This window comes from Bogoriella caseilytica, assembly GCF_003752405.1.
Classification (GTDB): Bacteria; Actinomycetota; Actinomycetes; order Actinomycetales; family Actinomycetaceae; genus Allobogoriella; species Allobogoriella caseilytica.
Genome location: NZ_RKHK01000001.1, coordinates 3082884 through 3138307, shown reverse-complemented (window position 1 = coordinate 3138307; position 55424 = coordinate 3082884). Strand labels below are relative to the sequence as shown.

The window sequence follows — 55424 nt, the reverse complement described above, 5'->3', positions numbered from 1 at the left end:
CGAAGAACCCGGGTGAGTAGACCGCCACGTAGAGGTCGGCCTCGCGGAGCCGGGTCTTGATCTCGTCGTCCCAGCGCTCGCCCACGGCGAGCTGCCGGTCGTACCAGAGTTCGACGGGTACTCCGGTGTCGGTGGCGCGCTGTTCGATCTCGTGGGCGAGGTCGTCCAGGAAGGCACGTCCGGCCCCGTCCTTGCGTTCGGGGTCGTCGTGCTTCTTGTAGGACACGAAGACCTTGATCGGGTCTAGTTCCCCTCGTCCCTGAGCCATGGTGTTGGGCCCTTCCTCACCCGGTGTGGGTGCCGTAGTGCTTGTCGAATAGTTCGAAGTCGTTCAGCGCGAGCCACCGGGTGGTCTCGTCAGCCAGGATGTTCTCGGTGCGTGCCACTATGCCGCGCAGCTCTGACACGGCGTTGTCGCCCAGTTGGCGGGCTTCGGTGGCGAGGTCTTCGAGCTGACGCGCGTATCCCGAGTAGACCCGGGCGGTGCGGCCCCATTCCCGTGCCCCAGCCCACACCTGCAACGAGGTCACCACGGCGACCGTCGGCCCGAGCGCATGCTGATCGAACACACCAGCCACCTCGGCTACAGCGACGCCACCGACGACGACATAGAGGAGGCTGACGAGTCTCCGGAGCCAGCGTGCGCGGCGGAAGTACAAGCGGGACCGGTTGGTGAAGTAGTCCTTCTGGTCCTCGATCCGCTCCCGCAGGTAGGTCTTCAGCAGAGTGTTCGGTTCTTGCTGCCGCAGGGCGCGGGTCTCCTCGTCAATGCGAGCAGTGTGGCCGGTCTCTGCGGTGAGGGTGTCGAGCCTGTCCTGGAACCCTGCGGGGGCGTCGTCGTCCTCGTAGGGGGTGACGCGGGCGGCGAAGCGCCACCGTTCTGAGAGCAGCAGTTCGTGGAGGGTGCGGGTGGAGTGCCACCGTCTGCGCCACTTCTTCCGCGTGGCGATCAGATTCCCGGCCATCGCTCCGAGCGCCAGGAGGCAGGCGAGGATGAGCCACGGCTGACCAGCCAGAGCAACGAACCCGGCCAGGGCCCCGCACACGAGTGATGCTGTCAGGAATCGCAGGGCGAGCTTCTGGTGCCGCAGCGCTTCCTTGTCCAACCGCTCCAGGGCGGCCGCCAGTGACAGGGCATGGCTCATCTCGGCAACGTCCTCCCATGCCGTCTCGGCCACGCCCCCAGGTGGCGCCCTTGCGTTGGTCGATCACAAGGAGGCTATACGTGATCCGGGCCACGATCTTCCAGGGCACGCCGTCCCGAACGGGACAGCACCGGGGCGCGTGTAGACACCCCGGATGTTGGTGGCCGCCTCTACCGTCCTCTGTACAGGCAGGGAACGAGCAGGAGAGAGGGGTAGGGGGTTCGGATGATCTATGTGCAGTACGCGACTGACGAGAAGCTCGTGATGGACCGTGCAGTGGCGGGAGCCGGTATGCAGGGCGTCGAGGCGCGCCCAGAAGGCGCGGGGAGGATGCGGTTGGCGTCCTGGACGAACCTGGACTCGCGCAAGGAGCACAGGAGCCAACGCGGGGTCGTCTATGACCTTGAACTGGAGGCGCACGAGGCGCTGTTGTTGCGGGACTGGCTCACCCGGTGGCTCGACGGCCTCACCCCCGGGCAGCGCCGGGAGGCTGAGGCTCGGGTCTAGGCGGCGTGGGCGGATGGTCAGCGGCGCGCACGCGAAAATGCTGAACACGAGCGGCGGCGAGGGAACTTCACGTCGGAGGTCGGGGATTTCATCGTCACGAAGGTCGAAGATCAGTACGGCTACCCCGACCATCGCTTACCCCCCACACGGGCGTGTAGACGATCACGGCGCGCCCACGGGCCGAGGTGCGGCTGGGTTCGTAGGTTGGGCGGGTGGCGGCGTCTAGACATGGTGGGGGAGTGGCCCAGGGGCGTCCGGTGTGGCGGCTGTACCTGTTGATCGATCCGACGACGGGGCCGACGAATCATGCTCGGGGGACGGTGTTCTACGTCGGGTATCGGGCGCGGCCCAACCACGGGGACTTGGATCATTTGGCGCGTCCGGAGTCGCTGCCCAGGGTTGATCGGGAGGCCCGCGACAAGCTCGTGGAGCTGCGGGCGGCGGGGGTGGCGCCGGTGGTCGAGGTGCTGGTCGAGAACGACGAGGCCGTCCGGGGCGCGGAGGTTTCGGTCGAGACGTTGAAGTAGGCCGCTGGCGCCTTGGCGGCGTCGATGCGCCCGGAGCCGTTGAACTTCAAGAACCGGTTCGCCCCAATGGACGCGCACGCTGCTGCTGAGGTGGCGCGCGGCTGGTGGAGGTGTCGCGAGCCGGGGTGCTGGTGCGGGTCGATCCGCGTCGGGCGTACCCGGCCTGGGGGCCAGAGGGGGAGATGGAGCCGTGGACGTTGCGGGCGCAGCGACAGCATCTTCCGAAGGAGGCAGCGCGGGCGGTCGAGGACGGGCCGATCCCGTTGTTATTGGTGGCGAAGAAGACGACCGACACGCATATGTTCCCGCCAGGGACCATCGTGGACGCCCACCTATTGCCGGGCTTCCGCAAGGACGGGCCCTGGCAGGTGATCCCAGAGGTCGCAGACCCCGAAAGCAGCGAGGTCCAGGCGGTGCGGCACCGGTTCCTCTACCAGCGCATCGATGTGACTGATCCGGGTGTGTTCATGCTCCGAGGATGACCGGCAGGAGGTTGCAGCGCCCATCGACCGGCGCCTTTCCGGAGATTGCGGCGTTGCGGCGGACGGTGGCGAGGTAGGTCAGGACGTCCCACAGCAGGCCCGCCGGCACGCCTCACGATGAGACAGGTGGGGATGAGCGTGGTCAGGGCGTGCTCGACTCTCTGGTAGCGGCCCTCTGTCGGCGCGTTCGGGTCGGTCAGAGGTCCGGTGAAGGAGGGGCGGGTCAGGAGGCGGGCGATACGGACCTGCTCCGGTTACACCGTTCGAACCGGTGTAACCGTCGAGGTACTGGGTGAAGCCGGTGTCGACCAAGTGGAAGAACCGTTCGATGTGCGGCTTGTCGGTCGGGGTCCTGTAGGCGGCTTTGATCACTGAGGTCCCAAGGCGTTCGGCGGCGTGCATGAACGCCTGACCGACGAACACCTTGCCCCTGTCCACCGTCACCGTCTCGGGGACGATCACAGGTTTCGCCGCCGCCTGCGCGTACGCGTCGTGGGGTAGTGCGCCTGGGGGTAGGTGGGAGGCGGCGTAGGACAGTTCGGCATCCCAGCCTGGCTGCATCGCCAGCGGCGTCATCGCCCGAGCCAGGAGCATCGCTGCGTCCACTCCCTTGGCGGCTTTCGGGCGCAGGATCGCCGCGAGTGGGACGCGGGTGGCGATATCAAGGGCGACGGTCAACTCGGGACGCCCGGTGGACCCGTCCTGGTAGAGGGCCAGGACGTCGAGCGGGGTGGAGTCGATCTCCACCAACTCCCCAGGACGCGCCGGGCTCTGGCGCCCGTAGGTGCGATCCGGCCTGTTTGCCTGGGTGCGGCGGGTGGTGGCCTTCCCGAACGGGCGCCGGTCGCGTTCAATCACCGCGAGGATCCGGTACAGGGTCGCCCGCGAGGGCACCGGTACACCCTGCTTCCGGGCAGCGATGATCACGCGAGTGATCGCCCGGTGCCGGGTACCGGTGGAGAGGTTCGTCTGACCCGCGACCTCTTCTTCGAGGAGCTGAACAACCAGGGGATCAGCCCGCCTCCCAGGAATAGAGGTACGTAGGCGCCGCTTGTCCACCAGCCCGGCGACACCTTCCGCGCGGTAGGCAGCGATATGACGATAAAGCTGACGGTTGGTCATGCCTTTGCCAGTGGCGTCGAGTTACGCGAGCTTGGCGGCCATTCGGTCCTGAAGACGCAACCCGGGCCCGTACTCGGGGCGGATCACGACATCCCCATCGGCGGCGGATGGCGGGCTGCCGGTCAGCACCTCGTGGACGTGCTGGTGGAGCCACTCCACCCGGGCGCGCTCGTCCTGCGGGAGGGTGTCGAGCACGCGCGCGTCTGTGAGGTTGGGGAGGCGGTCGGGGGAGTCCGGGACGAAGGAGCCGTCCCCGAGCAGCGTCGCGAGCGGCACCTCACGTACGCCCGCGGTGGTCAACGATTTCAGGGTGGTTGTGGCACCGTCCTGGCCGGTGACCTGCCAGGAGTCTCCGTCGAACTCGATGAAGTCGAGCAACCGGACACTCTTCACAGCGCCACCGCCATCGCGGGCTCTGCTTCCACATGGGTGCTCATGGTCAACGGGACGTTGAGGTCGGTACGCAGCCGGTGGCGGTAGAGCATGTGGAGGAGGTTCCCGCTGACCGCCGACATCCCGTCCCCACCAGCACGCGAGCCGAAGAGCCGTGCGGCACGGCGCAGACCAGCAGCCATCGACGTCCCCGGCGTGAACGCCTCCACCAGTGCGGCCGCGACCCCTGGGGAAGGGGAGTGGCGCGGATGACGGAAACCGGAGACCCACCGCAGGTTTGCCCGGAAAGGCTCGGGGATGCCGGTGAAGACCTCATACGCCCACTGGCACGCCTGGCGGGTGAACGCGAACTGCACCTCGCCACCAGCAACACGTGCAGGGGTACGGACGTCGATGAGGCGCCCGGAGCCGTCCGCGAGACGGACGAAGAAGTCCGGCACATGCCACCGGCCACCCGTCGTGGTGCGGCGAGGCCACAGGAAGATCAACGGCTGGGAGGAGACCGCCACGACAGCCGGGCCATGGTCGGCTGCCATGAGGTAGTCGGCCTCTAACAGCGACTCGTGCGCCACATGACGACCGGTGGTCGCGAACCAGTAGGAGCCCTCGTAGTTCCGCTTACCCGGCCACGCATAGAACCGCCGCGCAGGCGCAGCCTCCTCGACGGGGAGCGCGGCCAGCGCCCCGTCCACGGGCACGTTGCGTGGCGCGCCGTCGCCGGGAAGTCGGAGTAGGACGCGGGGGGTGGTCGGTCAGGTTCGTTGGAACCGTGGTCGTCTCGCGAGCAGGTGGCATCGAGTCTCCTGGCTACCGGGTGTGGGTGGGCCAGGAACTCTCTCAGCTACCACTGACATCAACAGGACACGATCGATGAGACAGGGAGGCTGATTCCAGAAGAGGACACGATGGATGAGACCGCACATTGTCGGTTACGGGAGGGCAGGGGCCTCCGTTCGCAGAATGACATAATGTCACTTATCGGATCGCGCTTCGGGTCCAGTCGGGCGCGGCCCCGCTTGATTCGGCTTCGCGCCGGCCATCGTTGGGCCACGCGAGCCGAGTCGAGTCATCGCCGCGGCGGCAGCCGGTGCAGCTCGACGTCTCGGAACTGGCCGGCCTCGGCAACGGCCGTCATGTAGGTGCAGTGCGGCTGCCGACGGCGGTCGGTCGGCGAGCCGGGGTTGAGCAGCCGCAGTCCGTTCGGCGTCGTGGTGTCCCACGGGATGTGGCTGTGCCCGAAGATCAGCACGTCGAGGTCTGGGTATCGCTCGTCGCAGCGCATCTCCCGCCGTTTCGCGTCGCCCGTCTCGTGCACCACACCGATGCGGACCCCGTCGATCTCCTCGCGGGCAACCTCGGGCAGGCGCTCGCGCAGCTCGCCATGGTCGTTGTTGCCGTAGACGGCAAGCAAGCGCTGCGAGCGTTCCTCCAGCTCATCGAGCGTGGCGAGGTCCACCCAGTCGCCGGCGTGCACCACCAGATCAACGTCCTCGACCGCTGACCACACCGCCTCGGGCAGTGCCTTGGCTCGCTGAGGAAGGTGGGTGTCGGCAAGAAGCACCAGGCGCGTCGTCATCCGTCCAGTCAACGGCACTGGTCTGGAGTGTGCGCGCTCGGATCGCGCAGACGTGCGCATCGTGTGCTGCTCGATATTGGCGCAGTGCTGGCAGACTCGCCACGTGGTCATGACCGTCGATCAACTCCTTGCCGGGCCGCGCGGACGCCGTCTAGCGCTGGAGTTCGCGCTCTGGACCGAGCAACGTGATGCCCTGGACGGCCCATGTCCGGTGGCTATCGCGGTCAGCCATGCCGCACATCGGCTCGACGGAGCCGGTCGAGCCCGCGCGTACACCGCCCGCGGTTGGATGATCGGACGCCGTCGTGGCCGTGCGCTGCAGGTCCCTGAGGTCACCCCGGATGAGGTGGCTACCCAGCTCGACAGCTTGGTGCAGCGCACCGCAGGCGTCGACTCTCCGGACATCGCGGCGCAGCTGACCGTGCTCGACCACGCTGTGGCGAACGCACGGTACTGGCAAGAACCCGACGGTGAGGACCGCCTCGCGGCGGTGCCGGCGGTGCTGGTCAGCCTGGAGCACTGGGCCGCGCGGTTGCTCCCCCACGCTGCCTGGTGGTCAAGCGGATGTGACCACGCGACACAGCACCTGGTCCGCTGGCCACCGCCGGATGCTTCCTCGGACGGTCCCGGTGATCCTGTTGCCCGGCTTGCGACCTGGCGCGCGGAGATCGATGCGGACGAGTCCCGTGCGCGAGCGGAGGTGCCCTCGGACATCCACGCCCCCTATTCCGGGCAGTGGTGGTCCATGCCGCCGCATGGGCTCTGTGTCACGACGAGGATGCTCGGCGCTCTCGGCCCGGCGGGGCTCTGGCTGGTCGAGGACTCCTTCGGGCACGAGCGGGCCGCCACCGTGGCCGTCGAGGTGCCCGAGGACCTCCGGGTCCTGGAGATCCGAGGCAGTGAGGACTGGGCGGAGATCTGCCGGCGATGGCCCGTTGAGGTCACCGCCCACAAGCGTCACGACTGGTACCGCGCCACGGGCAGGAATGGCCGGTGGGTGGTGCCCGACTGGACGTTGCTGGCACGGGAGTACGACGGCGTCCATCTCTCAGTGGCCGGCTACCTCTCAACAGCTGGAACCGCGATCGACGTCGACGGCGAGGCTGCGTCCGTGATCGCGGGCTGGGATCCCGACAGCACGTGGTGGTTCACCCCCCGCGTGCGAGCGTCCGGCCCTGCTCTCCCCTGGCGCCTCGACGACGGCCACTGGCATCCCAGTACGTGAGGCCTGTGCACACGCCATGCTTTGATCGGCACATGCCTGAGCTGCCTGCCACACGCCTGGAGATGCTGTGGGAGTCCGAGCACCCGCTCTCGACCCTGCAGACGAGATTCGGGTTCGCAGATGCCGAGTCGGCCGCCCGCTGGGTGGGAACGACGCTGCGCGAACGCTGGGGCATCGACGTGATCACGTGCGCCCGGGTCGTGATGAGTGCCCGGAACGCGATCGCCTGGCTCAGCACGGACGACGGGCCGATGCTCGCGAAGTGGTCCGTCGCCGCCGAGCACTTCACGCGTCTCGAGGGCAATGCCCGTCTGGTGCAGTGGCTGCACGCCCAGGGGTGCCCGGTGTCCGCGCCTCTCCCCTGCCGGAACGGTGAGGTTCAGGTGGAGCTACCCGGCGCCTCGATCGGGGTCCAGCGCGTCATGGGTGGGAGCCACCTCGACGTCGACGATGCTGCACAGGTCCGCGCAGCCGGTGCCGCGCTGGCTCGGTTGCATCATGCGCTCAGTACCTACCCCGAGGCGGAACGGCTAGCCGGCCCCCTCCCGGCCGCCGAGCCGCTGACGGTGCGGCTCGGCCGTTGGTTCGACCGTGCCGGTACCCACATCCCGGCTAGTGCCTGCCAGGCCTTGCGGTCCCTCGTGGCCACGGCCGGACCCGAACCGACGGACCGGCAGCTGGTGCACGGTGACATCCGCTCGGCGAACATCCTGTGTGACGGTCCCTCCGTCGCGGCGTTCATCGACTTCGACGAGGTGCGCCGCGATCACCGCATCGATGAGATCGCTCGATCGGCGGTGCTCCTGGGCACCCAATTCCACGACTGGGGCCCGGTCTCCCCCGAGGTGCATGCCGCCTACCTGGCTGGCTATGTGTCGGTTTCCCCGCTGACGCCGCAACAGCGCGCAAGGTGGGAGGTGTTGGTCCTCTGGTACTCGCTGGCCTTTGTGTCATCCGGTGACGACCCCACCGGATCGCTGGCGGCGGCACGGCAGCACTCGGCGCTCTCTCGCACGCGGTCTGCACGTGCCAGAGCGTGACCTCGTCATCGTGGCACCCAGCCGTGGCACTCGGCACTCGGCGAGGTCGAGCGAGAATCCCTTGCTGTCGAACAAGTGTTCTAGTAGAGTAAGGCTATGGATGGGGACCTGCCGGAGCGCGCGACCGACGCGGTTGCCGAGCGCGTCGCGAGCAGTGCGCCCGATGAGCGCAACGAGGCCATCCCTCCCCCGGGCGATTGTTGCTGGGATCCCGAGATCATCTGCGTTCACCTCCTCCTAGCCGAAGCACAGTGGAAGCGCGAGGAGGCCGAGTGGCGCCAAGCTGAGCGGCGCGCGCAGCGCAGTCAGAGAGGTCTTCGTGGTGGGCGCCTCGCTGCCCGGGCCGCTGAGCTTGAGTGGCTCGACGAGTGCGAAGACGCCGAGCCTAACGACTCCGCGGCCATGCGGACCGCGGAGATCGTCGCATCGGCAACAGCGGCGCTGGGCAAGGACTTCGCCGTGCTCGGCTCGACTCCCGGCGGCCCGCAGCTGGCTCAGTTGCTCGCCGGCCTGGACAGGCTCGATCCACGGCTCCTCGATCGCGCCCAACAACTCGAACTCGCCGCCGCAGCCAGGCGTGTCGAGGCCTGGGCCGCCTCGATCACCGTCGCAGCCGCTGGCGCGATGGCAGAACCACCGTTCGGCCACGACCCCTCACCTGCCTGCAAGTCCACTGCCACCGACCTCGCCATGCGCCTCGGCATCTCGAGCTATCAGGCCGGGAAGCTCGTCAAGGTCGGGGCCGCGACTGCACGCGTCCTCGCCGGCATCCGGGAGTCACTCGCTGCCGGCGAGATCGACTACTCCAAGGCGCGCGTGCTCGTCGAGAGCCTCGATGAGGCTCCAGCCACGGTCGCGTGGGCGATCGAGCGCGATCTGCTTCCCGCGGCTCCGGGGATGACCACCAGGCAACTCCAGGAGGCCGCGCAGCAGGCTCTCACCGAAGTCGACCCGCAGGACGCCGAGAACCGGCACGTCAGAGCCCGTTCCGCCCGGCACGTCTCAAGCACCCGGCTCCGGGCTGACGGCATGGCCTCGATCACCGCGGTGCTCCCCGCCGAGGACTGCGTGATGATCGACCATACGCTCAGGGCGATGGCCAAGAGCGCTCGGCACGACGGAGATGGCCGGACCACCGATCAGCTGCGAGCCGACGCCCTCGTCAGCCTGACTGCCGCCGGGATCCTCACCGGCACCACCGATCCCATTGAGCAGCTGAGCCACGGCTCGCCCGGCTCCAGCCAGCAGCCGAACCCTCTTGTCCACGAGATCCTCCGCGCACGGCCTCATGAGCGCTTGGCCGTCACCAGGCCCGAGATCCGTGTGAACATCCCCTGGGACGTGCTTGATCAGCTCCGTTCCGCTCCGTCGGAAGCAACCTCCCACTCGGGTCTGGATGCTCCGACGATCGCCCCCGGGGCAACTGGCGCTGCCCACGAATCTCAGTCGTGCGGGTCCTCCGGGTTCACGCCAGCGGGCGCTGGAGCGAGGGACGCTCTTGAGTCACACCGGCTTGACGACGTGCTCAACAGTTCGCCGACGCCTGCGGCTCAACTCACCGGCTATGGCGCGATCCCTGCCGTCACTGCGCTGTCGCTGCTCGCGGTCGGTGCGCTACGGCGCATCGTCACCAAACCTGTGGGCGGGGAGGTGCTCGATGTCGGACGCAGACACCGGGCACCGCCTCCGCGCCTGGCCGAGCTGGTCCGATACCGGGACGGAACCTGTACTCGCCCGGGCTGCACCAACCCGATGGAAGAACTCGACCACATCGTTTCCTGGGGCCACGGTGGTGCCACCGACGCAGGGAACCTCCAGGCACTGTGCTCGAGTTGCCACAGTCTGAAGACTGAAGGTCGACTGCGGGTCGTGCGCATTGGGGACCGTCTCACGTGGCTCACCAGCACGGGGCACGCCTATACCCGCACCGCGCAAGGCGGCGCACAACTGGTCAGCGTGGGTGAGCCGCCCTACTAGCCATCTGGTACCTCGAGTCCAGGTTCGGAGTGCGAGATGCCTCCCGGTCTGCGACTCGTTATGGCACTCCAAGGGATGATGCCGCCGTCATCCATGGGGATGAACTCCGGGGTATCCCATCCGGCTACCGGGCGATGAATCGCCACCTGAGCCTCCCTATGCTCGAAATATGCAGACACTGAGATCCCGACAAGCCTCCATCGCGCCCCTCGGCATCGTGCTCGCCACGGGTGCGCTCCTGACAGGATGCGGCCTTGCCGAGGACATTGCCGACTCCTTGGACACCTCCAACAGCAAGCTCCATCACGTCGATACGGGTGCCGAAGGCAAGGAGTCCGGGCTGTTGGCCGACTGGGTGCCCGACGACGCCGAGGATGTCCATGTCCTACAGCGCACCACCGGCAGCGAGCGGCTCCTCACTTTCGAGTACTCCGGAGGAATGCCGTCCGAGTGCCTGGAGATCGACACGGTGGGAAGCCCCACGCAGGAGGAGTTGGCGGCAGCCTACGAGACCGACGCGCGGACGCGAGACTTCGAGGTCACCCAGTGGAGCACCGAGCCGACCATGCAAGCCGAGTGGTGGTCAGCCGGCCACGAGTCCAGGACCACACACCTGTGTGGCCGGTGGTGGGTGAGCGAAACCGAGGGAGTCTTCCACGCCTTCGCTGCCGAACTCAACGGATAACTGCCGACCCCGGAGCGATGCATCGAAGGGCCTGGCGCAGCCCATCTCGCAGCCAGCCTGGACATGGCTCGGGATACCCCCGTCTGACGGCCATAATGGCCAGCGGCTCGGCAGTCGGCGGGCCGTTGAGCGAACAGGGAGTACCCGTGGCGACAGCGAGCATTGACGATCAGGGCCGAGCGGAGCCGCCACTCTCAGGCTCCGAAACCGACATCCTCCTCGGCTTCCTGGAGTTCCACCGTGCCACCTTCGCGTGGAAGTGCTCAGGGCTGGACAGCGAGGGGCTCAACGCCACGATTCCCAGCTCGGAGATGACCCTGGGTGGCATGATGAAGCACCTCGCCGGAGTCGAGGACTACTGGGTGGCCGAACGGCTCCGAGGTCTCGAAGCCCACCCGGTCTGGGCGGAAACAGACTGGGCCTCCGACCCGGACTGGGACTGGAACTCTGCCGTCCACGACTCCCCCGGAGAACTCCGCGCCCTCTGGGAAGCCGCCGTCGAGCGCTCTCGTGAACTCACCAGCGCAGCATTGCGCGAGGGCGACCTCGATCAGCTGGCCGCGCAGCGCTCCGAAGGCCAGGACGGCCCCACCCTTCGCTGGATCCTGGTGCACCTCATCGAGGAGTACTCCCGGCACAACGGGCACGCCGACCTCCTCCGCGAGGCCATCGACGGCCAGCGCGGCGAGTGAGGCACTGACCTCACGGGGAGGCAGAGTGTCCGGCTCAGAGTCGACGGACACGCACATCTGCTCGGCTGCCGGCCTTGGTAGCCTCCGGGGCGTGGCTTCACGTGATGATCTGTCCTTGTCCTTCGGCGCAGCAGCCGGCGCCTACGAGGCGGGACGACCCAGCTACCCCGCGGAGGCCGTGGCATGGCTGCTTGAACCGGCAGCGAAGCTCAGCGACCAGCCGAACGTGATCGACGTCGGGGCCGGCACCGGCAAGCTCACCCGGGCGGTCATCGAGCGCGGAGCCGAGGTCACCGCCGTGGAACCCGACCCGGAGATGCTGGCCGAGCTGCATGCCGCACTGCCCCAGGTGCCGTGCCTCGTCGGCACGGCGGAAAGGATGCCCGTGCCCGATGCCAGCGCCGAAGCGGTGGTCGCCGGCCAGGCCTGGCACTGGGTCGATCCCGTCGCAGCCTCGAGAGAATGCGGCCGCGTCCTGCGCCCCGGTGGCGTCCTGGGCCTGGTGTGGAACGTCCGGGACACCGACGTGGAGTGGGTGCGGCGCCTCGGCGAGATCATGCATGGCAGCGCCGCAGAGCAGATGATCGCCGACGACGCCGTCCGCATCCACGACCCCTTCGGCACTGTCGAGCGGAACCAGTGGCGATGGGAGCGCTCAATGACTCGCGCGCAGTTGCTCAGCATGGTCCAGTCACGGAGCTACGTCATCACCGCCGCGCCCGAACGTCGCGCAGCGATCGAAACCGCCCTCGACTCCTTCTTCGACGAGATCGGCCTCACCGCGGAGACGTCGATCTCACTGCCCTACGTGACCCATGCCTTCCGCGCGCTCCGCAACTAGCGACGGAAGCGTCACGATCTTCTACTCCACCACCCTGAGGCCGAGGTGACTGGCCAGTAATGGCGCGAGCAGCAACAACTGGGCGTGGGAGATGGTCACACCCGCCAATCCGGCAAGGTTCACGATCTCATGCAGCTCCGCGCCCCTCAGGTCTACATCGGACAAGGTGGCACCGTGCACGTCCAGCCGCCCGATCCTCGTGCCGGTGAAGTCCACGCGGGCGGCGGTGGCGCCCATGACGTCGAGGTCATCGATAGTGCAATCGGTGAAGGCGACATCGCGTAGCTGCGCGCCGCGCAGGTTCAGGAAACCGATCTTGCAGTCGACGAAGTGCACCGAGCGCCAGTCGGCTTCGTAGAGCTCAGCCGATCCGAGACGAGACTGCCGGATCTCGACATCGGTGAACTGTGAGCGCGGCCCGTGCACGCCCGGCGCCTCCACCCGCTCGAGTATCGACTCCACCAGTCGAGCCCCGAGAGACTCCCAGTGGCCCACGCGCAGCCCATCGATGTGGATGCCGTCCAAGATGCGATTCGGCGCCAGCCGCAACGTCTCGAAACTCAGATCCCGGAAGTGCAGGTTCTCCAGGTCGTCGTCATCGACGCTCAGATCACCGCTCACCCCGGGTGTGAGCTGCTCGAGCCGGGGGGTCTCGACCTGCGGGGCTGCGGGCTGGTCACTGCGCTGATCGGCCATGTCCGGGACGCTAACAGTGACCACTGTCAGCGTGTGTTCGCGTCGTCCCACACGTGCCGGGGAATCAGGGCGAAGAGTTCGACGAGCAATCGCAGCGCCCGCTCGGTGGAGGGCGGATCGATAAGACCCTCGCGCCAGAGCACCAGCTGATTGCCGTGAATCAGGAGATTGCAGCCCTGCGTGTCCGCGCGCTTGAGGCGTTCGATCATCTGCGGGTTGGCGATGCCGTAGGCCGTACGGGGATCCCTCGCGGTGACCCGCCACGAGGCATTGAACTCCTCGTCCTCGAAGGACATCCCTGGCCGCGGATCGGTGGGAGCCTGACGCATCTCCATCGGCGGGAGAGCCGCAGGCAGCGTGATGGCCACGATGTGCCAGCGGCGCCGGGGCCGCGCGTCACTCTTGTATCGCTCACTGTAGTCCCACGCCGCCGCATCGAAGGAGCCGAAAGTACCCCGGGCTGCGCCGTCCGAGCGCGGCGCGGTCCCCGCATGACCAAGGTTCTCAGGATCGGTGAACGGGCCGCCGCGGAGCGTCTCGTGCCACGTGCACGTTCCGCAGTAGCGCCAGCCCACAGATCGCGCCCACTGCTCCATGTGCCGGTATCTCTCCCGGACGGCGCGAGGAGTGCGCCGACCACGGAGCGCCACCAGGACGATCAGGCCCACGGCCACCAGCCCAGGGACAAGCAGGGCCACCGCGGCGACTGCAATGAAGAGCCACATCGCGGGCGAATCCATACGCTGCTCCCCCTTCGCTCGACCTGCCACGTCACGCCGAGGGTAGCGCCCGCGCGCCGTGCTTGCGCCCGCGCGCCGTGCTCGCGCCGAAGCACACGCAGCCCGGCGATAGGCTGCGAGGATGCACACCCCCGCCCCTGATCGGTACGACCGCCTGCCCGTTCGCCGCTGTGGCCGTAGCGGCCTGGATCTCCCCGTGATCTCCCTGGGCCTGTGGCACAACTTCGGCGAGTTCGACCGGCTCGCCACCCAGCGAGAGATCGTCACCCGCGCCATCGATCTGGGCATCACTCAGATCGACCTGGCGAACAATTACGGCCCGCCCCCCGGCTCGGCCGAGACGAACTTCGGTCAGATCCTGCGTGAGGACCTTGCCGGGCTGCGCGACGAGCTGGTGATCACCACCAAGGCCGGATACGACATGTGGCCTGGTCATTACGGCAACGGCGGCTCCCGCAAGTATCTTCTCGCCTCCTTGGATGCCTCGCTGAAGCGGCTCGGAGTGGAGTATGTCGACATCTTCTACAGCCACCGCTTCGACCCCACCACTCCCCTGCGGGAAACGCTCGGCGCCCTGCGCACGGCGGTGGAGTCCGGCCGAGCCCTGTACGCGGGCATCTCCTCCTACTCGGCCACCCGCACGCGCGAGGCGCTGGCCATCGCCGCGGAGATCGGCCTGGATCTCCTCGTGCACCAGCCGTCCTACTCCCTGCTGAACCGCTGGATCGAGCGCCCCGATGACTCCGGGGAATCGTTGCTCGACGTGCTGGGGGATGCCGGTATGGGCGCCGTGGTCTTCTCGCCCCTGGCGCAGGGTCTCCTCACCGACAAGTATCTCGATGGAGTGCCGGCTGGATCTCGCGCCGGCCGCGGCGCACCCTCGTTCCGCGAGGATCACCTCAAGGAGGAGAACATCGCCAAGGTGCGCGCGCTCAACGAGATCGCCCAGCAGCGCGGCCAGACCTTGGCGCAGATGGCCGTCGCGTGGGTGCTGCGCGATGAACGTGTCACCTCGGCACTGGTGGGGGCATCCTCCGTGGGTCAGCTCGAGGACACCGTGGCCGCAACGCAGCACCTGGACTTCACCCAGGATGAGCTCACGCGGATCGACGAGTACGCAGACGAAGGTGGCCTGAACATCTGGGCGCCTCGATCCTCGGACCTCTAGGGCCGGCGCCGGCGCCGGCGCCGCGACCAGTCAGTCCGACGTGGTCGCCACTGTCTGAGGGTCCTGCCGGGAACGCGCCGCGAACACCGCACACACGGCCGCCGCACCGAGAGTGACCGGCGTGAGCACCATGAACGTCACATCGTAGGTGGAGGGCGTGTGCGACATGGCGCCCAGCGTCGCCACCACGGTGAGGGCGTTCACCGCGGCGAGCAGCGCGCAGGCCCCGGCGATCACCGCACTGGCCCAGCGCGCCGACCTGGCCTTGCTCGCCACCATGCAGGCGGCGACCACGGGCAGGCTGGTGGCCAGAGCCGAGAACACCAGCGCCGCGAGAACATCACGGACCGGGGAGAAGAGCATCGAGTCGGCCAGCATGATCACCACCGGTGCCACGCCGAAGGTCAGGGCGCTCAGGGCCGCGAGGGACGCGACCGCCACAGGTGCCCCCGAAGGAGGCGCTGCGTCGTCGGACAGGCCCTGGATGAGTACCATCGCCGCCACTGGCAGGAGCAGGATGGCGGCAGCCGCGCCGGAGACCACGAAGACCCCCGCACCACTGACCGCCATGAGCGTCAGCACGATGAGCGCGCCGGCCGTCTGTGCCAGGCCGATCATCCCGGCGATCCGGGCGAAGAGCGGCGAGCCCATCATGGCCGCGCCGGCCAGCAGGGCTGCCGTTCCAGGCATAGCCGCCACCGTGAGGCCCGAGAACAGATCGAGCACGGCGGTGTGCTCCACCACCCCCTGTGCCAGCGGGGTCACGACGCGTTCGACCGAGAAGAAGATGCCACGGAGTGCGTACCAGCTCGAGAGTGCGAGCAACACCACGGCAGCCAGCACCCATCGGGGAGCACCAGGTGTGGGAGGCTGGTCCGCTGTTGGCCTTCTCGCCTCAGGATGCTGGGTCATGGAAGCCACCGTAACGATCCCCACCGCCACAGGATCGGAAGCGCGACCTCATTTGGGCTGAAGTCACACTTCCGGGCTGCTGATCGGGAACATCAGCACACCGTAGGGCGTTGTTATGGGGAGTAGCTAAGTAGGTGGGATGGCGCTGGTCTGGCCGGCCGCCGTCACACCACCAGGTGCCGTGGGTGCGTCAGTGCCCGCGGTCAGCACCATCAACGAGCGAAGGAGATGCTCATGGCGGAACGATCGCTGCGCGGTATGAAGATCGGCGCAAACAGCCTCGAATCCGAGGACGGTGTGGACTTCGCGCCACGGATGATGGCGTATTACAGCTGCCCGGATGAGCACAGCTTCGAGCTGCCCTTTTCGGTGGACGCCGAACTGCCCCCGGTCTGGGAGTGCAAGGTCTGCGGCAAGGAGGCGCTGCTGAAGGACGCCAGCAAGCCCGAGCCGAAGAAGCCCATTAAGCCTCCGCGCACCCACTGGGACATGCTGCTCGAGCGCCGCTCCGTGCCCGAGCTTGAATCGCTGCTCGAGGAGCGTCTCGAGCTGCTCCGGTCCGGTGAGCTGCGCGGTCGCCGCAGCGCCTGATCCATCGTCGAAGGCCCCCGATCCAGCCGGATCGGGGGCCTTCGTGGTTCACAGCCGGTGGGTTCGTGGTTCTCGGCCGGTGGGTACCTGAATCTCAGCCGGTGGTCCTGGCGTCCCGGCGCCGGCGGAAGAGGCCGGCCAGCTGGCGCGCCCGGTGCCGGGCGCCCCAGGCCGTGGTGCGCCACAGTGCCTCGGCGACAATCGCACGGCTCATCTTGGACTGACCTTCCCGTCGCTCTACGAAGGTGATCGGCACCTCCACCACGGTGCCCCCGGCTCGCTCGATCCGCCACGCCATATCGACCTGGAAGCAGTACCCCTGCGACTGCACTGCACTGAGGTCCAGCTGCTCGAGTGCCTCGGCCCGGTAGACCCGGAAGCCGCCCGTGGCGTCGTGGACGCTGATCCCGAGTGCCCCGCGCACCCAGAGGTTGCCGCCACGCGAGAGCAGCTCGCGTCGCCGGGGCCATCCCTGCACCGCTCCCCCGGGTATCCAGCGTGAACCGAGCACGAGATCCGGAGCGTCGCTGTCCTGGGCGCGTGACAAGAGCGCGCCCAGGTCCTCCGCACGGTGCGAGCCGTCCGCATCCATCTCCACGATCCAGCGGTAGCCGCGCTCCACGGCCCAGGCGAAGCCGGCGAGATAGGCACGGCCGATGCCCTCCTTGCCGGGCCGATGCAGCACATGGACGGCGCTATCGGACCGCGCGAATCCGGCGGCCAGATCTCCGGTGCCGTCCGGGCTGGCGTCGTCGACCACCAGCAGATCGACCTCGGGGACCTGCTCGCGGACGGCACCCATCAGTACCGGCAGAGACTCCGACTCGTTGTAAGTGGGCACGATGACGAGGGTGTGACTCTGGCTCAACGACGAGCTCACTTCGCTCCCGGCCGGCGCCGGCGCGCGCGGCGGTCCGAGACGGTCTGCGCCGCGCCCGCCACCACCACCAGCACGGCGACGCCGGCGAAGGCTGCCACGGGCGCGGCCCCCAGTGTGGTGGCCAGCGTGTGGGACGTGCGCAGCGGAACGGTCTCCAGCATCTGCTCGGCCGTCCAATGCCCGGTCCGGGACTGGTAGACGCCGTTCGGGGTGACCACCGCACTCAGGCCCATGGTCGAGATCTGCACCACCGCGCGGCCATGCTCGACGGCGCGGAAGCGCGACATGGCCAGCTGCTGGTCCGAGAGATCGGTGTCCCCGAAAGACGAGTTGTTCGTGGGGACGATGATCAGTTCGCCACCGGTCTGCACGCCTTCGCGGACCACGCCGTCGTAGGCGACCTCGAAGCAGATCGCCACCCCGAACCGCACCTCGCGCTCGAGCCGCTCGATCGGCACCGGCATCATCGCCGGGCCATCGCCGGGCAGCATGTCGACCACCACACGATCCACCTGTTCGGTGAACATGCGGAAGAAGTCGCGGTAGGGCATGTACTCACCGAAGGGCACCGGGCGCTGTTTCGCGTACACGGCGCCTTCCACCGGGCCGGTCCCGGCCTCCCACAAGATGATCTCGTTGTACCGCGCACGCTGGCCGGGGATGTCCGGGTGGTCCAGGAAGCTCTGCGTGCCCAGCAGCATGGGCGCTCCGACCGCCTGAGCGGCCTGTTCGACCATCGCCGCAATCTCCGGGTCAGTACGAGGGTCGATGTCCGCGGAGCTTTCCGGCCACAGCACGACGTCGATAGCGCCCTCGTCCACCCGTGCCACCAGGTCCTCCGTGCCTGCCAGGTGGTTGCCGGTGACCTCGCCGGCGTCGGACCACACCGCGCCGCGTTCGCGAGGCACATTCCCCTGGATGGCGGCGAGGCGCAGGGAACCCGTTTCTGCTTGCGAGGGCAACGGCACCAGCCACGGGCCGAACACCACGCCGGCGGCGAGGAGCAGCAGTACCGTCGCTCCCCCGAAGCGGAGCCTGCGAATCGAGACCACGGTCATCGCGAGTGCTGCACCGGCGATGACCACGGCGGCAGAGACCACGGGCGTAGAGCCCACGGAGGCCAGCCGGAGCAGAGGGGCCTCGGTCTGCGAGAACGCGAGGGCGCCCCAGGGCAGGCCACCGAAGGGCCAGCGCCCGCGCAATGCCTCCACTGCGACCCAGAGCACGGCGAGCACCAGCACGTGCAGCCAGGGCTGCTCTCGCACCATGCGGATACGGCCGGCCAGCACGGCCGCTGCCCCGAACAGCCCCATCATCGCGGCCTGTGCGATGGACAGGGCGATCCAGCCGATCGGTTCGCCGACAGACTCCGTGGCCCACCACACGTGCGGGAGGAAGAAGGTCAGTCCGAAGGCGAAGGCAAGAAGGTACCCCCACGGCACCGAGTCCCGCCGCAGCGCCAGGACCAACAGGGCGACCCCCACATACGCCAGAGGCCACCACGATCGGTCCGGGAAGGCGGCTTCGGTGACGACCCCGCCGAGCAGTGCGAGCACCAGGCTGAGAACTCGCCCGGGGGCGCGGGGGCCACGAGGGCTTGCTGCAGGCACCGGACCACCTTACGTGCCGAGGTGGAGGACAGTGGGGCGCAGCATGCGGCACCGCTCACGGCCAAGCGGACGACCCGAGAGCCCACGCACGACGTCCTGACACGCTGACAGGCCCGCGCGCCCCTCGGTCCGACCAGTGGCCAACCACCGGTGCGTTTTCTAACGAGCGCGCGGGCCTTGCCGCGTGGGTCCCACACGGGCGCCACCGCACGAAAGCGGAGACATCCGAATGCGGAACAGAGCACGAACGTAGTCCGCGCAGTGCCTGGCCGACAAGTCCCTGACACCGCAGGTCAGCGGCGTATGCGCTGGTCAGCGGCACGCCGGGAACCGGTCAGTTTTTGGAAAAATCCGGCGTGTCGCAGGTGTGTCGAGACTGCTGTGACGTAAGAGAATCAGACACTCGACCAGGCAACGACTCCGCGACGCACGAGCCCCGTGGCTTCCTCCGCGCGAGCGGCCAGCGGCCCTCCTTCAGCGGCACGGGCGAGCTGGTCGAGCACGTCGAGGATCTGCTTGCACCAACGCACAAAGTCCCCCGCGCCCAGCTCAGCGATCTGGAGCACCTCGGCCAAGGGAGCGCCACCGGCCCACTGATGCACGGCCGCCACCAACCCGGGGTCGACGGCGGCCCGCTCGGGCACGCCAGAGGCGCGTTCCAGGTCGGCGAGTTCCGCGGCCAGTCTGGTGGTCGCGCGCAAGCCCTGAGCGAGGATCCCGTGCTTCCCGCCCGGCAGGGGGCCCGGCCCGCGGGGCTCCGGGTTGCGGGCCTCGTAGACCACGGAGGAGACCAGGGCGGCCAGCTGCGGCGCCTGGAGCTGGTCCCAGATGCCCTCGCGCAGGCACTCAGCGAGCAGGAGGTCCTTCTCCGCATAGATGCGGCTGAGCTGGCGCCCGGCGTCGGTGACCGTGAGATCGTCGCCGGCCGGGGTGACGTAGCCCAAGCTCTCCAGTACCGTGCAGATGCGGTCGAAGTCCTGCGCAATGGTGCCGGTACTACGTTCGATGCGCGCGAGCAGCCGTTCGTGCTCGTCAACGGCCTTCTCCCACCGGCGTTCCCACCGCTCCCGGGTCTTCCCCCCGGACTCGCGCATGGCTTGGGCATATCCTTCGATGGCCTCGGACAGTTTGCGGGCCTGGCGGGCCGGTCCCACCACACCGCGGTCGGCCTGGAACTGGGCGAAGGAGGTCTCCAACACTTCGCGGGCCTGCATCCGTCCCATGGAGTCGAGCAGGTTCACGGCCATGTTGTAGGTGGGGTGGAAGGCCGAGCGCAGCGGATAGGTGCGGCGGGAGGCGAGCCCGGCCACCGCAGCCGGATCGATCTCGTCGCTGTAGAGCACCACGGCGTGGCCTTCGACGTCGATGCCGCGCCGCCCCGCCCGGCCGGTGAGCTGGGTGTACTCCCCCGGCGTGAGCTGCACATGGCCGGACCCGTTCCACTTCACGAGCTGCTCCAGGACCACGGAGCGCGCCGGCATGTTGATGCCCAGTGCCAAGGTCTCGGTGGCGTAGACAACCTTGACCAGCCCGGCGGTGAAGAGTTGCTCGACGGTCTCCTTGAACACCGGCAACAACCCGGCGTGGTGGGCCGCGACGCCGTACTCCAGCGCGCGGGCCCACATGTCGTAGCCGAGGACGGCAAGGTCCTGGTGGGGCACGCCGCTCACGGCCTCCTCGACCACCTGGCGGATCCGTGCCCCCTCCTCGGCGGTGGTCAGACGCACGCCGGTCCGCACGGCCTGCGCCACGGCGGCCTCGCAGCCGGCTCGGGAGAACACGAACACGATGGCCGGCAGCAGGTTCTCGCGATCCAGGCGCTCGATCACCATGGGCCGCGGCGCAGGACGCACCCGGGGCGCCAGCTGGGGTCGCTGTCCGCGCCCCTCGCGCCGATCTCGTGAACGGCGCTCATGGCGCTGCTTCGCCCCGCCGCTGCGTCCGCCGCGGCGCGTGTTGCGCCCGGTGCGCTGCGTCTGCCGGATCGCTTCGAGCAGCTCCGGGTTGAGGGCCAGATCGTGACCGCCTCGGCCTGCCTCACCGCCGACGGCCTCGGCCCGCGCCGCGTAGAGCGGGTGCAGCCGGGTGCCCACCATCATGTGCTGCCACAACGGCACTGGCCGGCGTTCGGAGACCACGACGTCGGTGCCTCCGCGCACCTCGGACAGCCAGTCGCCGAACTCCTCGGCGTTGGAGACCGTGGCAGAGAGCGCCACCAGCTGCACGTTCTCGGCGAGATGGATGATGATCTCTTCCCACACCGGGCCGCGGAAACGGTCCGCGAGGTAATGCACCTCGTCCATGACCACGTAGCGCAGCCGTTCGAGAGTGGGTGAGTCGGCGTAAATCATGTTGCGCAACACCTCGGTGGTCATCACCACCACCGGGGCCTCGCCGTTGATCGAGGTGTCACCGGTGAGCAGGCCAACGTTGTGTTTGCCGTGTGCAGCGACCAGATCGAGGTACTTCTGGTTACTCAGTGCCTTGATCGGGGTGGTGTAGAAGGCCTTGTAGTCACCGGCCAGCGCGAGGTGGACGGCGAACTCCCCCACTACGGTCTTGCCCGCCCCGGTGGGTGCGGCCACGAGGACGGCGTGACCGTCCTCCACGGCCCGGCAGCCACGGACCTGGAAGTCATCGAGCTCAAAGTCCAGTTGCCGCCGGAAGACGGACAGTTCGGTGGCCTCCTCCTTCTGGCGGGCGCGGAAGGCGGCGTAACGCTCAGCGGCAGAGGTCATGCAGGGAAGGCTACGTGGTGCCCCGCGGGGCGAGCACGCCGACCGCGAGCGGGTGCACATCACACTGGACGGGGAGGTCCCGTAGCGGTTCGCCGTCGGCGAAGGCCATCGGCGGCGGGGCCCCGAGTTCGGGCATGGCCTCGATGCGCACGGAACGTGCGCGGCGGACATGAACCTCGGGGTGCTTCAGGTGCGACCCGGTATAGAGCCGCGGGAACAGCGCGGCGATCCGGTGCCGCGACAGACCAGGGGCGAAGACGACGTCGAGCATGCCGTCATCCGGCACGGCCTGGGGGGCGATCTTCATGCCGCCGCCGAAGATCCCCGTGTTTGCCACCGCCACCAGCGTGCCGTCGGACTCCCACACCTCGCCATCCATGGTGACCCGGTAGCCATAGGGCTGGAAATGGCCGAGTTCGGCTCCGACGGCCCTGAGGTATCGCCCGGCGCCGCTCGGCCAGCGCAGCTGGTTGGCGCGGCCCGCCACGGCCGCATCCAGCCCGCAGGAGAGCACGGCGAGGTACCAGTACTTCACTGGTCCGCCAGGGCCGGAGACGCCCACGGCGTCCACGAAGCGCACTCCGCTCTTGCCGTCCTGGCGATCAGCGAGGCCTTCGCGCACGATCGCCAAGGAGGCGGCGACGTCATGACGGGGCAGGTCCAGAGCCCGGGCGAGGTCGTTGCCGGTGCCGGAGGCGATGATTCCCAGCGGCACGCCTGTGCCGGCCACTACGTTCACGCCCCCGTGCACCGTGCCGTCGCCACCCACGGCGATGAGGGCCTCGATCCCCTCGGCCAGCCCGGCGCGCGCCCGGCGGATGGCGGTGACCAGGTCTGGTCCGGAGAGATCCATCGTCTCGAAACCGTCGGCGGCCAGGCCGGCGAAGACCTGCTCGCGGATTTTCGCCCCTCGGCCCTTGCCGGAGTCACCGTTGAGCAGCACCCCGACCTTGCGCGCCGCTGCGCGAGTGCTCACCCGCGTGCCGTTCCGGCGTCCGGGGCGCTGGAGTCGACGGCACTGGCGTCGACGGCGCCGGCATTCGCAGTGCTGGCGTCGACGGCGCTGCCATCGGGATCAGGGTCGGAGCTGGACAGGCCGAACTCGTCCTCGGGCGGCGGGCGCTTGCCGATGATCCACTCCCGGATGAAAGCGATGCCGATGGCCAGGAAGAAGAGGGCGGTGATCGCCGAGCCCATCACGATCATCGACCACGCATCGGGGAGCGGATTCGCCATGGCGGTGAAGGTGAAGGACACCAGCACCGCCCACCGCCAGCCGCGAAGCATGGCGCTGGCCGAGATGATGCCGAGGAAGTTCAGACCCACCATGAACAGGGGCAACAGAAAAGCCACGCCGAAGAAGATCGTGATCTTGAGGAAGAAGGAGAAGTAGTACGAGGCGTCTAGCAGGTTCTCGGACATCTCCGGTGCGAAGCCCAGGAGGATGCGGATGGCGCGCGGCAGAATCCACCAGGCCAGCATGCCGCCGCCCACGAAGAGGATCGAGCCGGCGGCGATGAAGGCCGCCGAGTAAAGCTTCTCCTTGCGCTTCAAGCCGGGGGCGATGAAGGCCCAGATCTGTCCGAACCACCACGGCGTGGTCAGGAAGACCCCGAGGAGCGCGGAGACCATCAGGCGCAGGTTGAAACCCTGACCCACCCGAGTGATCGTGATGCTCCCGATGTCGTCAAGCGGGGCGGTCATCTGGTCGTACAACGGATCGAAGAGGAACCATCCGCCCACGGTGCCGAGGGCCACACCGATGAAGATGAGGACCATGCGCTTGCGGAGTTCCCGCAAATGGGCGCCCAGGGGCATCCGCCCCTCCGCATCGCGGCGGCGGGACGACGACGTGCGCGCCACGCCCTAGGAGGTCTTGGGCGGGTGACTGGCCGAGTCTGGAGTCGTGTCTACCCGGTCGGTGCTCGACGGCGTGTGGTGCTGCGGGGCGCCAGTGCCCGGCGTGCGATTCACGTCGTCCTCGTCGTCCTCGCGCAGCTCGCGGACTTCCTTCTTGAAGACCTTGAGCGACTGTCCGACGCTGGATGCCACCTTCGGCAGTCGAGAAGCGCCGAAGATCAGCACGATGATGAGCACCAGGATGAGCAGGTGCATCGGGCTGAGATTCCCCATTGAGGTCACACACCTTCGGTCGGAGCCATTGTGGCTGGTTGCTCCACCAGGCTACTCCACCTCTGCGCCTGGCAGGGCAGAAGCGCCGACCGTACCGGGTCTCAGGAGATGATCTTGGCGTCGCGCCAGCGCGTCACTGCGCGGTCCAGGCGGCGCCGGCGGGCGAACTCGCGCTCCTCGGCGATCCGCTCGCGGGTGGCGACGGCGACCTCAAGGGTCTCGGGCTCGCCGAGCGGACCCGGGCGGTGATCGATGCCCCCGATGCCCTCTGCCAGCGCGGCCTCATCGATGCGCGCAGCGAGCTCGGAGGCCTCCCGCGCTGCGGCCGCCAGCGCCTTGGCCTTCATCCACACCCGCCAGCCCAGCCAGGCGAGCAGCGCGAGCGCGCCGAGCACGAGCGCCGTCCAGATGATCCACCACATGCTTGCTACCTTACGGCGCGGAAGTGTCGAAGGGATGGCCGAGCTGCTCGTACTCGGCGAGTGCGGCCCGTGCGCGGGAGGCGACGTCGCGCCCCACCTCGGCCGGCGTGACCCCGAGAACGTGCTCGCCCAGCGAGAGCAGCAGGTTCGTGGCCCAGGCGCGATCGCCGATGCGCACGGTCAGGAAGAAAGAGCCCTCCGGGCCGTCGGTGACCTTCTCCGCCGGCACTTTCTCCGCCACCCACCGGGCCGCCGAGGCCAGATGGATCGTGGCACGCAGCGCATCAGGGCTCTCTCCCGGCCCGCTGCCCTGCTCGGATGGCGTGAGGTCCGGGTGCGCAGCGGCCTCCTCGTCGAGGATCTCCAGGGCGAGGATGCGGTCGAGGCGGAAGCTTCGCGCGCCGCGGGCCCGGTGGCACCAGCCGCGCAGCACCGGAACACCGCCGTCGTCGTGCAGCATCACCGGGTCAACGGTGCGTTCGGTGACCGCATCACCGGCCGAGACGTAGCGCAGCCAGACCCGGTGCTTGAGGCGCAGCGCCTCGCGGACCGACTGCTCGCGTTCCTGCAAGGCGGGATCGGAATCCCGCGCCACGACAGTCACGGCCTCGGCGGCCGTGGCGCTCTCACCCGCGGCACCGATCAGCTTGGCCAGTGCGGAGTCCAGGGCCCCCGGCGCCGCTTCTCCGGCGGATTCGCGCAATCGCCGTAAAGCGACGATCAGCGCCACTGCCTCGCCCGGAGCTAGGCGCAGTGGCCGGTCCATCCCGCGCGCCTCCAGCAACCGGATGACGCCATGGTCGAGGGCATCGGCGTGAAAGTCGATGAGGTCGTGCGGAAGGTAACCCGGGGTGCCGGAGACCCAGAGCAGGTTGATGTCCGCAAGAAGCTGGCTCTCCGCCACCTCGAAGTGCGCCGCGGCCTGCGCCACCGGCACCCCCTCGGGGTGTTCCGCCAGGTAGGCCACCAGGGCGAGCAGACGGGTCAGCCTCTCGGGCGTGCGTTCAGCCATGGCCGGGCTCCTCTCCCCCGGGCGCCACAACCGGCGCCCACTCGGCGGCGGTGTCCCGATCCAGGGCGGCAGCTGCGCGCAGCCGCCGCAGCACGGCCTCCCGCACCCGCTCGGGCCCGAGCACCAGTACAGCCGGTCCGTACGGGGCGATGGTGGCGGCGGCGGACTCGGCGTCCTCGAAGGGAAGCTCCAGCACGTCGCGGTCGGCGAGTGGCCCGGACGGGGCGTCGCCGGTGGCGCCGGCGGGCTGCACCAGCTGGCTGCGGCTGCGCAGCGCCGAGGCACGCCCGGGCAGGATCGCCACCCGGGCAGTGCCCTGCTCCCCGCTGCGAGCGGCAAACATGTCCGCCAGATCCAGCGATTCCGGGGGCGTGAAGGCGCCGGGTTCGCCGACGGTGCGGATGCGGCCGCTGATCCGGGAGAGGCGGAAGGCCCGTGCGGCGTCGCGGTCGCGGTCACCACCGATGAGGTACCAGGCGTGCGCGCGGGTGATCAGGCGCCAGGGTTCGACCTGTCGCTTGGTGGTCTCCCCGGTGCTGGCGGCCCGGTAGGTGAAGCTCACCGCCTGACGGGTGTCGATGGCGGCGAGCAGGACCTCGAAGCGGTCCTCGGTCTCGACCCCGCCCTGTCCCGCCAGACGCAGCACCACACCGAGGTCCTCTGCGGCGGAGGACTCGGCCACGGCGCGCAGCTTGGTCAGGCCCCGGCGGGCGGCGGCCCCGAGCGCGGCGTCCTCCCACACCTGTGCCGCCAGGGAGAGCACGCCGATCTCGGCGGGGTCGAGTTCGACCGAGGGCAGGGCGTAGCCACCGGTCGCCACGCGGTAGCCGATGTCGTCGCCGTGCACGGCATGGGTGGAGGTGGTCAGTGGCACGCCGAGGCGCCGGAGCGTCTCCTTGTCGCGTTCGAAGAGCCGCTCGAAGGCTTCCGGGCTCGCGGAATCGCCGTAGCCGGCGACCTTCTCGCGAATCTCGGCCTTGGTCATCCACCGCCGGGTGTTGGCCAGGGCGATGACTAGGTCGAGCAGCCGCTCGGCCGGGTCCACGCGCGCTGTCATGCTCACACGCTATCGCTGCTCATCGTTCGTCTCGTACAGCTTGACGAGCGTGGCCAGCCGGGAGGCCTCGCGCTTGCCGTGCTCGCCGTCGGCGCTCTGGATCGCCATCACCGCGAGAGTCTCGCCGTCGATGAGATCGAGGCGCACCCACGGATCACCGGAGCCGAAGTTCACGCCGAGGATCTCTGCCCAGTCCAGGGTCCGCGAGTGGATGAGGTTGCGGACCGCCAGGCCGGAGGCAGTGGGGCGAGCCGAGACCGAACCCTGCCGGTAGATGAACCAGCAGATCCCGCCTGCCAAGGCTGCCGTGAACAGCTGATCGACCAGGCCGAAATCCCCTTCGGAGACGCCCGGCATCAGGACGATGACGGCGAGGGCGCCACCCACGGTGAGCGCGATCAGCACCCCGGCCACCCACCGTGCCGCGCGGGGGCGGAAGGGGGCGAGGAGCTCGGCGGGCAGCTGGCGCATGGCGGCTAGATGCGGCAGGCGTGGATGGAGGTGACCAGGATGGCGCGGGCGCCGGCCTCATAGAGCTCGTCCATCACCCGGTTGGCGGCGTCCTTGGCCACCATGGCCCGCACCGCGTAGGAGGCGCCGTTGTGCAGCGGCGAGACGGTGGGCGACTCGAATCCCGGCGTCACCCGCACCGCGTCCTCGAGCTTCTCGGCGGAGACGTCATAGTCGATGAGCACGTAGGAACGGGCCACCAGCACGCCCTGCAGGCGGCGATCCAGCACCGATAGCTCGTTCTGCGTCGCCTTCTTCGAACGGATCAGCACCGCCTCGGACTGCAACAGCGGTTCACCGAAGACCTCCAGGCCGGCGGAGCGCAGGGTGGACCCGGTCTCGACCACGTCGGCCACGACATCGGCGATGCCGAGCTGGACGGCTGATTCCACCGCACCGTCGAGGTGGACCACCTTGGCCTCGACGCCGCGTTCGCGGAGGTAGTCCGCCACCAGCACGTCATAGCTGGTGGCCACACGCTTGCCGGCGATCTGCGCGACGTCGTCCATGGTCCCGGCCGGTGCGGCGAAGCGGAAGGTGGAGCGGGCAAAGCCCAGGGCGCGATGTTCAGTGGCCTCCACCCCGGAGTCCAGCAACAGGTCACGGCCGGTGATACCGGCGTCCACGGTGCCCTCGCCGACATAGACGGCGATGTCGCGCGGGCGGAGGAAGAAGAACTCGACGCCGTTGTCCGGGTCGGGCAGGACGAGTTCACGTCCGCGCCGGCGCCGGTAGCCGGCCTCGGCGAGCATCTCGGCGGCGGGTTCGGACAGTGAGCCCTTGTTGGGCACGGCAATGCGCAGCACTTGCGGCTCCGGGTCTAGATCTGGGGCGGGACGGGAGGATGGGGCGGTCGACGGCGGGTCACTGGGCTCACAGATGTCGGTAGACATCGTCCAGGCTCAGGCCCTTGGCCACCATCATGACCTGCAGGTGGTAGAGCAGCTGGGAGATCTCCTCGGCCGCCTCGGCCTCGGACTCGTACTCGCAGGCCATCCAGACCTCGGCGGCCTCTTCCACGATCTTCTTGCCGATGGTATGCACGCCGGAGTCGAGCTGGGCCACGGTGCCGGAGCCCTCTGGTCGGGTGGCGGCCTTGTGCTGCAGCTCGGAGAACAGTTCCTCGAAGGACTTCACGCCCGGGAGCCTATCGCTCACGGCAGCGCGGAGTCGGTCCACAACTGCTCTGCGGGCAGGTCGCCGGAGGCGATGCCGTGCTCGGCGAGCAGGTTGAGGGTGGCTTGCCAGGCGTGAGGATCCTGCCGGCCGAGAGCGCCCAGGTCGCCCGGGTCCGCCGCCGGGTCCATCTCTCCGAAGAGCGGCACGGTGGCCTCCAGCGCGCTCAGCGCCGCGGTCCGGCCGTCCTCACGGTCGAGGTCCGGCACGTACCCGGCGGAGATCTCCACCGCGGCCTCCGGGTCCTCGATGACATCGCGCACCCCGCGCAGGGTGGCCTCCACGGCGGCAGCGACGGCATCGCCCTGCTCGGTGAGAGTCTCCTCCAGGGTGATCAGTCCCACGCCAACCAGGGACTCGGCCGGTACGGAGATGGTGGCGATCTCGTAGCCGTTGTCCTCCAGTCGCACGGCGTCGTTGTTCAGGTAGCCCATCGCAGCGTCGACATTGCCCGCCATCAGATCGGCCTGCTGGGTGAAGCCGATCTCCTCGATGGTGACGTCGTCCTCGCTCAGGCCGGCGTCGTCGAGGATGGCGAGCAGGCCGAACCACGTCTCCCCGTAACGCCCGGGCACCCCGATGGTGGCGCCCTGGAGATCCTCAGCGCTCGCGATGCCGCTCTCGGCCAGGGCGATCAGGCCCACCGGGTGCTCCTGGTAGAAGGTCGCGACGGAGACCAGCGGCTCGGCGGAGTTCAGGCGCTGCTCGGCGGCCTCCGCTCCCCCGGCGTAGACCAGGTCCTCCTGGCCGGCGATCAGCGAGGTAAAGAGTCCGCCGTCCCAGCCGTGGTGCTCCAGGGTCACGTCCAGGCCTGCCTCCTCGTAGTAGCCGCGCTCCAGGGCCACGTAGAAGGGTGCGAACTGGATGTCCTCCACATAGGTCAGCCCGATGGTGAGGCTGGAGTGCTCGAGGTCGTCGGCGGACGGGGCGTCGTCGGTGGGCTCGTCACCGGTGGTCTCGTGCTCCTCCGTAGTGGGGTCCGGAGTGGGCTCGGCCTCGGGGTCGCCCGGCGACTGGTCTGCGGCGCAGGCGGCCAGCGTGGCGAGCGGGAGGGCGGCAGCCGCAACGAGCAGAGGGAGGCGTGTCATGAGTTCTCTCCGAGGTAGTGACGAGAGCGCCGCTCCGCGGCACCCAGAACGATGTAGACGGCGGTGGCCAGCAGGCAGAGCACCACCAGGACGGTGAAGAGCCCTTCGGTGTCGCCCGAGCGCGAGCGGGCGGCGATGAGGGAGCCCAGGCCGCGGCCCCCCATCACGAACTCCCCCACCACCGCACCGGTGATGGACAGCGTGAACCCCGTCCGCAGGCCGGTGAGCAGGGCGGGGAGGGCCAAGGGGATCTCCACGCGCAGCAGGAAGGCCGCGCCGGAGGCGCCGTCGAGGCGGGCGGCGTCCAGCACATCTGGGTCCAGGCCGCGCAGGCCGAGCACCCAGGTCATGAGGATGGGGAAGAAGACCATCAGGGCGCAGAGCACCACGATGGGCAGGGAACCGCGGTTCAGCCAGAGCACGAGCAGCGGCGCGAGTGCGACCGCCGGGAGCGCCTGCGAGGCGGCGATGTAGGGCCCCAGTGCCACGGCGGCGGTGCGACTGCGATACACGAGATAGCCCAGGGGCAGCGCGAGCGCGGCACCGGCCAGGCACCCTGCCACCGCGCGCAAGGCGGTCGGCCAGGTGTAGGACCACAGCAGCCCCCCGGCATCCTCACTCAGGCGGACGGCGACCTCGGAGGGTGCGGGCAGGAAGAGCGCAGGAACGGCGCCAGAACGGGCGACGGACTCCCACAGCGCCAGGGCGACGGCGCCGAGCAACACGGGCGCGAAGGCGCGCAGCAAGGTGCGCGGGCGTCGATCCCGGGCGGCGCGCGTCAGCGTGGCGGTCATGCGTCCTTCCGATCCAGCGTGGACCGGGGACGGCGCGAGGCGGCCGCGCCGTCAAGCACCCGAGGGTGCGCCAACGTGCGACCGAGCGCAGACGGGCGAACCCGCCTCGTGCATCCTCCCATCCGGACTTTCACCGTCGGTCCCGGAATTTCACCAGGTCAACCCTCACCGGTGGTGCCGAAGGCACCTGGTTCAGGCTCGCGGACTATCACCGCCGGTTCGGACTCTCACCGACCCCGGAGCACGTGCTTGGTTAAGCATCCGCCACTTTACCCGCGATCTCAGTACGTGTGGTGAGCGCCGCGTCACTGCGGTCCACCGCTAGCCTGTGCCGGTGCGCTCCCACACCCCCGCCGTCCTCCTGGCCCTGCCGCTCCTGGCCTTGGCTGCCTGCGCTGCCACGCCCGCTGAGGATCCGGATGATGGGGGTGCAGCCGCTGAGGACGGGCCTGCGGAGCTGACCGCGATCACGGTGGGCGCCATGCCGATCGTGGACACCGCAGCGCTACACCTGGGCATCGCCGAGGGTGTCTTCGCCGAACACGGCCTCGAGGTCGACGTCGTGCAGGCCCAGGGCGGTGCGGCCATCGTGCCGGCGGTGGCCTCGGGGCAGCACGAGTTCGGCTTCTCCAATGTGATCTCCCTGCTCCAGGCCCGCGAGCGTGGCATCGACCTGCAGATCGTCTCCCCCGCCTCGGCCAGCAGCGGCGACACCAGCGCCGATCTCTCCGCCATCCTTACCATGCCCGGCTCGGGCATCAGCGAGCCGGCCGATCTGGCCGGCCGCTCGGTGGCGGTCAACACGTCGGCCAACATCGGTGAGGTGATGGTCCGCACGCTCGTGGCTGAGGATGCGGACCCCGAGGATGTCGACTTCATCGAGCTGCCCTTCCCCGATATGCCGGCACAGCTGGTTGCCGGCCGGGTGGACGCGGTATGGATCACCGAACCCTTCCTCACCCTGGCCCGCGACCGGGGCGCGGAGGTGGTGGTCTTCGACTACGCCACCATCGACCCGGAGATGATGATCGACGCCTACATCACCACCGACGCCTACGCCGCCGAGCATCCCGAGGTGGTCGCGGCCTTCTCCGCAGCCATGGCCGACTCGCTGGAGTTGGCCACCGCTCAGCCCGAGGCGGCACGCGCCGCGGTGGCGGGGTACACGGAGATCGACCCGGAGGTGCTGGAGCGGCTCTCGATGCCGCGATTCCCCCCGGAGCTCAACGTGGCCTCCCTGGAACTGATGGCCGAGCTCGCCCACGCCGCCGGGGTGCTCGATGACCCGGGCGTGGCGGCAGAACTCGTGCCGTGACACCCGCGGCGATCGCGCTCGTTCAGACGCTCACCACCTGGGCGCTCGGTCTGGGGATCGCTGTCGTCTTGGCCGTCGTCCTCGGGGTGGTGATCGGCGCCTCGCGGGTGATGCGGGTGATGACCGCCTCGACGATCGCCTTCCTGCGGCCGATCCCCTCGGTGGCTCTCGTACCGCTCGCCGTGCTGCTGTACGGCACCGGTCGTGAGGCCACGCTGATCCTGGTGGTCTACGCCGCGTTCTGGCCGGTGCTGGTGCAGGTGATCGCGGGCGTGCAAGACGTCGATCCGGCGCTGCGCACGACGGCGCGGGCACTGCGGTTGCGGCGCGGGTCCTACCTGTCCACGGTGCTGTGGCCCTCGGCGCTGCCCTCGGTGATGACCGGACTACGCCTGGCCGCCACGGTGGCTCTGGTGCTCACCATCACCGGAGAGCTCCTCATCGGCACCCCGGGTCTGGGGGCCGCCATCGAGCTCGCCCGCTCGTCGGGCCGCGCCGGCGCGGTCGTGGGCCTCGTGGTGCTCACCGGTCTGCTCGGCGTGGCCATCAACCACGGCGTGGCCGCTGTGGAGCGCAGCGTGCTGCACTGGCACCCCAGCCAGCGGATCCTTTCGTGAGCACTCCGGGCGGCGGGGCTGGCGCTGGGGGTGGTGCCGGCGCTGGGCCGGGCGACGTCGCGACCCCAGGCGCCGGAGCTCGCCCGGGCCCTCGCGATTGTGCTCAGGAAACGTCGCTTACTGAGCCTGCCGGCGGCCAGATTCCGACATCGAGTGAGCACAAACGGGGTGGGGGTGGGGTGGGAGAGCGTCGGGGCCGGGTCCGGGTCCGGGTCCGGGTCCGGGGCCGGGTGAGCGTGGCGACGGCGGTGCTGCGGGGGCTGCGGTCACTGGTCCTGCTGCTCGCGCTCCCGGCGGCGCTCGTGGGGCTGTGGTGGTTCGCCTCGGCGGGGAGCACGCATCCCTACTTCCCTCCGCTGAGCGAGATCTATGACGCCTTCCGGCCCACCTGGGAGCATCGGGTGCTTTCCGACGTCCTGCCCTCCCTGCTGCGCCTGGGTGTCGGCCTGTCTGTGGCGATCGTGGCCGGTGTGGCCGGTGGCGTGCTCCTCGGTCAGTCCCAGCTCGCGCGAACGGTGAGCGCTCCGCTCCTGGAGTTCGCCCGCGCCGTGCCGCCGCCGGTGCTGGTGCCGGCACTGATGCTCGTCCTCGGCCTGGGAGACACCATGCGCATCGGGGTCATCGCGCTCGCCTGCCTCTGGCCCGTGCTGCTGAACACGGTCATGGGTGTGTCGGGCCTGGAGCCGGGATGGAAGGAGACTGCCCGGGCGCTGCGGCTGAGCGGACGCCGACGACTCACCACCCTGATCCTGCCCGGCGCTGCCCCTCAGGTGATGACGGGAATCCGCCAGGCGCTCTCGATCGGCATCATTGTGATGGTGATCTCCGAGATGTTCGCCGCCCGCGACGGCATCGGCCACGCCGTGGTGGTCTTCCAGCGCACCTTCGCGCTCACGGAGATGTGGACCGGCATCCTGCTGCTCGGCCTGCTCGGAATGGTCCTCACCGGGCTCCTGGCCCTGATCGAGTCTCGTGTGCTGCGCTGGCACCGCGCGCAGCACCCCAGGGAACCGCAGCGGCCAGGGGTGGCCCCGTGACCGCACTGCTCGCCGCCACCGGCTTACGCAAGTCCTTCAGCTCCCGTGCCTCGAGTCGCCGAGGCGGAGGCTCGCGGCCAGCAGAGGACGTCGAGGTGCTCGCCGGGCTGGACCTCGCCGTCGCGGCCGGTGAGTCGGTCGCCGTGGTGGGGCCGTCCGGTGCCGGTAAGTCGACCCTGCTCCGCGTGCTCGCCGGCCTGAGCGCACCCAGCAGCGGCGAAGTGAGGTATCGGGGCACGCCGGTCACTGGCCCTCCCGAGGGAGTTGCGGTGGTCTTCCAAGACTACGCCCGTTCGCTCTTCCCCTGGCTGAACGTGCAGCGCAACGTGGGCCTGCCCCTACGGGAACAGGGTGTCCCGCGGGCAGAACGGCAGCGGCGTGCCACCCAGGCACTGCGCATGGTGGGCCTCGACGACATCGATCGAGTGGCACACGCCTATCCCTGGGAGTTGTCCGGAGGGATGCAACAGCGGGTGGCGCTGGCGCGAGCCATCGTCGCCGGGCCGCACCTGCTGCTGCTGGACGAGCCCTTCGCCGCGGTCGACGCCCAGACCCGCGCCGACCTGCAGGACCTCGTCCTCGACCTGCGCCGGCAGCTGGGTTTGAGCCTGCTGACCGTGACGCACGATGTCGACGAGGCGGTCTACCTCGCCGACCGGGTCCTGGTCCTCTCCCCCCGGCCCGCACGCGTGATCGATGATCTCCACGTGGGCCTGCCACAGCCTCGCAGCCAGCTGACCACTCGCGCCGATCCGGAGTTCACCCGGCTGCGCACCGAGGTTCAGGCTGCGTTAGTCCGCACGGGCTAGCTCCGCGCCTCAGCGAGAGGTCCGCACGGCGCGGGCTCACGCGAGGCAGCGGTGCGGGCGTTCGCCTTCCACCCGCTGGTGGACTCGGTGAACCTGGCCGCCGAGCTCGTCGACACGTTCGTGGCTCGCATTCCGGAACTCGCCACAGTCCTCACCCGGCCGTGAGACCGCCGGGGCACGCGAATGCTCAGTGCCCTACGCGAGCAGCACAGCGACCAGTGCCATGGCCGGAACCCCGATCAAGGTGCTGACGAGCACGGTGTCGCGAGCCACTACCACGCCGCGGTCATAGCGCAGCGCCAGGACCAGCGCGTTCTGTGCCGCGGGCAGGGAAGCCATGACTACGGCGGCCAGGAGTCCCACGCCGTCGAGCCCGAAACCGAAGGCCGCCAGCAGGTACGCCAGGGCGGGATGGACGCCGAGTTTGAGCACCGAAGCAAGCAGGACGTCCCGGCGTCGCCCGCCCGAGCGCGACAGCGGGCTGGAGGAGGCCAGGGTGATGCCGAAGGCCAGCAGCGCCAAGGGGATGGCGATCCCGCCCATCAGCGCGAGCGACTCCTGCGCCGGCTCAGGAAGTGACCAGCCCTGCCAGGCGAAGGCCAGCCCGACCAGTGAGCCGAGGATCATCGGATTGACTGCGGACTGGCGCAGCCCTCGCAGCAGGGAGCGGCCGCGCGGGCCGGCGTCCTGGCGCCCGAGTTGGTCCAGTATGGAGGCCTGCACCGGCATGTAGAGCAGCAGCTGAAACATCAGCACCGGGGCAGCGAAGGTCAGGTCACCGATGACGTAGGCCGCGATCGGGAACCCGAGATTGGCGGAGTTGACCAGCGATGAGCTGACGCCCCCTACGAAGAGCTCGGAAGCACTGCGACCGCGAAGCAGAAAGCGAGCCACGATCAGAAAGATGGCCAACGTGGCGAAGGCGCTGAGCGCTGCAATGACGAACTGCACGCCCAGTACGTCGCCCAGGTCCGCAGCGGAGACCGTCACGAAGAGCATGCTGGGCAGGCCCACGTAGTAGACGAGCAGTCCCATCACACGCTGGGCATCTGCTGGAACCAGCCGGAACCGGGCGAGCAGAAAGCCGACGGCAATCACGATCCAGATGATCGTGAATCCGGAGAGGACCGCTGCCACCTGCTACCACCTCTCAGCCGCATGGGGCAGATTCTCTGAGCTGACCGGCCTTCAGGAGGCTTCGTGATCGCCGGAGATGCTGATTGTGTCGTACGGGCGCGAGACGAGCCGCGCACGTCCGGAGGCCGGGACTCCCCATCGGGGGCAGATCTGGCCTAGCCTGATGGAATGGATCTGGTCCTGATGCTCGCGCTCGTGGTAGCCCTCTCGGCTGCCGTGGTGCGCGTGATCGCCGTCTGGATCAGGCGCGCCACCGGCCATTCCGGTGCCGAGCGCACGGCCGAGCCGGGCCATGACGGCCTCCTCGGGCCGGCGCGCGTGAGTCACAGTGACGGTGTGGACGACCAGGGCCGCGAGGTCCAGGCAGGCGTGGGCGACACGTTCCTCCCTCCTGCGGGGGCCGCCAGCAACACCCCGGCTGATGCCGGTCTCGGGCATCCGGAACTGAGTGCCCCTGATGACCTCTCCGAACTCACCATCCCCGAGGGCTGGGATCGCGCCGGTGGCAGCATGCCCGGCTTCCACCTCGAGGTGCGCCGAGGCGAGGAAACCATCACCCTCTCCCACGATGACCTCGAAACGTGGCTGCACGACCAGCTCTACGCCATGTTGCGCGACAACCACGTCGATGAGGCAGCAGACCTGCTGGCCGAGCACTCTCCGTTGACCTCCACCGAGGCGCAGCGATTCCTGAGCGTCTACAAGGACCAGGCCTAACCTCTCTGGCGATCACGCTTTCCGCCAGCGCCCTTCGTCGGCATCAAGACTGCGCTGCCGCTGCTGAAGACCTCGGAGAAGAACGCGTCGATCATCAACATCTCCTCCACCGCAGGGCTGCAGGGATACGAGGCAGTCTCCGGGTACGTGGCCTCGAAGTGGGGACTGCGTGGCATGACCAAGTCCATGGCCCTCGACCTCGGACCGGCGAACATCAGGGTGAACTCCGTGCACCCAGGCGCCATCAAGACCCCCATGACCGAGGGCCTCGAGCTCGCCCAGACCCATGTGGCACTCAAGCGCCTGGGCCTGCCCCAGGAGATCGCCCACCTCGTGGTCTTCCTGGCCAGCGACGAATCCACCTTCTCCACCGGTGGCGAGTTCATTGCCGACGGCGGAGAGACCGCCGGACTCGCCCACTGAGCGTGCTGGGCTGGCCCGCGAGACGGCCCCGGGGCCAACACCCCGGGGCCGTGCGCAGCGGGTCCGTGCACAGCGGGCCCGGCAGAATGGGCCCCATGCACCCCGATGACCTCGACACGCCTGTGACTGCCCCGGAGCGGGTGCTCGAGCTGGCGGACGGCGCGCCCCTGACGTTGCTGTGGCGCAATCAGCTCGGCGGCGTGACCTTCCGTGCCGAACGCGCCAGCGGCGCGGTGGTCATCAAGTGCGGACCACACCACGCGGAGACCTCCTTTGCTGCCGAAGCGGCGCGCATGCGGTGGGCCGCGCAGTGGATCGCAGTTCCTCAGGTGCTCGAGCACGGCAGTGACGCCACCTGGGAGTGGCTGATCACCGCCGCCCTTCCCGGTGAGTCCGCCGTGGCGCCGCGATGGCGCGAACAGCCCGCCGTGGCGGTGCGCGCCGTCGGGCAGGCGCTCCGCGCCCTCCATGACGCCCTGCCGGTCGAGGAGTGCCCATGGCGCTGGGAGGTCACCGACCGGATCGTGAACGCCACCTCTCGCGGCCACGCCGTGCCCGAGCATCTGCGGCAGGCGCCGCCCATCGACCAGCGCGTGGTGTGCCACGCGGACGCGTGCTGTCCGAACACCCTGCTCGGTGCGGGCGGACGCTGGCTCGCGCACGTCGACCTCGGGCAGCTCGGCACTGGTGACCGGTGGGGCGACATCGCCGTGGCGTCAATGAGCACCACCTGGAACTACGGGCCCGGCTGGGACGATGCGCTCATCGAGGCCTACGGCGTGGAGCCGGACCGCGAACGGCTCGCCTACTACCGGGAGTTGTGGAACGCCACCTGAGCCTTATCCCGGGTGCCCTCGACCTGCGGAGACCGCTCACCCGGGTGAGGATGCGTCTATGGCCACAACCATGCGTTCCCTCTGGTTCGACTCCCACCCGCTGGACATCCCCGCCCCCGCGGTGCCACTGCCCGGCTCCCACTACGACGTCGTGGTGGCAGGTGGCGGCCTGACGGGCCTGACCACGGCCGTGCTGCTGGCGCGCGCCGGCAAGAAGGTCGCTGTGCTGGAGGCACGCAGCGTCGGCGCCGTCGCCACCGGCAACACCACGGCCAAGGTCTCCCTCCTCCAGGGCACCACGCTCTCCGGCATTGCTGAGCATCAGAGCACCGAGGTCCTCCAGGCCTACGTAACGGCCAATCGCGACGGGCAGGCCTGGTTAGCGCAGTACCTCGATGAGCGGGACGTCGGCTATCAGCGCCGATCGGCCTGGACCTACGCCACCACCGCGGAGGGGGCCGCCGCGCTCGAGAAGGAAGCTGCGGCCTGCCACACGGCCGAACTCCCGGTCACCTGGCAGGACACCACCGAGCTCCCCTACCCGGTCTCCGGTGCCCTGAGCCTGGACGAGCAGATCCAGGTGCATCCCCTGGAGGTCCTCGGCGCTCTGGCCGGCGAACTGCACGAGCGCGGCGGCGTGATCTACGAGGGCGTGCGACTCCTCGACGCGAAGTCCGGTTCCCCGCTGTCGGTGCACACCACCGGGGGAAGTCTGCGGACCGAGCAGCTGGTGCTCGCCACCGGCGTGCCGGTGCTCGACCGTGGCGGGTACTTCGCCAGGCTCACCGGCCACCGCTCCTACGCACTCGCCTTCCGGATGCCGGCCGAGACCGGTTCCGCTCACGCCGCCCCGCAGGGTATGTACCTGAGCGCGGACGCACCGGGCCGTAGCCTCCGCACAGCACCGGTGGACGGCGAGGAGTACCTCCTCGTGGGCGGCAACGGGCACATGGTGGGCCGGGCCAATTCGCCACGCGGTGCCGTGCTCGACCTCGAGGCCTGGACTCGCCGCCACTTCCCCGGCGCCGCACGCACCCACAGCTGGTCCGCGCAGGACTACCGCGCCGCCGATCACGTGCCCTACATCGGCGCGCTGCCGCGTGGAGGCGGCAACATCTACCTCGCCACCGCCTTCAACAAGTGGGGCATGACCAATGGCGTCGCGGCCGCGTTGGCCCTCAGCTCAGAAATCCTTGGCGGTCAGATGGCCTGGGCCGACACCCTGACGCGCCGCTCGGTGACCCTGAACGGCGTGCTCTCCGGCGTGATGGACAACCTGGACATCGGCGCACGCATGGGCACGGACTGGGCCAGCGCGGAGCTCAATGCCCTCCCGGACTACCCGCCGAGTGAGGGGCATGGCGTTGTCGGGCGCTCCGGCGGCAAGCCGGTCGGCGAATCCACCGTTGATGGCGTGACCCGTCGTGTCTCGGCGGTCTGCCCGCACCTGGGTGGTGTGCTGCGATGGAACGACGCGGAGTGTTCCTGGGACTGCCCGCTGCACGCCTCCCGCTTCGCCGCCGATGGAACGCTGCTTGAAGGACCCGCCGTCAGCGATCTCCCGGTCAACGACTGACGCGACCAGCACCGACGACCAGCACGCGCATGCCACGCCTGAAACGCGTGAGCCCGGGCAGCGACAACGGGCTCCAGCGGGTCCGCTCGGGAGCGGGGTTCCGCTACCTCTGCCAGGACGGGCGCCCGGCCACGCCCGCCGATCGCGCACGGATCGATGGCCTGGTGATCCCACCGGCGTGGAGCGACGTGTGGATCTGCGCCAGTCCGCGCGGGCACATTCAGGTGGTCGGCACCGACGAGGCCGGACGGCGCCAGTACCTGTACCACCCGGATTGGACCGCCAGGCGCGAACGCGGCAAGTACGACCGAGCCCTGGCCCTCGCGGCGGCCCTCCCCCGGGCTCGCGCCCGCGTGACCCGTGCGCTGAACGAGCCCAAGGATGAGCAGGAGTGGGTCCTCGCGGTGGCCTTCCGCCTGCTCGACCTCACCGCGCTCCGCGTGGGGTCGCGCCGGCATCTGCGACGCACCGGCAGCCGCGGACTGACCACTCTGCAGGGGCGACACGTGCTCGAGCACGAGTCGGGCGTGACGCTGGCCTTCCCGGGGAAGTCGGGCAAGCGGCAAGCCGTCACGGTGGAGGACGAGCGTATGGTCGAGGCGATCCGCGAACTGGTCGGAGCTCCGCGCGCCTTCCTGCTCCGCTGGCGGGAGGGACGGCGCTACCGCTCGCTCACGCCGGAGATGCTCAATACCTACATCGGCGAGGTCACCGGCAATTCTTTCTCGGCCAAGGACTTCCGTACGCTCACGGGCACCGTCCTTGCCGCGGAGGCGCTGGCGCGCGCCGGCGTGGCCGCCAGCAGACGGGAGCGCACCGCCATCGAGCGCCAGACCGTGCAGTACTGCGCGCAGCGGCTGGGGAATACCGTGGCGGTTGCGCGCCGCTCCTACATCGACCCGCGCGTCTTTGAGCGCTACCGCCAAGGCCGGCTCCTCGACACCCAGCGCAGCCCTGGAGCTGCCGTGCGGGATCTGATCCTGGGAGCCTGAGCACCCTAGCGGTGTCCAGCACCTACCCTCGGAGGCATGGCCTCGGATTCTGTACGTGTGGACGCCTGGCTGTGGGCCGTGCGCGTGTTCAAGACCCGCAGCCTCGCGCAGGCGGCATGCCGTGGTGGGCACGTCACGGTCGACGGCGATCGGGCGAAGCCCGCGACGATGGTGGGCGCCGGGAGCCGCGTGGAGGTGACCGGCGGCCCGCGGCCCCGCATCCTGGTGGTGCGTGAGCCGCTGCGGAAGCGGGTGGGAGCTCCGCGCGCTGCGCAGGCCATGTTCGACGAGTCGCCCCCACCACCGCCCGCGGTCGACCGGCCATGGGTACCGCAGCGCAGCCGTGGCGCCGGGCGACCCACCAAGCGAGAGCGCCGGGAGATCACCCGGCTGCGCGGGCACTGAGGTGGCTCACGCGACCCCGTGGCGCTTCACGCTCCGTAGGGCGGCGCGTGAGTTCGGCCGTGACCGCTGCGTCGACCTCGCTGCTGCCCTCACCTTCTACGCGGTGCTTTCGCTCTTCCCCGCCATGATCGCGGTGGTCGCGCTGACCAGCCTGGTGGGCCAGGAAGAGAGCACCGAGACCCTCCTGTCGATGGCCGCGGAGGTGGTCCCCGCCTCGGCCATGAGCGCGCTGGCGCCGGTGATCGAGAATCTCACCACGGCTCCAGCCCCGGGGCTGAGCCTCGCGCTGGGTCTGGCCGCAGCCCTGTGGACCGCCTCGATCTACGTGCACGCGTACTCCCGGGCGATGAATGCGATCTACGGCGTGCCGGAGGGCCGGCCCATGTGGACGCTGCGCCCGGCCATGTTCGGCCTGACGCTGGTGCTCCTGGTCTTCCTCGCCCTGGCCACGGTGCTGCTGGTGATCTCCCGCCCGATCGCGGAGTCGCTGGGCGCGCTCGTCGGGCTGGGCACCACCGCGGTGACGGTGTGGACCCTGGTGCGCTGGCCCGTACTGCTCCTGGTCGTGGCGGCGGTGGTGGCGATCCTCTACCACTTCACGCCGAACGTGCGGAAGCCGAGATTCCGGTGGGTCTCCCTGGGTGCGATCACCGCCATCGGCCTGGCGGTGATCGCCTCACTCAGCCTGGGGGCCTTCGTGGTCAACGTCGGGCGATTCAACGAGATCTACGGATCGCTGGCCGGGGTGATCGTGGCCCTGCTGTGGCTGTGGGCGATGAACGTGGCCTTGCTTTTCGGGGCCGAGCTCGATGTCGAACTCGAACGGTCCCGCCAACTGCGTTCCGGCCTTCCAGCGGAGGAAACCATCCAGTTGCCGGCGCGCGACACCCGAGCCAGTACCAAGCGTGCCTCGAAGGATGCTGCAGACATCAGCCGTGGCCGGAAGCTGCGCGAGTCACATGAGGAGAGCGCCGCGGGATCGGAACCGGCGGAGGAGTCGAACGAGACCGGTGAAGGCAGCAACTAGTCGAAGTACCCCGGCACGTCGATGGCACCGCCCTGCTCGGAGAACTCCGAGGCGACGGCCTCGCGCAGCGCCGCATCATGCAGGTAGTCCAGGGCGGTGAGAGCCAGCCCAGCCGCGCCGTCGACGGCGGCCTCGAGCGCACGTGGACTGCCGGCTGCGGCCGCGAACTCGGCCGTATGCAGGGCCACATCCGGCTCCGCGACCTGGATGAGCGGGTGGATTCCGGGAACCCGGTAGCTGACATTGCCGAAGTCAGTCGAGGCGGCGAGCGTCTCGGACAGCACACCCGCGGGCAGCGGACGGCGCCCTCGGCGGTGCTGTGCGGCCACCCAACGTGAGGTGAGGGTGTCGTTGGTGCGGACCGGGAGCGAGGGCAGGGCACCGTCGTCCCAGTCGATCTCCACCTCGGTCCCGGTCATCAACGCGGCGCCGCGCGCGACGTCGTCGAGGCGCCGGGAGAGGTCCCGGAGCGTATCGGGATACTTCGAGCGGGCGTACAGCCGCACCACGGCGCGCTCGGGAACGATGTTCGGGCTGGTGCCCCCCTCCACGATCGTGGCGTGGATCCGGTCGATCGGCGGGATCTGCTGGCGCAGCAGACCGATGCCCTGATAGGCGAGCGAGGCAGCGTCCAGGGCGTTGCGCCCCATGTAGGGCTGCGCGGAGGCGTGGGCGGGGCGCCCGGTGAAGGTCCAGGTCAAGAGCCGCCGGCCGAGCCAGACCTGATCGGCGACATCCAGGCCATAAGGATGAGCCATGATCGCGGCGTCGACGTCGTCGAAGGCTCCGGCGCGGGCGAGGATCTCCTTGCCGCTGCGGCCCTCCTCAGCCGGGGTGCCCAGCAGGACGACCGTGCCCTCAGGCCGAGCCTCCGCCCAGGCCCGATGCAGCGCGAGGAAGGCGCCCACGCTCGCCGCGGCGATGACGTTGTGCCCGCAGGCGTGACCGATCCCGGGCAGGGCGTCGTACTCGGCGCAGATGACGATCGCGGGCCGCCCGTGCCCGATCTCAGCACGGAAGGCGGTCGGTAGGCCGTGGACGCCGAGTTCCGCGGAGATGCCGTGGCGGGCCAGCACATCAACCAGCAGCCGGGCACTGCGGTGCTCCTCGAAGGCGATCTCCGGCTCACCGTGGAGTGTGCGCACGATGTCAGCCAGGTCGGCTTCCAGCGCCTGAGCGGCGTGATCGACCGCATGCACCGCGGCGTCCGGGGCGCCAACGGCGTGCTCAGCTCCACTCGTCTCACCGGCGCCCGTTGCTGGACCCTGCCGGGTGCGGCGTTCGGTCTCGGCGACCAGGTGATCGAGATAGGCGGTGGAGGGATCGGCGCTGCTCACGGCACACGCTCCAGCCACTCGGCGGTCGCGTACTTGTCCCCAGCCAGCCGAACGGCTTCCGCGTGGGTCGCCTCGTCGAGGGCGGTCGGTCGCAGCCCGTAGCTCGACTCGAAGTGGGCGAGCATCGCCTCGATCACCGCGGCGCGACTCAGCCCGGTCTGGGAGCGGAGCGGGTCCACGCGCTTGCCCGCGCTGACGTGGCCCTTGTCGGAGAGCTTCTCGCGGCCGATGCGCAGGATGTCGAGCATTTTCGCGGCGTCCATGTCGTAAGACATCGTCACATGGTGCAGCACGGCACCGCCAGTGATCCGCTTCTGGGCCGCCCCGCCGATCTTGCCGGCGGGCGAGGCGATGTCATTGATGGGCACATAGGTGGCGTCCACGCCCAGCTCGCGCAGCGCGCGCACCACCCAGGCGTCCAGGAAGGCGTAGGACTCCACGAAGCTCATGCCCTCCACCAGAGTGCCGGGCACGTAGAGCGAGTAGGTGATGGTGTTGCCGGGCTCGACGAACATCGCGCCGCCACCCGACATGCGACGCACCACGGTGGTCTCGTGCCGGGCCGCCGCCTCGAGGTCGACCTCATTGGACAGGGACTGGAAGGAACCAATGATGACGGCGTTGGAGGCCCACTCCCACACACGCAGGGTGGGCGGGCGCTGCCCGTGGCCCACCTGCCGGATGAGGACCTCGTCAATGGCCATCTGCATGGCCGGATGCTGTTCGCCGGTGTTCAGGAGCTCGAAATCGTGGTCGGACCATGCGGTGCTGCGACCGAGGGCCCGCAGTACCGCGATGACCACCGCATGCGGGTCGAAGCCGACCATCACCGCATTCTGGCGGGCGCGCTCCACGGCCTCCTCGTACGTCGAGGCAGGAGCGTCAGCGGGGAGCCCTTCCAGCGCATCGGACATCCGGCCCAGCGCTTCCTCCGGTTCGAGGAAGAAGTCTCCGGAGAGCCGCACCCTGGCCAGCACACCGGCCTCGACGTCCAGGTCCGCGACCACGAGCTTGCCTTGGGGCACCTTGAATTCACCATGCATGATCCGTGTAACACCACGCCGCCCCTCCTGCTTCCTTCGCACGACCAGTCGGCTGCTTCGAATGTGCCGTTCAGATTGCCGCATCGCTCCTGAGGCTCCACAGTCGTGGTGACTGAAGGAGGTCTCCATGAGCAACGAGCAGCGTGAGGAACCCGTCTCGCGGAAAGAGTCGAGAGCGGCAACCCAGGCCGGTGAGCGGGACAAGCCCGACTCCCCACCTGACCTGAAGAAGGCCTCCTGGGGCTACACCTTCCGCCGGGCCCTGCGCGGTATGAGCGCCAATGGCTGCACCGACCTGGCCGCCGGCTTGACCTACTACACGGTGCTGTCGATCTTCCCGGCTGCCATTGCGCTGGTCTCGTTGCTGAGCCTGGTGGGCCAGGAAGACACCACCGACAACCTGATCTCGATGGCTGAAGAGGTGGTCCCGGCAGATGCCATGGGCACCTTGGAACCGGTCATCCAGTCCCTGACCAACACCCCGGCCCCGGGCTTCGGTCTGATCGCCGGTCTCGCTGTGGCGCTGTGGACTGCCTCGAACTACGTCAACGGCTTCTCCCGCGCCATGAACACCATCTACGGCAAGACCGAGGGCCGCCCGGCCTGGAAGCTGCGCCCGGCCATGTACCTGCTCACCCTGGCGCTGCTCGTGCTGGTGGGCCTGGCTGGTGTGCTGCTGGTGATCTCCGGGCCCATCGCCGAGGCCATCGGGTCTGTTGTGGGGCTGGGCGATGCCGCCGTGACCGCCTGGAGCATCGCCCGCTGGCCGGTGCTGCTCGCCGTGGTGGTGCTGGTGGTCGCGCTGCTGTACTACTTCACGCCGAACGTGCGCCAGCCGAAGATCCGGTGGATCTCCCCTGGCGCGCTCATCGCGATCGTGGTGGCGGTCATCGCCTCACTCGGACTGGGCTTCTACGTCAGCAACTTCGGCAGCTACGACCAGGTCTATGGCTCGCTCGCCGGGGTGATCATCGCCCTGCTGTGGCTCTGGGTGATGAACCTGGCGCTGCTGTTCGGCGCGCAGATCGACGCCGAGATGGAGCGGGCACGCGAACTGCAGTCTGGGATCGCTGCGGAGAGCTCGATCCAGCTCCCCCAGCGTGACACCACGGCGAGCGACAAGCTGGCCGCCAAGGAGGCTGAGGACCTCGAACGGGGGCGCGTGCTGCGAGAGACCCGCGGCCGCACCAGCGATCCGGACGAGCAGTGACCACACCCGGCTCGGCCGCGCCGCGTGAGCACGACCTGGTGATCTACGGGGTCACGGGCTTCGTGGGCGCGCTGGTGGCCGAGTACCTGGCCCATCACGCACCCTCGGGCGTACGCATCGCCCTCGCCGCCCGATCCTGGGAGAAGGCCCAGGCTGCCCAGGCGACACTGCCGGTCCGGGCACAGAGCTGGCCGGTGTTGGTGGCGGACAGCACCGATGCGGACTCGCTCCGGGCGATGGTGCGCAGCACCCGGGTGCTGATCACCACGGTGGGCCCGTATCTGCGACACGGCCTGCCGGTGGTCGAGGCCTGTGCAGCCGCGGGAACGCACTATGCAGATCTCACCGGCGAAGTGCCCTTCATCCGTCAGGCCATGGAGTTCGATGAGCTCGCTCGCAACACCGGTGCCCGCATCGTGCACGGCTGCGGCTACGACTCGATCCCCTCGGATCTGGGTGTACTCGCACTCCACCGCCAAGCCGCGGCAGATGGTGCGGGCGGGTTGACACGGGTGCTCGCACTGGCCCGTGCGCGCGGTGGCATCAGTGGGGGCACGGTCGCCTCGGTGCGCGGGATCGTGGAGCTGGCTGGCCAGGACGCGGCCGTCCGGAGGCTGCTCGCGGACCCGCATTCCCTGAGCCCGGATCGCGAGGCGGAGTCGTCGGTACGTCAGCCGGCCGACTTCCCCGCGCCGAGCCGGCTGCGTGACGGAGCGTGGGTGGCTCCGTTCCCGATGGCGTCAGTGAACTCCCGCGTGGTACGCCGATCCAACGCCGTGCAGGGGTGGAGCTACGGCCGGGATCTGCGGTACGGGGAAGCGGTCAGCCTCGGGCGGGGCCCGCGCGGGGCACTCCGTGCTGCCGGCCTGAGCGCGGCGATGGCGGCCGGCATGGGGGTGCTGGCCCTCCGGCCGGCGCAGGCGCTGCTCGACCAGCTGCTCCCGGCGGCGGGCACCGGGCCCGACGAGCACACGCGCGCCGCCGGCTGGTTCCGCACCGAGCTGCGCGCAGTCACCGAGTCCGGTGTGCAGTACCGCGCCGTGGTCGCTGGACCGGGCGACCCGGGATACGCCGCCACGACGGTCATGCTCGGGGAATCGGCGCTCGCACTGGCTCTCGACCACGAGGAACTGCCCGATCGTGCCGGGTCGCTCACACCGGCCACCGCCATCGGGGACGTGCTCATCGATCGTCTTCGCCGCGCCGGGCACCGCTACGAGGTGACCGCGCGGGGCTGAGTGCCGGCGGTACCGCTGGCGTGCACCCCGGCGCCCCGGCTCCCGGCCGCGCCCGGCTCCCCGGCGCCCCGGGATTGTGCGCCCCTTGCGCGATTGTGCGCGCTGACGGTCGGTATCGGCACGCTGAGGGGCGCGGGGAACGACGATTGCTGAGCACAATCGACGGCTGGCGGCCGGTGGAGCTGGCTTCCGACGGCCGGTGGAGGTCGGGTCAGGTCTGGTCCGGTCGGGTCAGGCGAGACGCCAGCGCCGCGATCCTGGTCTGGCGCACGCCATCGTTCGCCGCGATGAGAATGGGTTGGAGCGCCTGGTAGCGGTCGGCGCGGCTCAGGGCGGCGAAGGCGGCCTCCGCAGCGGGGCTCTGGGCCAGCGCGGCACGCAGCTCTGCCGGTGTCTCCGCCGTCGCCGAGCCTGCGTAGGCGCGCTCCCATCGACCATCGGCCCGCGCCCGCTCGATCTCCGCCAGCCCCCGCTCCCGCAGCCGCCCTTGCTCGGCCAAGCGGGCGACGATCGTGACGTTGCGCTGGGACCAGAGCGACGAAGGACGGCGCGGAGTGAAGCGTTGCAGGAAGGCCTGCCCGTCCCGGGAGCGGCGCTGTCCATCGATCCAGCCGTCGCACAGTGATTCCTCGAGCGCCTGCTGATAGGTCAGTGAGGTGGGCGAGGTCACGCCCTTCTTGGCGAGGACGAGCCACGTGCCCGCCGAATTCTCGGCATGATCGAGCAACCACTGCTGCCAGGCCTGCGCATCCGGAACGATCAGGGAATCGAGCGGTGCCGCTGCGGTCATGGTGTCAAGCTCCAGTCTGCGACGGAGACGGTGAGGGAGAGGCCAACCGGCCGGCGAGCGTCCGCCCGGCCTCGGCGAGTTCCGGTGGTCCGAGGATGCGGAACGGTGCGTCGAAGCGAATGATCGAGGCCAGGAGCCCGGCCCACGACCACGAGCCGATGGTGACCTGGCAACTTCGCTCACCGATCGGATCCACGTGCCCATCGCTCACCCAGGGGACGACCTCGGCCGCGGGCAGCGCGATCTCCGCCTGTCCGATGCATGGCCATTGGTTGCCGTCGGCCGAGCCTTTGGCACGGGCGTCGAGGAAGGTCCCCACCTCGCCGGTCGGCACCGGCCGCGGAGTGAAGCGTGGGCCGGCCGGTGAGCGCACGGTGAGGCGGTCGAGCCGGTAGATGCGCCAGTCCTCCCGGTCCAGATCCCAGCCCACGAGGTACCAGCGGCCTCGCCGAGCGACGAGACCGTGGGCTTCGCTGCGCCGGGCCGGCCCCGTCGTGGTGCCGTAATCGAAGCGGAGGACGCGCCGGTCACGCACTGTCTCGCTCACGGCCTCGAGCACCTGAGGATCCACCCGTACCTCGCCGCCGGTGGTGCTGAAGCGGATACCGTCCACCCGGTACCGCAGGCGCGAGGGCATCACCTGCCGAACTGTGGCCAGCGCGCGATCTGCAGCCTCCCCGACGTCCACTCCGCTCGACGGAGCGTGGTGCAGGGCAATGGCGATCGCGATGGCCTGCTCGTCGTCGAAGAGCAAGGGAGGCAGCTCCGAACCCGCCTCCAGACGGTAGCCGCCGTCGGGGCCCCTGACAGCGCTCACGCGGTAGCCCAACTCCCGCAGCTTTTCCACATCGCGGCGGACCGTGCGCGGGGTGACGCCGAGTCGCTCGGCGAGCACCACACCGGGCCAGTCGCGCCGGCTCTGCAGCAGCGACAGCAACGAGAGCATGCGCGACGAGGGACTGGTCATGGTCGCCATTCTGTCGTGAGTCGAGGTCAGAATCTGACCGCTACTGGTCCGAGAGTGGTTCCCGTCGGCACATCCGCCGGCCAGACTCACACGATCAAGGAGCTCCCATGGCCCTCGTCGCCACCACGCACGTGAACTTCCCCGGCACGGCCCGCGCTGCGCTCGACTTCTACCAGAGCGCCTTCGGCGGCCACGTGCACACCACCACCTACGGTGACCTCGGCATGCCCCCAGAGGCGCCGGACGCCGAAAAGCTGGTCTTCGGTCAGCTCGAAGCCGAGAGCGGCTTCCGGTTGATGGCCTACGACATCCCGGGCCGTACCGAAGGTTTCAGCGGAAGCACGTACCGCGAACAGGGTGCCACCATCACCGATCGTCCGTTCTTTGTCTCCGTCCGCGGCGAAACCCTCGAGGAGATCGACGGGCCGTGGAAGGCTCTGCAGGAAGGTGGCGAGGTCATCGAGCCCTTGGCAGCCTCGGCGTGGTCGGCCGGCTTCGGCATGCTCACCGACCGCTTCGGTGTGACCTGGGTGCTCGACGTGCAGGCAGCGCGCGGCTGAACCCAGCGGAGCAGGAGCGGCACCGCCCCGGGTGCCCGAGCGACTGTGGGTGGGGCTAGGCACGTCATACCGGGATCAGACCAGGGTCGTAGTACAGAACCGGTCCCCAGCCCGACGCCCGAGCCCGGCTGCTTTCGTACCGTCAATCCCAGACGGGATGAGACTCCCTCGCCCCCGCACCAAGGAGTGCTCATGCCCGGCACCACCGCCGTTCCGACGTTGCCGCGATGCCCACGCGCCGCAACCGGCCCGCGCCCCGCCTCCGGCACACAAGGGGCCAGGCCCACTTTGCACCTCGATCGTGCCGCTGTCACGGCGAACGTCCGCACCATCCGCGCCCAGACCGGATCCCGAGTGATGGCGGTCGTCAAGGCCAATGGGTTCGGCCTCGGCACGGTGCCGGTGGCGCGGGCGGCCCTGGACGGCGGTGCGAGCTGGTTAGGCGTGACCGACCTCGATGATGCCGAGCTGCTGCGCCGGGCCGGTCTGACCGCACCGGTCTTGGCCTGGCTACATCCCGGTGGTCTCGACGTCGAGCAGGCCGTACGCGCCCGCACCGATCTGGCGGTGGGTTTGGTGGAGGAGCTGCAGCAGGTGGTGGATCAGGCACCCGGCCTGGTGCGCGTACACCTCCACCTCGACACCGGCATGGCCAGGGGCGGGGTCCCGCGAGCGGAGTGGCCGGCACTGATGCGGCTGGCTCGCCGGGCACAGGATGGCGGCCACCTCCGGGTCGTGGGTCTGATGGGGCATCTGCCCGAGGCCGACCGTGCCGATCCGGAGCGCAATGCGCCCGGGGTCGAGGCCTTTGCGGTCGGCCTGCGCCTGGCGGTCTCCTGGGGTCTATGGCCGCTTCTCACCCACCTGGGTGCGACAGCGGCGGCGCTCACCGACCCGGCAACGCGCTTCGAGATGGTACGCATCGGTGCCGGCCTGGTGGGCATCGATCCCTCCAGCACCACCCAGCTCCGGGCCGCCGGCCGCTTGACGGCGCCGGTGACGCATGCCGCTGAGGTGCCCGCGGGTACCCGGGTGGGCTACGGCGGTACCCATGTCACGACGTCGGCGACCCACCTGAGCGTGCTGGGGTTGGGGTACGTCGACGGCCTGCCCCGCGAGCTCTCGCCTGATGCCGCGGTGGAGATCGGCGGACGCCGCCACCGCGTCGTCGGGCGGGTGTCCATGGACCAGATGGTCATCGACACGGGAGCCATCAGTTATCCGCGGGGCACGCTCGCCACGGTGTTCGGCCCGGCGGGCACGGCCGCGCCGACCGTTCAGGAGTGGGCCGCATGGGCGGGAACCATCCCGCACGTCATTCTCGCGGGCATCGGCTCGCGAGTCAGGAGGACAGTCGCATGAGTGGTCGCGTGGTGGTGATCGGTGGCGGCCAGAACGTTGAGCACGAGGTCTCCGTCGCTTCGGCGACGGCGGTATCAACGGCGTTGCGGCATTCCGGCGTTGAGGTCGAGCGATGGGACGTCGGCACCGACGGTCTGTGGTGGATCGGAGGCGATCCGCTCGGCGTCACTCCGGCACAGAGCCTGGCCGCCGCGGTCATGCAGCTGCGGGCCACGGACGTCGTCTTCCCCTGCGTGCACGGGCCTCTCGGCGAAGACGGCGTGCTGGCGGCGCTGTGCGCGCTGGCGCAGGTGCGCGTGGTCGGATCCGGAGTCGCGGCCGGCGCCGTGGGGAAGGATAAGCAGTGGTCCAAAGTGATGGCGCGGGATGCCGGCGTGCAGGTCACGCCCGGATTCGTGGTCTCGGGCGCCGACGCCGTGGCCTTCGAGCGGGAGGTCGTGGTCAAACCAGTGAGTTCAGGCTCGAGTCATGGTGTCTCGCTGGTGGCCGACGCTGCGGAGCTGGCCGGGGCGATCCGTCGGGCGGGAGAGCTCTCCAGTGACGGCGGGGTGCTGGTCGAGCACGTCGTGCACGGCCGGGAGATCGACGTCGCCGTGTTGCGCGAAGCCGACGGCACCCGCTGGGCCGCTCCCCCACTCGAGATCCACGCCTCCGGCCTCTTCGACACCGCGACCAAGTACAACGGTTCCGCGCGATTCACCGTCCCGGCGGCGCTGGAACCTGCCGAGACGCAGGCGTTAAGCCAGGCCGCCCTGGACCTCTTCGACGCTTTCGGCTGCCGCGGCGTGGCGCGCATGGACTTCTTCCTCACCGATCACGGTGTGGTGTTCAACGAGGTGAACACCATGCCGGGAATGACGGCGGCCTCTCAGGTTCCGCGCATGTTCCGCGCCGCGGGAGTCGAGTACGACGAGTTGGTGAGAAGACTCGTCGCGGGGGCGGCGATCCCGGGTCACTCAGCGACCGGTCCTTCCGCGCAAGCGGCGGTCGGGCTCCAGTAGCACGATGGATGACTGTCACGCGATGAACACGAGCAGCGAGCCGCGCTACATCGATTCCGGCTCTGCCATGATCCCCCGCGCGGTCATCGTGGCCGTGCTCAGTTTTGTCCTCGGCGGCCTGACGTTCTACGCACAAGGGTTCCTGCCCGACGCCGCCGTTCCCTTCGCGAACTCCTCCAGCGGTTGGACTCTCCTCACATCTCTGCTCGTGTTCGGCTCGCGGTTCCGCCCGGCCGCCGCGGCGGTGCTGGGTGCGGTCAGCTTCGTGCTCCTCGTCCTCGGGTACGCCGTGGTGGCGGGCCTGGAGGGCCTGTACTACAACCCGCTGCTGTTCTCGATGATCGGTGTCATCGCAGGCCCCGCGGTGGGCGCAGCGACCTCATGGTTGCGGGCCAGAGGCTTCCGCGCCGCCGCGGGTACCGGCGTGCTCGCCGGTATCGGACTCGGCGACGGGCTCTTCGGCCTCACCGTGGTCCACGAGACCACCGAACCCGGCTATTGGTGGGCGGTCGTGGCCATCGCCGTGATCCTGCTCGCGGTGATGCTCGTGCGCAGGATTCGCGGTGCCGGCCCGGCGATCCTTGCGGTCGCCGGATCCGCAGCCATGGCGGGCGCCTTCCTCATCGTCTACCAGTACGTCGGAGCGCGCGGCCTCGGGTAGATCCCGGGTAGGGCGTCACTGCAGCTGCTCGAGCAGTTCCTGCATCTCCTCGATCTCGGCGCTCTGGTCGGAGACGACGTCCTCGGACAGCGCGAGCGCCTCGGGGTGCTGGCCGTTCTCGAGGTGTTCTTCGGCCATGAGCACGGCGCCCTGGTGGTGGATGATCATCTGCTGCAGGAAGAGCCGGGAGGCTTCCGGGCCGCTCGCCTCGGTGAGCTGTTCGATCTCTTCGTCTCCCAGCATGCCCTGGTGGCCCGCCGCGCTGTGATCGTCGTGCTCGCCGTGGTGCAGGCTGCCGTCCTCATCGGGACCGTAGCCCCAGTCCTCGAGCCAGGCCTCCATCTGCGCGATCTCGGGTCCCTGAGCGTCCTGGATGGCCTCGGCGAGCGAAGCCACCTCGGGCTCGACATCGTCCTTGGCCAGGAGGATCTCGGACATCTCCACGGCCTGCTCATGGTGAAGGATCATGTTCGCGGCATACTCGATATCGGCCTCGTTGGGTTCAGCAGTGCCGTCGGCTTCCTCCGGCTCGGTCTCCTCGGCCGGGCTCGGCTCCGTGGCCTCATCCTCCCCGGTCTCCGGTCCCACCTCGTCGGTGCAGCCGGCCAGGAGCAGCAACCCGGCGGCGCATGCCGCCACGAACGGTGCGTGCTTCGTCTTCCGCATTTCTCCTGCTCCTTCGGATCGGGCGCTGCCACCTCCCAGCCATCGTAGGCACCGAGAAGATCGGCGCATCCTGCCGCTAGCGATCGACGCCGGCGTGCACGTGGGCGCGCTGGCCGTGTCGTCCGACCAGGCTGAGGTACTCGACCGGTCCTGTGCTGGTGGCTCCGAACCAGTGAGGGGTCCGGGTATCGAACTCGACAGCCTCCCCGGCCTGCAGGAGTTCGTCCTGGTCACCGAGCACCAGTCGCAAGGTGCCGTTGAGGACGTAGGCCCAGTCGAACCCCTCGTGGGAGCGCAGTTGGGGAACGGCGTCGTCACTGCCTGCGGGCAGCACGAACTTGTACGCCTGGACGCCGCCGGGCCGTCGGGTGAGCGGGATGATGATCGAGCCGTCTGCGCACGAAACGGGACGCAGATCAATACGCGGGTTCGCCGTCCGGGGAGCGTCCACCAGCGAGTCGAGAGTGACGCCGTAGTAGCTGGCCAACGGCAGGAGTTGCTCCAGCGTCGGCCGGCGGAGCCCGGCCTCCAGGCGAGACAGGGTGCTCGTGGAGATGCCCGTCTCCTCGGCGAGCGTGGTGAGGGTGACGTCGCGGCGCAGGCGCAGGTGCTTCAGACGTGGTCCGACGGTGTCGAGAGTCTGGTCGATGGGCTCTGGCATGCCCCTCATTTTGCCATTCGGCAAGAATGATTGCCAGCGGCGCTCCTGCGGTTGATGCTGAGGCGGACATCAGGCGCAACCAGGAGGACCGCACGTGAGTACAACGCAGGACAGCCCCAGGCACGAGGCCAGCCCGCTGGCCGGTGCATGATGGCCGAGTTCGACAAGAACTACTGGGAAGACCACTGGCACCCCACCGGCGCCCAACGGGCCCACCACTTCCCGGCGAACCCCTACCTACCGGTCGAGACGGCACATCTGCCCGCCGGTACCGCTCTCGACGCCGGATGCGGGGCCGGAACAGAAGCCCTCTGGCTCGCCGAGCACGGTTGGGAGGTCACTGCGGCCGACATCTCCGCGGCCGCACTGACCGCCGCGCGCGCCCGGGCCGTGGACCGTGATCTGAACACTCGCCTCGAGTGGATCGAGACCGATCTTGCCCGGTGGGAGCCGGAACGCACGTGGGATCTGGTGCTCACCAGCTACGCCCACGCCGACATCGGTCAGCTCGCGTTCTACCGGCGAATCTCCTCGTGGGTCGCACCCGGCGGGACGTTGCTCATCGTCGGTCACCTGCCCGGCCAGCACCACGGTGGTCACGGTCATGAGCACCCCGAGGATGCGACCGCGACTCTCGACGGGATCACCGCTCTGTTCCGCGACCCCGACTGGCGTGTCGAGGCCGGCTACGAGCACACCCGCACCTTCGATGCCGGTGGTGCCGGGGTGCCCTTGCATGACGTGATCGTCCGCGCCCGCCGCCTCTCCTGATCCATCCGTGCCTCGTGCCGGGCCGTGGTCCCGGCGTTCCGCCCTGCCGCCCGACGTCCTCGTGAGAGGCGGCGTTCACTCTGAAAGGTTCCCTCCAGCAATGACCTCATCCTCATCGATCGGCGCGGTCACCTCCGCAGCGCCGGTCATCGACGATCCTCGCCGTCGGCGTGCGATCCTCTGGGCCGTCTGCATCGCCCTGATGGCAGTCGTCGCCTCCGTCTCCGGGCTGAACGTGGCTCAGCCGCAACTGGCGATGACCTTCGACGCCTCACAGGGGCAGATCCTCTGGATCATCAACGCCTACACGCTCACCCTTGCCGCGCTCCTCTTGCCCCTGGGTGCGATGGGCGACCGACTGGGGCGCAAGCCGGTCTTCGTCGGCGGTCTGATCGTCTTCGTGCTCGCGAACATCGCGGCCGCGGTGGCCCCATCGGTGGAGATCATGCTCGCGGTGCGGATTCTCAGCGGCGTGGGCGCGGCGATGATCATGCCGGTGACCCTGTCGGTCATCACGTCCTCCTTCCCCGACAAGGCCCGCTCCCAAGCGATCGGCATGTGGGCCGCAGTGGCAGGCGGTGGCGGAATCCTGGGCATGTTCCTCTCAGCTCTCCTCGTCGACATCGCCACGTGGCGATGGTTGTTCGCCCTGCCGATCGTGCTGACCGCAGCTGCACTGCTGATGGGCGCCCTGGTGATCCCGAACTCGCGGGAGAAGGGGGTGGCCCGGTTCGACCTGCTGGGTGCGCTCACCTCGATCATCGCCGCGGTGGGCTTCACCTTCGCCCTCCATGAGGCACCCGCCCTCGGTTGGACCGATCCCCTCGTGCTCTCCACCGTGGGCCTCGCCGTTCTCGCCACCGCCGTGTTCATTGCCTGGGAGCTGCGCACTCCGCGGCCGCTGCTGGACATCCGGCAGTTCCGCACGCGAGGGCTCTCTTCCGGCACCACGCTCCTGCTGGTGCTGTTCGGCATCCTGGGCGGGATCTCTCTGGTGCTGTACCCCTACTTCCAGGTCATCCTCGGCTGGAGCGGACTGCTCGCCACGCTCGCGATGATGCCCATGATGCTGCTGATGATGTTCGCCTCCGGGCTCGCTCCCCGGCTGGTCCGGCGGATCGGTGCCCGCGCAGGCATGGTGGCCGGCCTCGCCATCGCCACCGGTGGTCTGGCGCTCGTCGCCGTGCTGGTCTCGCCCGACGGCGGGTACCTACGCGTGCTTCCGGGACTGATGGTCATGGGTCTGGGGGCCGGCCTGGCCATGCCCCCGTCCACCGAGGCGATCACCTCCTCGCTGCCGCGGGAGCAGCAGGGGGTCGCCTCGGCGCTGAACGACCTCACCCGTGAGCTCGGCGCCGCGCTCGGGATCGCGCTGCTGGGCGGGCTGCTCGTTGCGGGCTACCAGAGCGCGCTGGCCGGACGTCTCACCGAGGTTCCGGAGGAGCTGGCAGCCATCGCCAGTGAAGGCATCGTCAACGCCACCGCCATCAGCGAGGCTGCCGGCCCTCACTCCGAACAGATCCTCACCGCAGCGAAGGAGGCGTTCATCGCCGGATGGCAGCAGGCCATGTGGGTCGGCGTGGCCGTGATGGCCGCCCTGGCCTGCTTCGTCCTCTTCCGCGGGCCCAAGAGTGGTTCCGTGCAGTTGATGGTCAGCGAGGACGTCCACGGCGGTCTGGCATCGAGCCGTGAAACTCACCGGACGGCGTGACGGCTGAGCGTCTTCACCCACAGATCGAAGCGCATCGCCTGGAGGCCATCACGGGATACCGGAACGGCGGTTGGCCACTCGCCAGGGGCGCGGCACCCGTGGATCACACGGCGGTCGCGCCCCTGCGGGGGCGCGTGGACCAGATCGCCGCGGCGATGAGAGGGATTTGGAAGGGCAGCCTCAGCAGACGCTTGCGGTCGGTGTCGAGGCCAAAGGCGTCGCGGCGGTTCTTCCACTGCGAGAGGTTCCCGGGGAAGACCGCCACGAAGAAGGCGGCGGCAAGATGACCGACGGCGCGCTTCCTCCATCCGCTGAGCAGCGCTGCGCCGAGTCCGATCTCGGCGACGCCCGAGGCCAGCACGGTGACGTCATCGTCGACCGGTACCCACGGGGGCACTTGGGCCTGGAACTCCTCACGGGCGAAGGTCAGGTGGCCGATGCCGGCGAAGACGAGTGCGCTGCCGAGTGCCCAGCGGGTGAGAGAGCGAACAGCGTTGCGTGGGGGCCTAGACATCGCTAGCTCCGGTCCATTCCTCGATCGCGGCGATGATCGCCGGCGCGTCAGGCTCGGTGCGGGGGCGGAATCGCATGACCCGGCCATCGGGGTTGACGAGGAACTTCTCGAAGTTCCACGAGATCCTCCCGGCCTTGCCGTGCTCATCGGGGGCGGTGGTGAGCTGCTGGTAGAGCGGATGGGCGTGGCGGCCGTTGACCTTGACCTTCTCCGACATCGGGAAGGTCACGCCCCAGGTGGACGAGCAGTACTCGGCGATCGATTCCGAGGAGCCCAGCTCCTGGAGGAACTGATTGCTGGGG

General features: G+C 69.3%; 61 protein-coding genes, 1 pseudogene and 1 riboswitch (2 of these 63 cut by a window edge). Of the genes and pseudogenes, 30 read left to right on the top strand and 32 right to left on the bottom strand.

Annotated features, from left to right (window positions below; translation table 11 throughout):
* Together EDD31_RS14155 and EDD31_RS14150 are read right to left on the bottom strand one after the other, a co-directional pair.
* Positions 1-268: the 5' portion of a type ISP restriction/modification enzyme gene (locus tag EDD31_RS14155; RefSeq protein ID WP_123304726.1), read on the bottom strand. It extends 3629 nt beyond the left edge of the window; only the first 268 of its 3897 coding nucleotides appear in the window; it begins with the start codon at positions 266-268; its stop codon lies beyond the left edge, outside the window.
* Between the two features lie 16 nt (positions 269-284).
* Positions 285-1178 carry a DUF4231 domain-containing protein gene (locus tag EDD31_RS14150; RefSeq protein ID WP_123304724.1) on the bottom strand — a complete coding sequence of 298 codons (894 nt, stop codon included), beginning with the start codon at positions 1176-1178 and terminating at the stop codon, positions 285-287.
* Between the two features lie 192 nt (positions 1179-1370).
* Here EDD31_RS14150 and EDD31_RS14145 point away from each other — a divergent pair, with 192 nt between their 5' ends.
* The 3 genes from EDD31_RS14145 to EDD31_RS14135 all read left to right on the top strand — a co-directional run bounded on the left by EDD31_RS14145 (position 1371) and on the right by EDD31_RS14135 (position 2661).
* A complete protein-coding gene (locus EDD31_RS14145) occupies positions 1371-1652 on the top strand; it encodes a hypothetical protein (protein ID WP_123304723.1) in 282 nt (93 codons plus the stop codon).
* 239 nt (positions 1653-1891) lie between these two features.
* A complete protein-coding gene (locus EDD31_RS14140) occupies positions 1892-2179 on the top strand; it encodes a hypothetical protein (RefSeq protein ID WP_123304721.1) in 288 nt (95 codons plus the stop codon).
* Between the two features lie 104 nt (positions 2180-2283).
* Entirely contained in the window at positions 2284-2661 is a 378-nt protein-coding gene (locus EDD31_RS14135; RefSeq protein ID WP_123304719.1) for a hypothetical protein, read from the top strand.
* 78 nt (positions 2662-2739) lie between these two features.
* On the opposite strand, the gene EDD31_RS14130 is transcribed toward EDD31_RS14135, so the two are convergent.
* The 4 genes from EDD31_RS14130 to EDD31_RS14115 form a co-directional block, all read right to left on the bottom strand.
* Complete coding sequence (locus EDD31_RS14130) at positions 2740-3783, bottom strand: DDE-type integrase/transposase/recombinase (protein WP_123304717.1); 1044 nt, start codon at positions 3781-3783, stop codon at positions 2740-2742.
* Positions 3784-3804: 21 nt separating this feature from the next.
* Complete coding sequence (locus EDD31_RS14125) at positions 3805-4176, bottom strand: hypothetical protein (protein ID WP_123304715.1); 372 nt, start codon at positions 4174-4176, stop codon at positions 3805-3807.
* On the bottom strand, positions 4173-4874 hold the full coding sequence (locus EDD31_RS14120; RefSeq protein ID WP_211336131.1) for a TnsA-like heteromeric transposase endonuclease subunit: 702 nt from the start codon (positions 4872-4874) through the stop codon (positions 4173-4175). Before EDD31_RS14120 ends, EDD31_RS14125 begins: the two co-directional genes overlap by 4 nt.
* Positions 4875-5242: 368 nt before the next feature.
* Entirely contained in the window at positions 5243-5752 is a 510-nt protein-coding gene (locus EDD31_RS14115) for a metallophosphoesterase family protein (protein ID WP_123304713.1), read from the bottom strand.
* Positions 5753-5855: 103 nt separating this feature from the next.
* Between EDD31_RS14115 and EDD31_RS14110 the strand changes: the two genes are divergently transcribed.
* The 6 genes from EDD31_RS14110 to EDD31_RS14085 all read left to right on the top strand — a co-directional run bounded on the left by EDD31_RS14110 (position 5856) and on the right by EDD31_RS14085 (position 12212).
* Entirely contained in the window at positions 5856-6977 is a 1122-nt protein-coding gene (locus EDD31_RS14110) for a hypothetical protein (protein WP_148058962.1), read from the top strand.
* 32 nt (positions 6978-7009) lie between these two features.
* Positions 7010-8017 (top strand): phosphotransferase enzyme family protein, encoded by a 1008-nt coding sequence (locus EDD31_RS14105; RefSeq protein WP_123304709.1) that lies wholly within the window; start codon positions 7010-7012, stop codon positions 8015-8017.
* Between the two features lie 96 nt (positions 8018-8113).
* The gene (locus EDD31_RS14100) at positions 8114-9994 is read left to right on the top strand and encodes an HNH endonuclease signature motif containing protein (protein WP_123304708.1); all 1881 of its coding nucleotides are present in this window, start codon (positions 8114-8116) and stop codon (positions 9992-9994) included.
* A 169-nt stretch (positions 9995-10163) separates the two neighbouring features.
* Positions 10164-10679 (top strand): hypothetical protein, encoded by a 516-nt coding sequence (locus EDD31_RS14095; RefSeq protein ID WP_123304707.1) that lies wholly within the window; start codon positions 10164-10166, stop codon positions 10677-10679.
* A 146-nt stretch (positions 10680-10825) separates the two neighbouring features.
* Positions 10826-11371 (top strand): DinB family protein, encoded by a 546-nt coding sequence (locus tag EDD31_RS14090; RefSeq protein ID WP_245991235.1) that lies wholly within the window; start codon positions 10826-10828, stop codon positions 11369-11371.
* Between the two features lie 91 nt (positions 11372-11462).
* Entirely contained in the window at positions 11463-12212 is a 750-nt protein-coding gene (locus EDD31_RS14085; protein ID WP_123305601.1) for a class I SAM-dependent methyltransferase, read from the top strand.
* Positions 12213-12233: 21 nt separating this feature from the next.
* Here EDD31_RS14085 and EDD31_RS14080 read toward each other — a convergent pair whose 3' ends face one another.
* Together EDD31_RS14080 and EDD31_RS14075 are read right to left on the bottom strand one after the other, a co-directional pair.
* Entirely contained in the window at positions 12234-12908 is a 675-nt protein-coding gene (locus EDD31_RS14080) for a pentapeptide repeat-containing protein (protein WP_123304705.1), read from the bottom strand.
* A gap of 26 nt (positions 12909-12934) precedes the next feature.
* On the bottom strand, positions 12935-13648 hold the full coding sequence (locus EDD31_RS14075; protein WP_123304704.1) for a hypothetical protein: 714 nt from the start codon (positions 13646-13648) through the stop codon (positions 12935-12937).
* A gap of 121 nt (positions 13649-13769) precedes the next feature.
* Between EDD31_RS14075 and mgrA the strand changes: the two genes are divergently transcribed.
* Positions 13770-14816, top strand: coding sequence for an L-glyceraldehyde 3-phosphate reductase (gene mgrA / locus EDD31_RS14070; protein ID WP_123304703.1), 1047 nt, complete (start codon positions 13770-13772; stop codon positions 14814-14816).
* Positions 14817-14846: 30 nt separating this feature from the next.
* Here the strand turns inward: mgrA and EDD31_RS14065 are convergent, their stop codons facing one another.
* A complete protein-coding gene (locus tag EDD31_RS14065; RefSeq protein WP_148058961.1) occupies positions 14847-15728 on the bottom strand; it encodes a hypothetical protein in 882 nt (293 codons plus the stop codon).
* 234 nt (positions 15729-15962) lie between these two features.
* On the opposite strand from EDD31_RS14065, the gene EDD31_RS14060 reads away from it, so the two are divergent.
* Complete coding sequence (locus EDD31_RS14060; RefSeq protein ID WP_123304701.1) at positions 15963-16319, top strand: RNA polymerase-binding protein RbpA; 357 nt, start codon at positions 15963-15965, stop codon at positions 16317-16319.
* 94 nt (positions 16320-16413) lie between these two features.
* Here the strand turns inward: EDD31_RS14060 and EDD31_RS14055 are convergent, their stop codons facing one another.
* The 14 genes from EDD31_RS14055 to EDD31_RS13990 form a co-directional block, all read right to left on the bottom strand.
* Positions 16414-17160 carry a polyprenol monophosphomannose synthase gene (locus EDD31_RS14055; protein ID WP_281270449.1) on the bottom strand — a complete coding sequence of 249 codons (747 nt, stop codon included), beginning with the start codon at positions 17158-17160 and terminating at the stop codon, positions 16414-16416.
* A 35-nt stretch (positions 17161-17195) separates the two neighbouring features.
* On the bottom strand, positions 17196-18809 hold the full coding sequence (gene lnt, locus EDD31_RS14050) for an apolipoprotein N-acyltransferase (RefSeq protein WP_123304700.1): 1614 nt from the start codon (positions 18807-18809) through the stop codon (positions 17196-17198).
* A gap of 395 nt (positions 18810-19204) precedes the next feature.
* Entirely contained in the window at positions 19205-21547 is a 2343-nt protein-coding gene (locus EDD31_RS14045; protein WP_123304699.1) for a DEAD/DEAH box helicase, read from the bottom strand.
* Between the two features lie 10 nt (positions 21548-21557).
* On the bottom strand, positions 21558-22523 hold the full coding sequence (locus EDD31_RS14040; RefSeq protein WP_123304698.1) for a diacylglycerol/lipid kinase family protein: 966 nt from the start codon (positions 22521-22523) through the stop codon (positions 21558-21560).
* Positions 22520-23365: a twin-arginine translocase subunit TatC gene (gene tatC / locus EDD31_RS14035; RefSeq protein ID WP_123304697.1), complete on the bottom strand. Its 846-nt coding sequence runs from the start codon at positions 23363-23365 to the stop codon at positions 22520-22522. Before tatC ends, EDD31_RS14040 begins: the two co-directional genes overlap by 4 nt.
* Before the next feature lie 48 nt (positions 23366-23413).
* Complete coding sequence (gene tatA, locus EDD31_RS14030; RefSeq protein WP_123304696.1) at positions 23414-23680, bottom strand: Sec-independent protein translocase subunit TatA; 267 nt, start codon at positions 23678-23680, stop codon at positions 23414-23416.
* A gap of 101 nt (positions 23681-23781) precedes the next feature.
* Positions 23782-24102: a hypothetical protein gene (locus tag EDD31_RS14025; protein WP_123304695.1), complete on the bottom strand. Its 321-nt coding sequence runs from the start codon at positions 24100-24102 to the stop codon at positions 23782-23784.
* Between the two features lie 10 nt (positions 24103-24112).
* Positions 24113-25114: a helix-turn-helix transcriptional regulator gene (locus EDD31_RS14020; protein WP_123304694.1), complete on the bottom strand. Its 1002-nt coding sequence runs from the start codon at positions 25112-25114 to the stop codon at positions 24113-24115.
* Positions 25107-26171: a helix-turn-helix transcriptional regulator gene (locus EDD31_RS14015; RefSeq protein ID WP_123305590.1), complete on the bottom strand. Its 1065-nt coding sequence runs from the start codon at positions 26169-26171 to the stop codon at positions 25107-25109. Before EDD31_RS14015 ends, EDD31_RS14020 begins: the two co-directional genes overlap by 8 nt.
* A gap of 9 nt (positions 26172-26180) precedes the next feature.
* Entirely contained in the window at positions 26181-26642 is a 462-nt protein-coding gene (locus tag EDD31_RS14010) for a PH domain-containing protein (protein ID WP_123304693.1), read from the bottom strand.
* Between the two features lie 5 nt (positions 26643-26647).
* The gene (gene hisG, locus EDD31_RS14005) at positions 26648-27487 is read right to left on the bottom strand and encodes an ATP phosphoribosyltransferase (protein WP_123304692.1); all 840 of its coding nucleotides are present in this window, start codon (positions 27485-27487) and stop codon (positions 26648-26650) included.
* A 67-nt stretch (positions 27488-27554) separates the two neighbouring features.
* Positions 27555-27818, bottom strand: coding sequence for a phosphoribosyl-ATP diphosphatase (locus EDD31_RS14000; RefSeq protein ID WP_123304691.1), 264 nt, complete (start codon positions 27816-27818; stop codon positions 27555-27557).
* A gap of 17 nt (positions 27819-27835) precedes the next feature.
* Positions 27836-28945, bottom strand: a complete 1110-nt coding sequence (locus EDD31_RS13995; protein ID WP_123304690.1) for an ABC transporter substrate-binding protein — start codon at positions 28943-28945, stop codon at positions 27836-27838.
* A complete protein-coding gene (locus EDD31_RS13990) occupies positions 28942-29739 on the bottom strand; it encodes an ABC transporter permease (protein WP_123304689.1) in 798 nt (265 codons plus the stop codon). Before EDD31_RS13990 ends, EDD31_RS13995 begins: the two co-directional genes overlap by 4 nt.
* Before the next feature lie 105 nt (positions 29740-29844).
* A riboswitch (FMN riboswitch) is annotated at positions 29845-29987 on the bottom strand.
* Between the two features lie 86 nt (positions 29988-30073).
* On the opposite strand from EDD31_RS13990, the gene EDD31_RS13985 reads away from it, so the two are divergent.
* The 4 genes from EDD31_RS13985 (at position 30074) to EDD31_RS13970 (ending at position 33517) form a co-directional block, all read left to right on the top strand.
* The gene (locus tag EDD31_RS13985) at positions 30074-31054 is read left to right on the top strand and encodes an ABC transporter substrate-binding protein (RefSeq protein WP_148058960.1); all 981 of its coding nucleotides are present in this window, start codon (positions 30074-30076) and stop codon (positions 31052-31054) included.
* Positions 31051-31671 (top strand): ABC transporter permease, encoded by a 621-nt coding sequence (locus EDD31_RS13980; RefSeq protein ID WP_123304687.1) that lies wholly within the window; start codon positions 31051-31053, stop codon positions 31669-31671. Before EDD31_RS13985 ends, EDD31_RS13980 begins: the two co-directional genes overlap by 4 nt.
* Positions 31672-31850: 179 nt before the next feature.
* Complete coding sequence (locus EDD31_RS13975; protein WP_211336130.1) at positions 31851-32708, top strand: ABC transporter permease; 858 nt, start codon at positions 31851-31853, stop codon at positions 32706-32708.
* The gene (locus EDD31_RS13970; RefSeq protein WP_123304686.1) at positions 32705-33517 is read left to right on the top strand and encodes an ABC transporter ATP-binding protein; all 813 of its coding nucleotides are present in this window, start codon (positions 32705-32707) and stop codon (positions 33515-33517) included. The genes EDD31_RS13975 and EDD31_RS13970 overlap by 4 nt, the downstream gene beginning before the upstream one ends.
* A gap of 195 nt (positions 33518-33712) precedes the next feature.
* On the opposite strand, the gene EDD31_RS13965 is transcribed toward EDD31_RS13970, so the two are convergent.
* On the bottom strand, positions 33713-34654 hold the full coding sequence (locus EDD31_RS13965) for an AEC family transporter (RefSeq protein WP_123304685.1): 942 nt from the start codon (positions 34652-34654) through the stop codon (positions 33713-33715).
* A gap of 168 nt (positions 34655-34822) precedes the next feature.
* Here EDD31_RS13965 and EDD31_RS13960 point away from each other — a divergent pair, with 168 nt between their 5' ends.
* The 7 genes and pseudogenes from EDD31_RS13960 (at position 34823) to EDD31_RS13930 (ending at position 40630) form a co-directional block, all read left to right on the top strand.
* Positions 34823-35371, top strand: a complete 549-nt coding sequence (locus tag EDD31_RS13960; RefSeq protein ID WP_123304684.1) for a hypothetical protein — start codon at positions 34823-34825, stop codon at positions 35369-35371.
* Positions 35372-35410: 39 nt separating this feature from the next.
* Positions 35411-35794, top strand: a pseudogene (locus EDD31_RS13955) (SDR family oxidoreductase); the annotation flags it as partial.
* Positions 35795-35889: 95 nt separating this feature from the next.
* The gene (locus EDD31_RS13950; RefSeq protein ID WP_123304682.1) at positions 35890-36630 is read left to right on the top strand and encodes an aminoglycoside 3'-phosphotransferase; all 741 of its coding nucleotides are present in this window, start codon (positions 35890-35892) and stop codon (positions 36628-36630) included.
* 58 nt (positions 36631-36688) lie between these two features.
* Complete coding sequence (locus EDD31_RS13945) at positions 36689-38206, top strand: FAD-dependent oxidoreductase (protein WP_123304681.1); 1518 nt, start codon at positions 36689-36691, stop codon at positions 38204-38206.
* 29 nt (positions 38207-38235) lie between these two features.
* Entirely contained in the window at positions 38236-39198 is a 963-nt protein-coding gene (locus EDD31_RS13940) for a DNA topoisomerase IB (protein WP_123304680.1), read from the top strand.
* A gap of 36 nt (positions 39199-39234) precedes the next feature.
* A complete protein-coding gene (locus tag EDD31_RS13935; RefSeq protein ID WP_123304679.1) occupies positions 39235-39603 on the top strand; it encodes an RNA-binding S4 domain-containing protein in 369 nt (122 codons plus the stop codon).
* Position 39604: 1 nt separating this feature from the next.
* Positions 39605-40630, top strand: coding sequence for a YihY/virulence factor BrkB family protein (locus EDD31_RS13930; protein ID WP_170163312.1), 1026 nt, complete (start codon positions 39605-39607; stop codon positions 40628-40630).
* On the opposite strand, the gene EDD31_RS13925 is transcribed toward EDD31_RS13930, so the two are convergent.
* Positions 40627-41967 carry a M20 family metallopeptidase gene (locus tag EDD31_RS13925; protein WP_123304677.1) on the bottom strand — a complete coding sequence of 447 codons (1341 nt, stop codon included), beginning with the start codon at positions 41965-41967 and terminating at the stop codon, positions 40627-40629. The genes EDD31_RS13930 and EDD31_RS13925 overlap by 4 nt on opposite strands.
* On the bottom strand, positions 41964-43010 hold the full coding sequence (gene lplB / locus EDD31_RS13920; protein WP_123304676.1) for a lipoate-protein ligase small subunit: 1047 nt from the start codon (positions 43008-43010) through the stop codon (positions 41964-41966). The genes EDD31_RS13925 and lplB overlap by 4 nt, the downstream gene beginning before the upstream one ends.
* 127 nt (positions 43011-43137) lie before the next feature.
* On the opposite strand from lplB, the gene EDD31_RS13915 reads away from it, so the two are divergent.
* Together EDD31_RS13915 and EDD31_RS13910 are read left to right on the top strand one after the other, a co-directional pair.
* Positions 43138-44220, top strand: a complete 1083-nt coding sequence (locus tag EDD31_RS13915) for a YihY/virulence factor BrkB family protein (protein ID WP_123304675.1) — start codon at positions 43138-43140, stop codon at positions 44218-44220.
* A complete protein-coding gene (locus tag EDD31_RS13910) occupies positions 44217-45458 on the top strand; it encodes a saccharopine dehydrogenase family protein (protein WP_123304674.1) in 1242 nt (413 codons plus the stop codon). The genes EDD31_RS13915 and EDD31_RS13910 overlap by 4 nt, the downstream gene beginning before the upstream one ends.
* Positions 45459-45669: 211 nt before the next feature.
* On the opposite strand, the gene EDD31_RS13905 is transcribed toward EDD31_RS13910, so the two are convergent.
* Positions 45670-46248: a YdeI/OmpD-associated family protein gene (locus EDD31_RS13905; RefSeq protein ID WP_123304673.1), complete on the bottom strand. Its 579-nt coding sequence runs from the start codon at positions 46246-46248 to the stop codon at positions 45670-45672.
* A gap of 4 nt (positions 46249-46252) precedes the next feature.
* On the bottom strand, positions 46253-47215 hold the full coding sequence (locus EDD31_RS13900; RefSeq protein ID WP_123305585.1) for a helix-turn-helix transcriptional regulator: 963 nt from the start codon (positions 47213-47215) through the stop codon (positions 46253-46255).
* 107 nt (positions 47216-47322) lie between these two features.
* Between EDD31_RS13900 and EDD31_RS13895 the strand changes: the two genes are divergently transcribed.
* The 4 genes from EDD31_RS13895 to EDD31_RS13880 all read left to right on the top strand — a co-directional run bounded on the left by EDD31_RS13895 (position 47323) and on the right by EDD31_RS13880 (position 50799).
* Complete coding sequence (locus EDD31_RS13895; RefSeq protein WP_123304672.1) at positions 47323-47775, top strand: VOC family protein; 453 nt, start codon at positions 47323-47325, stop codon at positions 47773-47775.
* A 192-nt stretch (positions 47776-47967) separates the two neighbouring features.
* Positions 47968-49137: an alanine racemase gene (gene alr, locus EDD31_RS13890; RefSeq protein ID WP_123304671.1), complete on the top strand. Its 1170-nt coding sequence runs from the start codon at positions 47968-47970 to the stop codon at positions 49135-49137.
* On the top strand, positions 49134-50138 hold the full coding sequence (locus tag EDD31_RS13885) for a D-alanine--D-alanine ligase family protein (protein ID WP_123304670.1): 1005 nt from the start codon (positions 49134-49136) through the stop codon (positions 50136-50138). The genes alr and EDD31_RS13885 overlap by 4 nt, the downstream gene beginning before the upstream one ends.
* 22 nt (positions 50139-50160) lie before the next feature.
* Positions 50161-50799, top strand: a complete 639-nt coding sequence (locus tag EDD31_RS13880; protein WP_245991232.1) for a DUF6518 family protein — start codon at positions 50161-50163, stop codon at positions 50797-50799.
* 15 nt (positions 50800-50814) lie between these two features.
* On the opposite strand, the gene EDD31_RS13875 is transcribed toward EDD31_RS13880, so the two are convergent.
* Together EDD31_RS13875 and EDD31_RS13870 are read right to left on the bottom strand one after the other, a co-directional pair.
* Positions 50815-51465 carry a DUF305 domain-containing protein gene (locus EDD31_RS13875; protein ID WP_123304669.1) on the bottom strand — a complete coding sequence of 217 codons (651 nt, stop codon included), beginning with the start codon at positions 51463-51465 and terminating at the stop codon, positions 50815-50817.
* A gap of 76 nt (positions 51466-51541) precedes the next feature.
* Complete coding sequence (locus EDD31_RS13870) at positions 51542-52126, bottom strand: helix-turn-helix domain-containing protein (RefSeq protein WP_123304668.1); 585 nt, start codon at positions 52124-52126, stop codon at positions 51542-51544.
* A gap of 150 nt (positions 52127-52276) precedes the next feature.
* Here EDD31_RS13870 and EDD31_RS13865 point away from each other — a divergent pair, with 150 nt between their 5' ends.
* Together EDD31_RS13865 and EDD31_RS13860 are read left to right on the top strand one after the other, a co-directional pair.
* On the top strand, positions 52277-52897 hold the full coding sequence (locus tag EDD31_RS13865) for a class I SAM-dependent methyltransferase (RefSeq protein WP_211336129.1): 621 nt from the start codon (positions 52277-52279) through the stop codon (positions 52895-52897).
* A gap of 100 nt (positions 52898-52997) precedes the next feature.
* Complete coding sequence (locus tag EDD31_RS13860) at positions 52998-54608, top strand: MFS transporter (RefSeq protein WP_123304666.1); 1611 nt, start codon at positions 52998-53000, stop codon at positions 54606-54608.
* A 103-nt stretch (positions 54609-54711) separates the two neighbouring features.
* Here the strand turns inward: EDD31_RS13860 and EDD31_RS13855 are convergent, their stop codons facing one another.
* Both EDD31_RS13855 and EDD31_RS13850 read right to left on the bottom strand, forming a co-directional pair.
* Positions 54712-55122 (bottom strand): DoxX family protein, encoded by a 411-nt coding sequence (locus tag EDD31_RS13855; protein WP_123304665.1) that lies wholly within the window; start codon positions 55120-55122, stop codon positions 54712-54714.
* Positions 55115-55424, bottom strand: partial view of a glutathione peroxidase gene (locus tag EDD31_RS13850; RefSeq protein ID WP_123304664.1) — the 3' portion only. The gene runs 185 nt beyond the window's last position; 310 of the gene's 495 nt are visible here — the last part of the coding sequence; its start codon lies off the right edge, out of view; its stop codon occupies positions 55115-55117. Before EDD31_RS13850 ends, EDD31_RS13855 begins: the two co-directional genes overlap by 8 nt.

Coding starts and splice junctions, on each gene's coding strand:
- EDD31_RS14145 (WP_123304723.1), top strand. CDS start 1,371: ATGATCTATGTGCAGTACGCGACTGACGAGAAGCTCGTGATGGACCGT.
- EDD31_RS14130 (WP_123304717.1), bottom strand. CDS start 3,783: ATGACCAACCGTCAGCTTTATCGTCATATCGCTGCCTACCGCGCGGAA.
- EDD31_RS14115 (WP_123304713.1), bottom strand. CDS start 5,752: ATGACGACGCGCCTGGTGCTTCTTGCCGACACCCACCTTCCTCAGCGA.
- EDD31_RS14105 (WP_123304709.1), top strand. CDS start 7,010: ATGCCTGAGCTGCCTGCCACACGCCTGGAGATGCTGTGGGAGTCCGAG.
- EDD31_RS14100 (WP_123304708.1), top strand. CDS start 8,114: ATGGATGGGGACCTGCCGGAGCGCGCGACCGACGCGGTTGCCGAGCGC.
- EDD31_RS14095 (WP_123304707.1), top strand. CDS start 10,164: ATGCAGACACTGAGATCCCGACAAGCCTCCATCGCGCCCCTCGGCATC.
- EDD31_RS14080 (WP_123304705.1), bottom strand. CDS start 12,908: ATGGCCGATCAGCGCAGTGACCAGCCCGCAGCCCCGCAGGTCGAGACC.
- EDD31_RS14075 (WP_123304704.1), bottom strand. CDS start 13,648: ATGGATTCGCCCGCGATGTGGCTCTTCATTGCAGTCGCCGCGGTGGCC.
- mgrA (WP_123304703.1), top strand. CDS start 13,770: ATGCACACCCCCGCCCCTGATCGGTACGACCGCCTGCCCGTTCGCCGC.
- EDD31_RS14065 (WP_148058961.1), bottom strand. CDS start 15,728: ATGACCCAGCATCCTGAGGCGAGAAGGCCAACAGCGGACCAGCCTCCC.
- EDD31_RS14060 (WP_123304701.1), top strand. CDS start 15,963: ATGGCGGAACGATCGCTGCGCGGTATGAAGATCGGCGCAAACAGCCTC.
- EDD31_RS14045 (WP_123304699.1), bottom strand. CDS start 21,547: ATGACCTCTGCCGCTGAGCGTTACGCCGCCTTCCGCGCCCGCCAGAAG.
- tatC (WP_123304697.1), bottom strand. CDS start 23,365: ATGCCCCTGGGCGCCCATTTGCGGGAACTCCGCAAGCGCATGGTCCTC.
- tatA (WP_123304696.1), bottom strand. CDS start 23,680: ATGGGGAATCTCAGCCCGATGCACCTGCTCATCCTGGTGCTCATCATC.
- EDD31_RS14025 (WP_123304695.1), bottom strand. CDS start 24,102: ATGTGGTGGATCATCTGGACGGCGCTCGTGCTCGGCGCGCTCGCGCTG.
- EDD31_RS14020 (WP_123304694.1), bottom strand. CDS start 25,114: ATGGCTGAACGCACGCCCGAGAGGCTGACCCGTCTGCTCGCCCTGGTG.
- EDD31_RS14015 (WP_123305590.1), bottom strand. CDS start 26,171: ATGACAGCGCGCGTGGACCCGGCCGAGCGGCTGCTCGACCTAGTCATC.
- EDD31_RS14010 (WP_123304693.1), bottom strand. CDS start 26,642: ATGCGCCAGCTGCCCGCCGAGCTCCTCGCCCCCTTCCGCCCCCGCGCG.
- EDD31_RS13995 (WP_123304690.1), bottom strand. CDS start 28,945: ATGACACGCCTCCCTCTGCTCGTTGCGGCTGCCGCCCTCCCGCTCGCC.
- EDD31_RS13990 (WP_123304689.1), bottom strand. CDS start 29,739: ATGACCGCCACGCTGACGCGCGCCGCCCGGGATCGACGCCCGCGCACC.
- EDD31_RS13960 (WP_123304684.1), top strand. CDS start 34,823: ATGGATCTGGTCCTGATGCTCGCGCTCGTGGTAGCCCTCTCGGCTGCC.
- EDD31_RS13950 (WP_123304682.1), top strand. CDS start 35,890: ATGCACCCCGATGACCTCGACACGCCTGTGACTGCCCCGGAGCGGGTG.
- EDD31_RS13945 (WP_123304681.1), top strand. CDS start 36,689: ATGGCCACAACCATGCGTTCCCTCTGGTTCGACTCCCACCCGCTGGAC.
- EDD31_RS13940 (WP_123304680.1), top strand. CDS start 38,236: ATGCCACGCCTGAAACGCGTGAGCCCGGGCAGCGACAACGGGCTCCAG.
- EDD31_RS13935 (WP_123304679.1), top strand. CDS start 39,235: ATGGCCTCGGATTCTGTACGTGTGGACGCCTGGCTGTGGGCCGTGCGC.
- lplB (WP_123304676.1), bottom strand. CDS start 43,010: ATGCATGGTGAATTCAAGGTGCCCCAAGGCAAGCTCGTGGTCGCGGAC.
- EDD31_RS13915 (WP_123304675.1), top strand. CDS start 43,138: ATGAGCAACGAGCAGCGTGAGGAACCCGTCTCGCGGAAAGAGTCGAGA.
- EDD31_RS13905 (WP_123304673.1), bottom strand. CDS start 46,248: ATGACCGCAGCGGCACCGCTCGATTCCCTGATCGTTCCGGATGCGCAG.
- EDD31_RS13900 (WP_123305585.1), bottom strand. CDS start 47,215: ATGACCAGTCCCTCGTCGCGCATGCTCTCGTTGCTGTCGCTGCTGCAG.
- EDD31_RS13895 (WP_123304672.1), top strand. CDS start 47,323: ATGGCCCTCGTCGCCACCACGCACGTGAACTTCCCCGGCACGGCCCGC.
- alr (WP_123304671.1), top strand. CDS start 47,968: ATGCCCGGCACCACCGCCGTTCCGACGTTGCCGCGATGCCCACGCGCC.
- EDD31_RS13885 (WP_123304670.1), top strand. CDS start 49,134: ATGAGTGGTCGCGTGGTGGTGATCGGTGGCGGCCAGAACGTTGAGCAC.
- EDD31_RS13880 (WP_245991232.1), top strand. CDS start 50,161: ATGAACACGAGCAGCGAGCCGCGCTACATCGATTCCGGCTCTGCCATG.
- EDD31_RS13875 (WP_123304669.1), bottom strand. CDS start 51,465: ATGCGGAAGACGAAGCACGCACCGTTCGTGGCGGCATGCGCCGCCGGG.
- EDD31_RS13870 (WP_123304668.1), bottom strand. CDS start 52,126: ATGCCAGAGCCCATCGACCAGACTCTCGACACCGTCGGACCACGTCTG.
- EDD31_RS13865 (WP_211336129.1), top strand. CDS start 52,277: ATGGCCGAGTTCGACAAGAACTACTGGGAAGACCACTGGCACCCCACC.
- EDD31_RS13860 (WP_123304666.1), top strand. CDS start 52,998: ATGACCTCATCCTCATCGATCGGCGCGGTCACCTCCGCAGCGCCGGTC.
- EDD31_RS13855 (WP_123304665.1), bottom strand. CDS start 55,122: ATGTCTAGGCCCCCACGCAACGCTGTTCGCTCTCTCACCCGCTGGGCA.